Consider the following 57,671-nt stretch of genomic DNA (forward strand, 5'->3'; position numbering starts at 1 on the left):
TCCATTCTAACTTATTTCTGCTGTTTTGTCAGTCTTAATTTCTGGTATCATTATATTCTTTTCTACTGAACATAAGTTATCAATCATACACTATTGTAAAGTAATATAATACAAATAATATAAATACACTAGACAACTACTAAGCATCTTTTTCGTAATCATTAGAGCTAAACTTTCAATGGTAATCAAAAGTTGTTACAATTTCATACTCCATCTGCAAACAAACACATTATATCACAATATGTTTATTTCATCCAATATAGTTATGCTTAATAATAAATTGAACCAAAGAATACACAAATAGACAACAGAAAAATCAAAGCACAAATATAAATCCACCTGCAAAACACTTAAACAGGTGGATTTAGTCATTCATAATATTATACTACTGTTTCACTCCGCACTCACAATCTTATAATATGTTCGTGCAGTCAGCCAATACACAATACCGTATATCACAGCAAATCCCAATAAGGTTCCAAGCGTACAAAGCATCGTAAGTTTGTTGTTCGTAAGAGAAAACAGACTTAGAAGCTGTATCATCAGCCTAAAATCAAAGGCCACATGAATTGCTGCTACTATCAATGGTGCAAAGAAAACTATCAGAATCTGCATATTAATCGATCGCTTAATTTCCTTCTTGGGGAGTCCAACCTTTTGCATAATCTCAAAACGTTCCTTATCCTCATAGCCTTCAGAAATTTGCTTGTAGTAGATAATCAGAACCGTTGCCATGTTAAAAAGAAACCCTAAGAACAGTCCGAGGAACAGAAAGCCACCGCTTGCTGCATAAAAATCAGTCGAGTTTTCCACTCTTGTGTTTACCAAAAATTCTTTACAAACTCCCATACTGTCTGCTGAAAATAAATTACCAATCTCCCGGGCACATTTGAGTTGATTATCTTCGTTAAGATCGGTATCAATTATTGCTACCCATTTTATATCACTGGCCGCTTCACCATAGGCAGACTTCTGTCCCTTATACAAAGCTTGAAGCACCTCATCATCCTTCACTACTGCGTAGCCGGTATCGACTATTGCAGTTATATCTCCAAACGAAGGAAAGCTTTCGATACGTTTTACTATGGTAAATTCAAAAGAATAATCTCCGGCCTCTATGCGAAGGTTTTCTTTATCTTTCAATGTATCACTGAAAAATAGAATTTCATTCTCTTCCAAATCTACCTTTTTTCCGGTAAACTTGGCATAGTCCTCTCCGGTTATAAAGCATAGCTGTACAAAACCGGCATTAAAACCTTCTGTAATAGTAGTGTGGTAATAATTTTCGCCCCTGCCTGCCGCAAAAGCCAGATAGGTGTAATTCTCTAATTTGGTTATCTTCCCATTGTTTTTGCTTATGATATCCTTAATATTTTCTATTATAATATCTTTTTGAAATCGGTTTTCCGTTTCGTTATTTATAGCAATTTGCGGTACAATTTGGCCCGGGCAAAATCTATCAAGCATATTCTCCGTACCTAAATAAAGGGAAAGTGTACCCGATACCATAACCAATACCATCGTAGACAATATGCAAATATTTGCAAGACCTACAGCATTCTGCTTCATGCGATATAACATTCCGGAAATTCCAATGAAGTATTTGGTTTTATAATACAGCTTTTTATTTCTTCGAAGCTGTTTTAATACAACGATACTTACAGCCGTAAACAGGCAATAGGTACCTATTATCACAAGAAATACAGCTAAAAAATAGATCATAATGGCCTGAATTGCCGTTTTTGTAGTTAGGGCTATATAATATCCGGCACCAAGGGACAGGACACCAATCAGAGCCAAAAGCCATTTGGTTTTTGGTTCCTTTTCCCCGGCACTGGAGCTTTTAAGCAATTCAATGGGCTTTGCTTTGCGAATCCGCACCAGATTAAATAGCAGGGTAATAGCTATAATTATAGAAAATAATATTGCCGACGCTTTTATAGCCTCAATAGAAACTGTAAAACCGAAAGGTACATCGAATCGAAGCAGTTTAAACAACGCAAGGGTTACCAGCTTATGAAGCAGTATACCGCAAAGTAATCCTCCACCAATTCCAATGACGCCTACATACAGGGACTCGCAGCAAAGGAGCCATGCAATATGCCGTTTTTCCATTCCCAGCATATTATATAATGCCAGCTCCTTATGACGCCGCTTCATGAGAAAACTATTGGTATATAGCAGAAAAATCACAGCAAATATACAGATAATATTTATCCCCAAAGACATCATCAGTTTGACATACGCCGCACCCCTAAGCTTCGCTACCCCTTCATCTGAGGCAATGGCAGTTATGATATAAAAACCTGCCACTGTGCCGATAATAGTTAAAATATAGGGTAGATAAAACTTGGCATTTTTCCGGATGTTTTGCCACGCAAGAGAAGGAAACAAACTTCTACGCATTTCTGTCACCTCCGGTAGTGAGCAGAGTCAAAGTATCGGAAATTTTCTGATACATCTCATCATAGCTGCAATTGCCCCTATATATCTGATGGTATACCACTCCGTCTTTAATAAACAAAACACGTTTTGCATGACTGGCTGCTTTAACCGAATGGGTCACCATAAGAATGGTCTGTCCGTCCTCATTAATTTTGCCAAACAAATGAAGCAGCTGATCCGTCGATTTTGAATCCAATGCTCCGGTAGGCTCATCTGCCAGTATAATCTGGGGATTGGTAATAAGGGCACGGCAAACTGCTGCCCTCTGCTTTTGTCCTCCCGACACCTCGTAAGGGTATTTCTTTAGAATATCTGTAATACCAAGTTTCTCAGCCAAAGGCTTTATCCTTTGCTCCATTTCCTTATAATCCTTGCCCGCCAATACCAAAGGAAGAAAAATATTGTCTTTGAGCGAGAAAGTGTCCAAGAGGTTAAAGTCCTGGAAAACGAAGCCTATATTATCCCTACGAAAGGCTGAAATATCCTTATCCTTTATTTTTGTCATATCCTTGCCCGACAGCAGCACATCTCCGCTCGTTGGCTTGTCCAAAGCCGCAAGGATGTTTAAAAGAGTGGTTTTTCCCGAGCCGGATTCCCCCATGATGGAGACATATTCGCCGGCTTCTACCGAAAAGCTCACATCGGTCAAAGCCTGCACATGATTACCGCCAAACCGTGTGGTATATATCTTTTTGAGATTTCTTACTTCCAACAATGCCATTATAACAACCTCCTTAAAGCTTATACACTTATTTTAGCGGTAATACCCTCTTTCGTGACATCGATTCAGCTTACAATATCGGTTCTGTCACTTACATTTTTGTAAGCTTGAATAATAAAAATGACAGCATCAACTCTATATACCTATTCCTGAAAACTTGTGCTCATTTCAATACGCACTGTTGTGCCTTTTCCGATTTCGGATTCAAAGGAAATGCGATGCCCAAGCTTTGTCAATATCTGTTTTGTAAGATATAAACCGATACCCGATGCCCTTTTGTCAATTCTTCCGTTATAGCCGGTATAGCCCTTTTCACAAATACGGGGTAAATCCTCGGGAGCAATACCGATTCCCGTATCTTTTATGAGCAATATGGTCTCATTTTCCGAGTCGATTAAAATATATCCTTCATTCGTATACTTAATTGCATTGGATAATATCTGCTCTATCGCAAAGCAAAGCCATTTCTCGTCGGTCAACACCTTGTGTTTCAGGTTTCCCAACTTTACGCTGATTTTCTTGCGGATAAACATCGGTGCATATTTACGCACCGATTGTTTTACCATATCCTCCATATCATATTCTTTCAGTACAAAATCCGTACTGTTGCTTCCCACACGAAGATAAGCCATGACCATCTCTACATATTGCTCAATCTTAAACAACTGTTCGGTGAGCTCATAATGCTGCCGGCTCTCTTCACTTTGAAGGATTAACCGCATGGCAGCAATAGGTGTCTTGATTTGATGAACCCACAGTGTGTAGTAGTCCAACATTTCTGCTTTTTCCCTGTCGCTTTTGGCAATGTATTGCTGTTTATCATTAAATACGGCCTGAATTAAAGCCATATAGTCCTGTTCAATCCGGTTTACAGCCTTCGGAAGCTGCTCTATTGAAATGGCAATATCCGATTGAAGCTCAGATAGCCTATGATGTTTCTTTAAAAATATAATATAGTCGTAAATTCCAAATACCAACACTACGACAAAGCACAGCAAACTTGCATAACCTACTGCCTCCAAAGGCAAATCATACAGAGAAAATACCGCAGCAAAAATTAATATAAAAATAAAAAGCATTATTATGAGATTTCTTTTTGATTTCAAGTATGCGAATAGTATCTCCATATTATTCCACCATATAACCCAAACCCTTTTTTGTTATAATAAATTCCTCTATTCCAATGCCGGCAAGCTTTTTTCTAAGCCTTGCTATATTTACGGTTAATGTATTCTCATCTACAAAATCATCTGTCTCCCAGAGACGATACATCAAAGTATCCCTGCTTACCACCTTGCCCCGTTGCTCTAGCAATACTTGTAAAATTCGAAGTTCATTTTTCGTAAGGTCCAGTTTATCTCCTTGATACAGAAGTGAACAGTCCGATAAATTAAGAACTACCCCCTTGTGCTCCAATACATCCGTTCCATAAGTAAAATCATAAGTTCTTCGAAGAAGAGCCTGTACCTTTGCCACCAAAACCGTCAAATCAAAAGGCTTGGCAATGAAGTCATCCGCACCCATATTAATAGCCATGACAATATTCATATTGTCCGATGCTGAGGAGATAAAGATAATCGGTACCTGCGATATCTTTCTAATCTCACTGCACCAATGATACCCGTTATAAAACGGCAAGGATATATCTATAAGAACCAAATGGGGAGAAAACTCGGCGAAATCCGAAAGTACATTCTGAAAATCCGTTACACAGCGGGTTATCATTCCCCAAGAGGCCAGATGTTCTTTAATTATGTTGGCGATTGTCGTATCGTCCTCTACAATAAGTATTTTATGCATTCTTTTTCACCCATGGTACATACTATTTTGTTTAGTATTTAGTACTTTTATTTTTTCCTATTACTAATAGCAATATTTTATTTGTTATTATCAAAGGAGTCAATTTCCTCTTTATTTTTCGCATTTACTTGTCCAAAATTATATCAATTTGACTAAGAAGTTTAATTAGCAGATTTTAATTTTTTATTTTATCTCTAATACCGTTAATTTTTACTATGTTTTTGTAATTGCAACCGTCAATACCAACAAAGCCTGTATACCTGCCTAATTGTAAAATAACCGAAACTTTTTGACGATAAAACCTATGACAGCAAAATAGACTATATAGTTTGTGTATGAGGAAATGCTTAATGTCTTCAATCATAACCATCAAATATTTCAAGCTTTTTCTTGTTTCTATTGTTGCTATACTCATTGCAGCAATACTTGGCGAAAATATAGTTTTCGTAATTGATTTTCCCTCAGTGATTTTTCTCTTTGTGGGCACTGCGTTACTTACTCTTATTGGTTATAAAAAGGGAATATCTAGAGAAAAGTTATTTGATAACATCAAGCGCAATTGCATCATCACCGGCTTTGTAGGTTTTTTTCTCGGTTTTTTGATGGCATTGTGTACAACAGCCAATCTCGAAGATTTGTCGGTAAATATTGTTATAAGTATGTTAATTATTTCATATACCTTTTTTATATCTTGGGATTAATGCTCTTAAGTTAAAGGCCATAAAATCTATTCCAAATTCCCCCGAAAACTCAAAAAATTCAGATGTAAAACCTCCAATAAATTCGGATGATATTTACAATCAGTATTGTTTGTCGGAAAGAGAAAAGCTCATTGTAGAAAAACTCATTCAAGGTGCCAGCAATATAGAAAAAACATGACAAGAAACGATATATTTATCAGGATTAAAAGGTACAGTATATACAGTGGCTGGCTCACGGCTTTAACTGGTATTATATCATATTTAGGGGGGCTTTCCAGCACATTTGATGTCAGAATATTGGGTATATGTATTTTAGGGCTGTCTTATGGGTATGTTGCAAGCTTTATTATTGATTGCTTTATAGAATAGTACTATAAGAAAATGCTTAAAATTTGCGTATAGAAAATCAAAAATCTCCTTCTTGGCAAAAATTGTGGAAGCGATATCCAAGGAGGAGATTTTTAATCGACTTAAAATTACTTGTCAAGAAGGCTCGTTGTAAAATTAAATGCAACAGGTAAAATCCTTAAGAATGTTTTTTACTACACTCCTCCGCTTATTCTATTTCCTTCAAAATTCTACTGAAAAACTCCCGGGTTTCGTCTTTATCATTCATATTAAAAATAACAACACCCTTATTAGTTTCAAGATAGATGAAAGGCGGGTTTTCAGTATCAACAAACAATTTCCCCGACCCCAGTTCCTTTGTCCTAAAATATCCCTTTAATTTTGAACCTATAGCCGAACCGTTGGTACGCATCTCAATAGTTGGCAGCTCTTCCTCCAAGCTGACATTCTCAATGGATTCCCATGTATAAACATCCCCGTACATACCATGGATTTGAATACCTTCTTCAAGAAAACTTATTTTTGCCGGCTGAAATGCAAAGTACAGCGCAACAGTCACAAAGATTAATGTTACAGCACAAATAACGCCGGGAATCACAAGCTGCTTTTCCGCACCCTTTCGGAGCTTTCCATTTTCGTCATAAATATTTCCGTCATACTTTTGGGCCTTAATCAACATATAAAATGTTGACACCATAAAGAACCCAATGAACAAAATCAAGGTTTTTTCCGGCTCAAAAGCATAAAAAAGGCCGGATGCAATAGATACACCGCCGTTTACATAAAAGTATATACCTATCAGCCGTCCAAGGCCTTTTGTATCCACATTTGCTTTTTTCTCTTCAGGCATGGTGTTATATCCGGAGATTAAAAAATACCATTTGAATACATGAATTGTCATCCCCATCAAGATAAGGAATGCACCCATTATTATAAAAAACCACATAGCAAACCTTCTTACTAATAATTATCATAATTTCATTATATCACATTATACCATTACTATGCTACTTACTCGTAACAAATAGTATATGAATAGTGAACTATGTACTTTTATAAGAAAGTTTTGCAATAGATATAGCCCATATTGATTTTTTACGAATAGAATCTACTCAAAGACAAATAATTGGCCAATTGCACCAGGATATTCAGCAATATGCATATGAAAAAAGAGCCAAGAGGAATAATCCTCTTTGGCTCATCTTCCGTTTATGAGAGCCATAACCTCTGCCCTGGTCCGGGCATCGGTTTTAATGATACCTCGAAGTGCTGAAGTTACGGTTTTTGAACCTGCCTTTTTTATTCCTCTCATAGTCATACACAAGTGCTCAGCCTCTACCACTACTGCCACTCCCAAAGGATCTATGGTGTCCATTATAACATTGGCAACTTCACTTCCCAGTCTCTCCTGAAGCTGAGGCTTCCTTGCAATAAGGTCAACTATCCTGGCAAGTTTGCTAAGCCCCATAATCCTGCCCTTCCTAGGGATATAAACCACATGTGCCACCCCTATAAACGGGAGCAGATGATGCTCACAAATCGAGTAAATAGGGATATCTTTCACCATTACCATTTCTTCATGGCTTTCCTCCTGAAACACCTTCACAACCGACTTTGGATCCTGATGGAGTCCGGCAAATATCTCTTCACACATCCTTGCCACACGGTCGGGAGTCTCAAGCAATCCTTCACGGTCAGGGTCTTCTCCGATACCAATCAATATTTCCCTTACGGCAGCTTTTATACGTTCTTTGTCTATCATAGCAATACCTCTTTCTATTTATTGAATATCAGTAACTGTTTTCTATTTTGCGTTACTTTCCTTTATAACATTATACTTCATAAATAGAAAAAGGACAAAATCTTTTATCCGACACTCTGAATTACAGGCCCGGTTGCCATAGTATTCTCCGCAAGCTCTCTGCGAATCCGTTCCACAACTTCTACAGCCCTTTCAAAATCTTCATAAAACATAACTATAAAATCTCCGGACTGTGCATCAAGAAGTGCTTTCTCGAGGGCTCTATCCTCGGAATACACTATTTCTACATTTTCCTTTCCGGTTCCGCTGCTAATAACTGCATCGTAAAAAATCCCGGCAACCTCTCCCGGCTCCCTTCCTCGAAGGTCATCATCTTCTTTTATATAAATTTTGGAGAAATACTTACTGCATATTTCTCCAGCCTTGTATATGCTGGAATCGTCCCTGTCACCCGGCATGCCTATAATCCCCACAAGCCTTTTTGCTTCAATCCTGTCCAAAAACTTCATGACCTCGCTGTATCCCGCCGGGTTATGGCTGTAGTCAAGCATTACCTTGAAATCGCCCATATCCACAATATTAAACCTTCCCGGATTGGATTTAATATCGGGTCTGAAGGTTGCCAGCCCTTTCCGTATTGCTTCAACAGAAAGGTTTAAGCCATACAGCGCAGAAGCAGCCGCAAGGGAGTTTTCAATATTGCATTCGACTATTCCTCCGTAGGTTATGGGAATCTCACTGACATTCATAAGTGCTTCGGAACTTTTCCCGTTGTATATAATAATCGTATCTTCATCCACATACAAAGCCTTTTTGCCCTTTTTCATATGCTCCCCGACAATGGGATTGTCGCTTTTTTTGGAAAACAAGATAATTTCACCTTTTGCTCTCTCCATGAAATACCCGACAAATTTGTCATCGGCATTCAATACAGAATATCCATCGGGCTTTACCGCCTCGATTACCAAAGACTTGGCAAATGCCAAATCCTCAAGGGTATTCATTCCGTCCATCCCAAGATGATCCTCTGCAATATTGGTTATAACTCCCACATCTGCAAGGTCATACCCAAGGCCTTTTCTCACAATTCCGCCTCTTGCAGTCTCCAACACCGCGGCTTCCACTTCCTTTGATGCCAATACCATTGCCGCACTTGCCGGTCCCGCGTTGTCCCCTTTGAGCACACACTCATCACCAATATAGACACCGGCGGTGGATGTCATTCCCACCTTTTTCCCAAGACAAGCAAGAGTATGCCTGATCAATCGTGTAGTGGTCGTCTTTCCGTTGGTACCGGTAACCGATACAATGGGAATCGAATGGGGCGCAGCTTCCGGAAACATCATATCCAGTATGTCGCCCGCTACATTCTTAGCCTTTCCTTCTGACGGAAACAAATGCATCCTAAGTCCCGGAGCCGCATTTATTTCAATTACTGCACCATTATTGTGAGTTATCGGTACCGATATATCCTCAGCGGTAATATCCACACCTGCAATATCAAGCCCGATGATTTGGGCAGCTCTCACTGCCATATCTGCATTATACGGATGTATCTCATCAGTACATTCTCTGGCAGTTCCTCCAGTACTTAAGTTTCCATTGTATCTTAGATATATTCTTTTGCCCAAAGGAGGTATATGACCCTTGTCAACGCCTTGGTCCTTCAAAACCTTTAGCGCTGTAGCATCCAATTTGATTTTTGTAAGGGGCTTTTCATGGTCATCTCCCCTCAAATTATTGGAATTCTCAATTTCAATAAGCTCCTCCACCGTATGGATACCATCCCCCACTATAAAAGGAGGCCTTCTTTCGGAGACTGCCGCAACCCTGTTGCCAATTACCAAAACCCTGTAGTCTTTTCCTTTCACATATCTCTCCACCAGGATCACTCTTGAATACTTTTTTGCTTCATTATACGCAATCTCCATCTCCCGTTCGTTTTTAACATTCAAGGTAACCCCTTTTCCCTGATTGCTATCCAATGGCTTTATTACAACCGGGAAGCCTATTTCCTGTGCTATTTGCAAAGCACCTTCAAAACTGTAAGCCGTATCACCGTCAGGTACGGGAATTTTACTTTCCGTCAAAAGGCGTTTTGTAAGCTGCTTGTTTCCTGCCATATCAACGCTGACACAGCTCGGAAAGTCCGTCAAAGAAGCCTGAATAATTCGGGAATACTTGCCGTATCCCAGCCTTAGAATACTGCCGTCGCCTATTCTTGTGACAGGTATTCCCCTCTTTTTTGCCTCTTCATAAATCGCTTTTGTACTAGGTCCCATATCCGTCTCCACTGCAATGGCCCTTAAATTGTTTAAAATTGCTTCTATATCAACTTCTTCATTTTGTACAAGCTTTAAAATAATGTTTACCGCCGATCTTGCACATTCTACAGCACACTTTTCGTTCTTATATTCAAACACTATGTTATATAGTGAAGGTTCCTCAACAACCCGTGTCTTGCCATAATTGACCTCATATCCCAGTATATTTTGAATCTCTATAATCAAATGCTCGGTTACATGTCCTATATACGTGCCTTCATTTAAACGTTCTGCAAAACCACCCTCATATCCCAGAGAACAATAATGTTTTTTCAAACCGGGAAACATAGCAAGAAGTCTTTGGTTAAAATTTCCCAAGTCCTTTGTAGGTGATTTGTACAACTGCCCTACATCCAATGTTATCTTAACAACTGGCTTGTGACTGTAAATGTTTCTTCCTGCAAAGCATTGTATACTTTGTATTTGCACTTTCCTTCCTCCTAAATAAAAAAGCAATTAGAGTTTTTTATCAGTAAGACGTAATACTTCTCTTTTTTTCATGTCAAATCCATATCCGCAAGGCAAGACATGCAGCGTTACTCCGGAGATTGCCAGTATTTCATCGGGATTGAGCTCAGATACATTGGAACTCTTTATTGTGCTGCCGTCAATAACTGTGACGGCATTGCTTCCTAGCACCTCAAAATGGGCATCGGGGTACACCCTTATGGCCGTATCCTCGTCTATCCCTATTCCCAGCATAAAGGGGTTCTCCGCCACACCGCAAAGAAGCCTTCCGATTCTTCCCCTTTGGTCAAAATGCTGGTCAATTATAGCTTCTTCAAGAAGTCCCAATCCCGGAGCCATCTTCATGGTGCATTTCCTTGCCGGCTCATTGTCTTTTCCTTCAACTACCATTGTGTTGCTCATAACAGAAGCCCCCGCACTTGTCCCAACAATCAACACACCTCTTGAGTAAGCCTCATGCAGAGCTTTATATGCCTTTGTACCTCCGAGAATGCTTGTTATTCTGAGCTGGTCCCCTCCGGTAAAAAATATTCCTCCGGAATTTTTTATTCTTTCGGCATTCTCATCCAAGTTTGCCTCATTGCGCGAATTCATATTCAATACATCTATATCCTTTAATCCCAGTGTTTCGAATACCTGTCTGTAGTTGCTTCCGACCTCCTGAGGCTTTTCGGTGGCTGTTGTCAATATCACCAAGCTGCCTTTCCTTTCCCTGATGATGTCGGCAACATGCTTTAATATGGTTTTTTTTCCAGCTTTGTCCTCTGCACCGCCAATTATAATCAAATTTCCCCTTACTTTCTCACCCATTACTTCCTCCAACTTTTGTATATAAAATACTTGGTAGAAATTCCTTTACATATGTCATCAATAAAAAAGCAAGGCTTTTATTTCTCCCCTTGCTCTTTTATTACGGACTATATGCCAAAATAGCGTCTTGCATAGTTCATTATCACTCCGCTGAATATCAGGCCTATACCCATGAGGATAATACTTGACACTATTAGAGGCAGTCCGGCTTTGCTCCCGTTTTTGGTTGCCAGTATGCCCATTATTACTCCCACCACTCCAAAAATAAACGGATATATAACCAAGGACAGCAAAGCCGAAATCCATCCTATTGCCAGCAAGACTATATTGCTCCTGGCGCTTGTCTTTTGAATATTTATTCTTTCCATAACATCACCCAAGTTAGTATTTGCACGTTTTAATACGGCTATTCATTATCCCATGCTTTTTAACATTACTAAACCCATTTGCTTTCATAGCGTCCCTTCCTAAATACCTTTCCGTTGTCCACAAACTGCTCGCCGTTTACAAATACCTTGTCAAGTTTTAAGTCTTCTTTTTCAAAGACTAGTATGTCCGCATCGCTTACCGGCCTAATAACACCTTTTTTGGGGTACAGCTTAAGTATTCTCGCCACATTCACGGTGACGGTCTTTAAAACCTGCTCCATGCTCAATTTATTTGTCAGAATACTGTTCCTTATGTCATTAATAAGCTCATCTGTGCTGCCAATCCCTAGGCCGTTCCCGTTCTTTGCCGGAATGCTGCCATTGGCATCCGACGACACAGTAACCCTGTCCATATCCACTCCGGCGTCTTCTAGGAGTTTTAAAGCATCCGGCACCGCATATCCGGTCTCATTGGTCTCTCCGGCCGTCAAGTCTATGTTTCCGCCCTTTTTGGCATATTCTATTGCCTGGGAAAATAAAGTCTTGTTCCTGTTTAAATGGGTGGGCACAAACATCTCCATGGGAAAATCGGAATCCTCTACAAGCTCAATAACGGGCTCAAGCCCTTTTTTTCCGTCTCCCACATGTATATGGACAACTCCGGCCTTTTTCCCAATCAATCCTCCAATCCTGGCTTCACTGGCAACAGCTTTGAGCATGTCCGTCGAAGGATGGGAAGACCTGTGGTCCGAAACAGCTATCTCACCGACTCCAATAATCTTGTCAATCAGTGCTATGTCGGACATCACACTTTCTGTAAGGGTAGCTGTGGGAACCCTGTAGCTTCCGGTATATATATATGTATTCAGTCCTTCTTCCTCCAGCGCCCGTGCCTTTGCCAAAAGGTCCGATATGCTTCTGGTTATACTGTCAGCTCCCAATACTCCCACAACTGTTGTAATACCTGCCCTAAGGCATTCGGATAACATAATTTCGGGTATTCTGCTTCCGGGACCTTCCTCCCCTCCTCCGCCTATAATATGGATATGCTGGTCAATGAAGCCGGGACATACTATCCTTTCGCTGCAATCAATAATTTGAAGGTCGGGGATAATGGATTCATCTATTTGGTTTTCCAATTTATAAATTTTATTTTGGACTACTAAAATATCCTTTTTTCCGACAAATTTCGGCGTATAGCATACTCCATTTTTCAGAAGTTTGAATACTTTTTCTTCCATTTCCTAAAAGCCTTTTCTACACTTTTATTTTTCTGTATATCTTAAAAGGTATAATGTGCAATTTTATTGAGAAAATACTTAATTTTGATTTGAAATTTTTTCAAGCACGCAAATTTTTTTGTCGAAAAGTTAACATCCATTCGACGAAAATTCATATTATTTACTATAATTCTATTAATTAAAGTTGATATATTCATTTATATTTGCTAAACTAAATTTAATGTTTTATGTAAATCTAGATGCTTTCTTGTTTGCCTCTCTATTATAGAGGTATAACAAGAGAAGAGGGTACCACATGGTACAATCTACTCAAAAATACAAATATAAAAATAAGTGTAAAAGGATGGTCAATGTGTCTTCAGATTTTGATTTTTTAACCGCAAAACAAAAAAAGGTATACATGGTCATTGAATCTTTCATCAAGTCCAAAGGTATACCTCCTACCGTAAAAGAAATTGGTGAACTGGTAGGTGAAAAAACCCCCGGTGCAGTGCAGGGAATACTTAACCGTTTAGAGCAAAAAGGAGTCATCAAAAGAGAGGTTGGTATGGCAAGATCCATACAGCTTGTTAACAACAACTCCCAATATGCACCTCATGTATATTTACCAAAAATTAAGAAAGTAAGCCAACGCAATGTTAACGACCTGCTTAGCATCTACAACATCATCAATTACATTCCTGTTCCTTCCGAATTATTCCAAGAAAGCAGCGATTGCTTTGTAATTGATTGTCCGGACAACAGTCTTTTGGAAAGCGGAATCAAGTATGGCGACTTGCTTGTAATAAGCAGAAATTATGAACTAAAAGACGGAGATATCGTTCTGATATTGTATGAAAACCACGTTCTTTTAAGATACTACACTCATCACGAAAATCCCGATTTAATCACTTTAAAGGCTGATAGCGAATTGCTGGGTAAAGAAGTATTTAACAGAAATGAAGTTACAATAATCGGAAAACTTGTTGGTAAATATACAAAATATTAAGATTTTTCGCTTTGGCCTCTTTCATTTCATTCCAAGAGGCCAAATATAAAGGCTCCGGATAGCTATCCGGAACCTTTATATTATATGTGCTATGTAATTTTCAGCTACTCAAAATTCTTATTTTAATTTTGAAATTATCAATCTACCCATTTCCTTGGTGCCGACCACATTCTCACGAGGAGTATCCGGCGATGCGATGTCCGCTGTTCTGTATCCCATGTCAAGCACACTTACCACAGCATTTTCAATAGCATCGGAAACATCTCCAAGGCCGAAGGAGTACTTCATCATCATAGCTACGGACAATATCGTGGCAATAGGGTTTGCCTTGTCCTGCCCTGCTATATCCGGTGCGGAACCATGTATCGGTTCATACAAGCCCAATGAGCCTTCTCCAAGACTTGCCGAAGGAAGCATACCTATAGAGCCGGTAATCATGGATGCCTCGTCGGAGAGAATATCTCCAAACATATTTGATGTAACTATAACATCAAATTGTGCAGGATTTCTTACCAGCTGCATGGCAGCATTGTCCACATACATATGATTAAGCTCCACTTCAGGATAGTCCTTAGACACCCTTATAACTACTTCTCTCCAAAGTCTTGAGCTCTCCAGTACATTGGCCTTATCCACGGACATTAGCTTTTTATTTCTCTTCATGGCCGTCTCAAACGCCAGCCGTGCAATTCTCTCTATTTCAAACTCACTGTACTTTTCGGTGTCAAAAGCAGCCTGGCCCATATTTTCTGTCTGTACTCTTCCTCTTTCACCGAAGTACATACCGCCGGTAAGCTCCCTTACCACCATTATGTCAATACCGTCTTTTACAATATCGGAGCGCAAAGGCGACGCACCCTTGAGAGCCTGATAAATAACCGCGGGCCTTAAGTTTGCATATAATCCCAGTGCCCCGCGTATTCCGAGAAGACCTGCTTCCGGCCTTTTGTCTCCCGGAAGATTATCCCATTTAGGTCCTCCCACAGCCCCAAGCAGAACTGCATCAAAAGACTTGCAGAGCTCCAATGTCTCTTTGGGGAAAGGTTCGCCGGTGGCATCAATGGCACATCCGCCCAACAAACCCTCTTTTAATTCAAAACTGTGATTGTATTTCTCACCTACAGCTTCAATTACCTTAATCGCTTGTTCAATAACTTCCGGTCCTATACCGTCCCCCGGAAGAACTGCTATATTATACTTTCCCATATTATGCCTCCTTGCTTCCCAGCTGTTTTTTAATATACCCGATAAGGCCGTCGGCAGCTATTATTTCCTGCATAAATTCCGGAAAAGGTACTCCCATATATTCCTTGTTCTTTGACACATTCACAATCTTTCCGCTGTCAAAATCAATACTTACAGTATCGCCGTCGGATATATCCTTTGCAGCTTCAGGACACTCAATAATCGGAAGCCCTATATTTATCGCATTCCTGTAAAAAATTCTTGCGAAGGTCTCGGCAATAACGCAGGATATTCCCGATGCCTTTATGGCAATAGGCGCATGCTCCCTGGAGGAACCGCATCCGAAGTTTTTGCCTGCAACCATAATATCTCCCTTTTGGACCTTTGATACAAATTCTGTATCAATATCCTCCATACAATGCTTTGCAAGCTCGTTGGGATCTGAAGTATTTAAATACCTTGCAGGTATAATTACGTCCGTATCCACATTGTCACCGTATTTTATTGCTTTTCCCTGTGCTTTCATTTTACCACGCTCCTTTATCTCAACATATTCTACTCTATGGCATATTGCTTAGACTTAAATTTCATCCGGTGAACCGATCCTGCCCAAAACAGCCGATGCTGCCGCAATAGCCGGACCTGCGAGATAAATCTCGCTTTCAGGATGTCCCATTCTTCCAACAAAGTTTCTGTTGGTGGTTGCCACAGCCCTTTCTCCTTTTGCAAGAATTCCCATGTGTCCTCCAAGGCATGGTCCGCAGGTAGGAGTACTTACTGCAGCTCCCGCATCAATAAATATGTCAAACAGTCCTTCATTCATCGCCTGCTTCCATATCTTCTGTGTTGCAGGAATAATTATGCATCTAACATCCTCATGCACCTTTCTGCCCTTTAAGACTTCTGCAGCCACTCTCAAATCCTCAATTCTTCCGTTGGTACATGAACCGATTACCACCTGGTCAATTTTGATGTTGCCCACATTGTCAATGGTTCTTGTATTGGACGGCAGATGAGGGAACGCAACGGTAGGTTTTACCTGTGAAAGGTCAATCTCGTATGTAGCCACATATTCTGCGTCGTCATCAGCCTTGTATACCTTATACGTTTTTGTGGAATGTTCCTTTACATACTCAATCGTTTTTTCGTCAACTTCAAAAATTCCGTTCTTTCCTCCTGCCTCAATAGCCATATTTGCCATTGCAAACCTGTCATCCATTGAGAGGTGAGCCACACCGTCCCCTGTGAATTCCATGGAGCGGTACAGGGCACCGTCCACTCCTATCATACCGATTATGTGAAGAATTATGTCTTTTCCGCCCACCCATTTTCCGGGCTTGCCTTTCAATACAAATTTCATAGCCTCAGGCACCTTGAACCAAGCTTCTCCGGTTGCCATTCCGGCTGCCATGTCGGTACTTCCTATTCCTGTGGAGAAAGCTCCCAAAGCTCCATAAGTACATGTGTGGGAATCGGCACCTATTACAACATCTCCGGGCACCACAAGTCCCTTTTCCGGAAGCAGCGCATGCTCCACACCCATTTGTCCGATTTCGAAAAAGTTCACTATTCCCATTTCTTTTGCAAACTCTCTGATGAACTTGACCTGTTCTGCAGACTTAATGTCCTTGTTTGGCGTAAAGTGGTCTGGAACAATTGCTATTTTATTTACATCGAACACCTTGTCGACACCAATCTTTTTAAATTCCTTTACAGCCACAGGTGTTGTTATATCATTTCCCAAAACCATGTCAAGCTTTGCCTTTATAAGCTGACCCGCCGAAACCTTGTCAAGTCCGGCATGATCTGCAAGTATTTTCTGCGTCATAGTCATTCCCATAATCTACTACCTCCTTTAAAATATGATAAAGCTCTAACGCCTTTTTCCTTTCATATATTAATACTAATTATAAGTTATGCCACTTTCATTTTCTTCTCGATATTTATCCTAATTTATGAGCCTTTTTTAATGTTTTTTGACTTGCACATTCTTCCGGTACTGGAGCGGGGTAAGCTTTACATACTTTTTGAAAATATCGTTAAACCTTTGCTGGTTGGAAAATCCGACACTTAGAGCAATGTCGCTTATTCTGTTGTTCGTATCCCGAAGAAGCTCCTTCGCCCTTTCCACCCTTACTTTCAAAAGGTAATTTATCGGACTTATGCCCATTTCCTCCTTAAACGCCCGGGTAAAGTAGCTTGTGCTCAAAAAAACATACCGGGCTATATCTTTTAGGGAAATATCCCTTTCATAATTATTGTTTATATAGCTTACAGAGGCCTGTATAAGCTCCTTGAGCTTCGGACTTTTGTTCTTTATACTGTTCTCCCATTCCATCTTTAAAGCGCGGGAAATAAGCACAAAGAGCTCCATAACCAAAAGATAGTTTAAAAATTCACTTCCTATATCGGGATTCTCCTTTTCATTGAGTATCCTGTTTAGAAGAACTATAATATCGTTTTTTTGGCTCACTTTAAGCGTTATGAAAGCTCCAGTTTCCTTGCTGCTTACGAAATCCAGGAAGTTTTCCAAAGAGACATCGGAGTATTGACCGTCAAACCTGTTTATAAATCTAAAGCTCAGGACTATAAACTCGCATCCGGACTCGGACTTGACAATAAATTTGTGGGGCTGATTGGGCTTTATTATAATGATGTCATTAGGGCCAATCTCCGCAGGATAACCCGCTATTTCAAAAACCGCCTTACCCCTTTTTATATACACCATCTCAAAGCATTCATGCTTGTTTGGCTCCATATGCCAGCTGGTATCATGAAACCTCTCAATGGTCTTCACTATCACAGGAATAAAAGTTGATGAACTGAGAAGGCTCTCCCATGCCTTTGGAAGAATATTATTATTATCCAATTTCCCCACCCCCATTAACCTTTATAATCCAGGTATCAGCTGCGTTCTATTTCATCTTCCTGTTAAGCCCGGACATCCTGTGGGCCTTAAACAGGTTAAAAAACCTTGTTCCATCGCCGTCTGGCGTAGATATTCTAAAAATACCCTTGTTGACCTTTCTGGCATCTTCAATTGAATAAAAGGCATTCGAATTGCAACCTTCTATTATTTGAACAACTTCCTGCAATTCCTTGCGTTTAATAACTGTATAAATTATCTTTACATCACCATTTTTACCCTCTGCATCCACAGCCGTAACACCAAATCCTGATTTTGAAAGCTGTTCTTTGAGCTCGAATTCGTTTTTATCCACGATAATCCTTACCACAAGAGTCCCTATCGCAAGCTTTTCTTCGATAATTATTCCGACAAAAGTGCCTGTGGCAAAACCCAATGCATAAGCAAAGTAACATACAAAATTATTGAGATTCTGCATAACCTGGCTTATTGCCACAATCCACACCAGTACCTCAAAAAAACCCAGAATGGGAGCCAGATATTTTTTTCCTCTTGAGACAAATATAATCCTGATGGTTCCTATTGTTACATCGATAATCCTCGAGAAAAAAATAAGCAATGGAAGGATAAGCCAGTTGAACAGTCCGGAACTCATTATATCCTCCATATTAATCGAATCATCCTCTCCACTTTGTGTTACATATAATTCTATCTTATATGTTCTGTAGCGGTCAACCTCCTATTACTTCCAGACAAAACCCCCAAATTCAAGCTCTGATTTAAAAATTATAAAGTCTCATTTTCGGTTCTAAGTACCCGATTTATAAAGATACTTCAACACCTTTTCATACTTCAAAATCAAATTTGTTTTTTGTATAATTAATTTGTATCATCAGGTTTGTCTTTCTGCCCGAAATACTTCTTGGATACTTAAATAAAAAAACAAGGCAATTTTGGAGGAAATATCTATGAGGGTTACGGTTTTGACCTATTCGCGCCGGAAAAGTCATTTTATAAGAAAGATTATATTTTATATTATTCTGCTTGCTTTAATTTGTTCTATTGCGGTTTCGGCCGTATCGGTTTTCGCAGGTTGGAAATTAATCCATCCGAAGAGATTAAACATTTTGGACTTTTCAGCGAATATTGTTCCTTCCTATACCGATGTTTCTTTCAAGGACATAACCGGAGAGCTTACGTTAAAAGGGTGGTACTTTAGTGTAACCGGAAGCAACAAGACTGTAATCCTTGCCCACGGATACGGGAAAAACAGGCTTAATTTCGGTGAAAGCACCATACATCTTGTAAAAAGTCTTCTCGATAAAGGCTATAATGTGCTTGCCTTTGATTTTAGAAATTCGGGAGAATCCGACGGAAACACAACAACCTTCGGGGTTTATGAAAAGAATGATTTGCTTGGCGCGATTCAATATGCCAAAGGCAAAGGCTCCGAAACAATAGTTCTCATGGGATTTTCAACGGGTGCGTCAACATGTATTCTGGCAGCTGCCGAAAGCAGCGATGTTGATGCGGTAATAGCAGACAGCCCGTACTCTGACCTTGACGCTTACTTTGAGCAAAACATAAACAGCTTAACTAAACTTCCGGCAATTCCGTTTAACAAACCGACAACGCTTGCAACATTTTTTCTGGCAGGTATCGAGCCCGATGAAGCAAGCCCGGTAAAGGCCGTACAGGCTGTTTATCCCAGGCCGATGCTTCTGATCCACAGCAAGGACGATACCAAGGTGCCTGTTGAAAACAGCCGCTTGATATACAAAGCATACGCTTCCTACACAATTACATTTTGGGAAACCGGCGGCGCAGACCATGGAGAAATCTATCAGTCCGACCCCAAAGAATATATCAAAAAGGTGACGGACTTTCTTGAAAAACTGTGACAGCTTTAAAACATGTTTCTTTTGTAAAGAAATATTCCCACGGCAATAGAAATAACTGTTGAAATTCCAAGTATACCCCAAAATGCAAAGGGCGTATTGGCATCCAAACCAAAGGGCAGCTGTACGTTCATGCCAAAGAAACTGGCTATCATAGTGGGTATCGCCATTATTATTGTAATCGATGTCAAAACCTTCATCACGACATTCAGGTTGTTTGATATTATTGAAGCAAAGGTATCCATTGTGCCGCTTAGAATAGAGCTGTAAATGTTGGCCATTTCAATAGCCTGCTTGTTCTCTATGATTACATCTTCAAGAAGGTCCTGGTCCTCTTCATAGAGTTTTATATATTTGCCTTTTAAAAGTTTTTCCATAACTATCTCATTTGATTTTAATGACGTAGTGAAAAACACAAGGCTCTTTTCCAATTCAAGCAGCTTGAAAAGCTCTTTGTTTTGAAGAGACTTGTGCAATGAAGTCTCCGCCTCATAAGATTTTTTGTCAATATGCCTCAGGTATCTTAGGAAATCCTTTGCAATCAAATACAAAATCTGCAGCGTAAACCTTGTCTTTTTAAAAGTAAAATAGTCTTTTACTTTCTTCGCCTTGAAGTATTGAATCAAAAAAGTCTCCTTGCTGCATATGGTAATAAAGTAGTCTTCCGATATTATAATTCCTAAAGGTATGGTCTCATACTTTATATCTTTTTGATCTTTGTCCTCATACACATACGGAATGTCAACAATCACCAGTGTCTGGTTGTCTTCAACGTCTATTCTTGGTTTTTCCTCCTCGTCAAGAGGGTCCCTTAGAAAATTGGGATGTATATTAAGGCTGCTTTCAACAAAGTTCAACTCTTGCTCAGTAGGAGAAACAATATTTACCCAGCACCCTTTCTCAAACTTCTCTATTTTAACCGGAAATTGATCTGTATCGTAGGATTTGTAGATCTCAATCATTGCAAATCATCCCTCTCATCCCTCTAAAAAGGCATAAAATAAAACTTTTTATATTTTCTCCTATTTATTCAAATAAAAAACTTCCAGACGAGTGGAAGCTATAAACATATTAAAGTATTATTTTTAATATATCTTTCCCTCGTTGAGCTTTAGCACTATACAGCTTAGGCTAACAAGACCAGCTGCATTAAGCAAAACCTTAATCCGGTAGTGCTTGTTAACCCATTGGCGTCTTTCGACGTTTCCGGGCAGCAGCGTCTTTCTGTATAGGAGCCTCACCTAACAAAGATATTTAATTGCCACTATTATTATATTCAATAAAGTATACTAATGTCAACCGTCAACATAATTTTATGAAACAAATAATGAACCAAAATAAAAACCCCGGAAAAACCCGAGGTTTTAAACTATTTCTTTTTGTCAAAAAAGTATGAAGGCGGACTTACCGAAGCAGCCGAGCTATAGGCAGAGCTTATTCTTCTGCCTTCTCTTATTTCCCTTATTTTAGCTCCAAGATAATTTAAAAGGTTGTCTGCCTTTTCTTTATTTTTCTTTTCAGCTTCGCTTATTTCCCTCAAAAGCTCCACTATCTTTACGACTATATCCTGTAACTCTTTTGCACCCTTTACGCCTAATCTTCCGGCCTCATCCAAGCTGCTTATCCCAAGCTTTTGCTTGAATGCCGTAAAGCACGCGTTGAATTCGTCGTCCAAACGGTTGATTTCATCGATTTTAGCCTGCTTTTCATCAATAAGATTCTGAAGCCCGTCCATGCCTTCTTCGTTTATCGTTTCATTTTGAGTCATGGTAAGGGAAAGTATGTTCTTTAAACAATTAAGCTTTTTTTCAGATATTTGAACAAGCGTTTGAATATATCCTTCCGGAGTATTGATCATTAAAATCTCTCCTATTTAGCCACTTGAGCCGTTCTTGAATTCTGTTGCCTTGCAATTTTCATTGCCTGCTCCCATGTATCCCGAAGTTCCTTCGCAAATCCCAGAACTTCTTCAACAATCGCACTGTCCTTCTTTATATTTGCGTCAATAAGCCTTCTGTACATATAATCATACAAAAGCTCCAATTGATGCGCAATATCGTATTTCATGTCCAGCGTACAGCGAAATTCCGAAATAATGTCCTGGGCCTTTATAATGCTTTTGCTTGCCTTCTCAATATTTTTATCGTCCAAGGCCATTTGAGCTTGCATCAAAAACTTTACAAGGCCATTGTACAGCATTAATGTCAGTTCTTCAGGAGTGGCGGTATATACCGAATTCTCCTTGTACTGATCATATGCATTTTTTAATGCCATTAAAATCCCTCCAAAGGTTTATAAGTTGTAGTCCTTCGCTCTGCTTGTTTATTTCACAAATCAGCCTCGATAATTGCTAAATTGCTGGGTCAACCATGATGACTGGCTGTTCATTGCATCGAGCATTTTCTCCATAGCAGCAAACTTTTTGTAATAATATTCCTCTTTTTCATAAATCTTTGCCAATAAATTGTCAATCAGTTCGTCCTTTTCCTTCATTTCATTTACTAAAAGATTGTCATATTCCGTCATATCTCCTACCAAGCCTGCTTTTTCCAACAAAACACCTTTCTTTCCGCTGGCATTTCTTGTTGTCCTTATGTTGTCCTGAAGTATGTCATAAATTCTCTGGGCTATTCCGGATTCTTTATATCTTACTGACCTTTTATCGGAATCATTCAAAGCCTGGCTGTATGTGTATTGCGAACTCTGAGTAAAGAGTTGTACCACTCCATCATAATTATCGGTAAGAGCAGCTCTAAGCTTTTCCTCATCTATAACAAGCTTGCCCTTGTCCTGGTATAACCCTGTTGTAATTCCTATCTGGTAAAGGCTCAAGGAACTTCCTTCAACCTTGTCATATAATGCTCTTCTAAGACTTGTCACGATATTTTCCAATATGCTGTCGCTTCTTAGCAAACCTGATTTGGCCTTTTCCTCCCATCTCCTTATATCATCTTCAGTCATTGCTTTCTTTTGGTCATCTGTAAGAGGAGGATATTTCCTGTCTCTTTCTTCGGTAAGCACAGAGTTGATTTTAGATATCATATCATTATAGCTGTTTATAAAATTCTTTATATTCTCAACAACACCATCTATATCTGCCTTAACGTCAATCGTCACCGGTTCGGTAGTAACTTCCTTTAAAGTGTAGGTTACTCCGTCTATGGTAAATTCATTGGTGCCTCGCTTCATGTCAGTGACTCCATCCAAGGTAAACTCAGCATCCTTGCCGGCAGTATAGGTTCCGCCCACAAGGCCCATTGCTTTAAGCAATCCATTGGAAGGATCCGTATCGGTGATTTCTATCGTTGAAGTCGCCCCCAAAGTCTTCGATTCCATAATAAATCTATCATTGAGGGAATCATAGCTTACCTTGACCCCTGCCTTGCTGGAATTAATAGCATTCATGACGTCATTCATAGTTGCATTTGCATAAGATTTACCCACATCAATAACTTGGTCATTTATGGTAAAAACAATATTGGCATTTGGGTCCGTGATATTAAAATTATTTGTAAGCTTTGAATTTAAAGATTCAATACTTATATTAAAAGCTATCCTGTTGCTCTTGTTGTCGTTGGCAGCAAATCCCAGCTTCTCCAGTCCATCCTCAGGACCTTTTTTAAATATCAGCTTGTCCGTACCGTCGCTTGAAAAAATCAGCTTGTTGCTTGAAGCGTCTTTCGTTACCTTTACAGTGCCTCCCAACTGGCTCTGAATATACGATGCCAATTCGTCCAAATCACTGTAATTCTTGTCTATTTCAATAGTTTTGTCTACTCCATTTATATTTACAATAAAGGTTTTACCCTTTTCGTTTCCGCTTAAGTCTATAACACTTGAACTTATCCCGGTTGCAGTCGCTCCGTTGGAAAATCCCAGCTTGTCCAACACATTGTTGGAATCCCCGGAGGTTAACTTCACTGTCTCTCCCGAAAGAGTTGTAAAGCTTAGTTTGGTTCCGTCATTGCTCACATGTACTTTACCGCTGAGCTCGGAATTATTGTCAATGGCCTGCTGAATTTTAGCTGTAAGATCATCTATATCTGTTGCCTCCGAAATATTTATGGTCTGTGCCTCGCCGCTTCCAACGGTTATTTTAAAGCTTCCGTTGGTGTATAATGAATAATCGGAGTTTACATCCGAGCCTCCTGTAATAAAGTTCTTTTGTCCGTCTGAAAAACCTAAAGATGAAATATAATTATTTGCGGGTTCGCTTATAGTTAATGTACTGCCATTGACAAGACATTTAAACTCTATCTTGCCTCCTGTTGTCAAAACATCGATTTTTCCTGCGCCAAAGGCTTTTCCCAAAGCTGTCTCAAGTTTTTGCTCAAGATCATTGATGTCCGCATAATCTTCCAAGGATATTGTCTTTGTAACTCCGTCCAAAGTAAAATTTAATTCTCTTCCCTGAAGAGAAGTGCTGCTTACAGTATTGCTTCCTTTAATGCCTTGAACCAATCCAGATGTTCCGACAATATTTCCCGCAGATGCCAAGGATTTCACTGTTATGGAGTGGACTTTGGAAGCCGCCGCAGCGTTGGCTGTCGCCGTCACGGCAGATTCCTTGCTTGAAGTTATCTTAAAGGATGAAAACGCACTCGTAGACGTAAAATTTGTTTTAGGCTTCAATACATTGAAATACTCGTCTGTAATACTTCTTAATTTGCTTATTATGTCCCTGTATGTATCCCTCTTCCACTCCAATATCTGTCTTTCCTGCTTTATCTTGTCAACCTTAGCTTTTTCAACACTCATCAGCTGCTCTATAATAGCATCAGTATCAAGCCCGGAAGACATACCTGTCAATCTTATTTTTCTATTAAGCATATTCGAAATACTACTGACCGCCACCAGATTCAACCCCTCTCATCAACTATGATTCCCACCATTTCCAGCATTGCCGCCACCATATCCAATATTTTCTCCGGCGGTATCTCCCTTATAACTTCCTTAGTCTCGGAATCAATAACTTTTACCATGATCTCTTTGCTTTTCTCGTGTACAGAAAACTCCAATTGCGTATGAATGCCGTTTATCGCCTTGTTTGCCTTCTCAATTGCATTTATAATTGCCTTTTGGGATAATGTCTCGCCCTTCTCATTTTCCGACAAATATGCATCTGCAAAAACTTTTTTTGCGTCCGCTGACTCTTTACCGGGACTATTGCCGGAATTTATGGTATTAGGTTGATAATCTTTACTCTGGATTTTTAAAACCTGTAAATTTGCAGCATCCATGCTATCGATTTTCATAAATAATCCCTCCGTGAATCTTTCTCACTAAGAATATCGGAGGATAATCAGAATTAATTTAGCATTAAGTTGCAAGTGTACTTCTTATCCATTCTTCAGTCCTTTTTATACCTTCCTCTAAAGATACTTTAGGAGCCCATCCCAAAAGCTCTCTAGCCTTTTGGTAGTTGCACAGAAGCTTTGATATCTCGCTTTGGGGATGAATATGGGGAACATGTACTATTTTTTCCTTGTCTTTAGCGATCAAAAGTGCAAGGTCATTAATGCTTATATCCTTGCCCAGCCCGGCATTTACTATTTCCCCATTTACTTTGTCGGAATAGCCGGCCTGCACCACAAATTCCGCACAGTCTTCAACGTAGAGCAGATCCCTGGTCTGAAAACCGTCCCCATATATATTGAGAGGAAGTCCTTCCAGATTTCTCTTTATGAAAATAGCTACAACGCCGCCCTCGCCGCTGGATTTCTGCATGGGACCGTAAGTATTGAAAGGACGAATAACCACTGCCGGAAGCTTATAGGCATACCAGTAGGATAAAACCATATTTTCTCCGGCAATCTTGCTGCCAGCGTAAGGTGAAGCCGGTTTTGTGGGATGCGCTTCGGTTATACCCTTTTCATCGTTTGCCCTGTCATATACCATGCAAGTACTCATGAAAACAATTTTGGTGTTGTATTTTCTGCATTGCTCCAATACATTAAAAGTTCCCACCACATCATTTTGAAATGTTGTGCCCGGGTCGTCAATGCTGTCCTGTACGTTAATGCTTGCCGCTAAGTGATAGCATATGTCAAACTTGTTTTCAAAAAGATTATCCAAGATAGAAACGTTCTTGATGTCTCCTTCAACGAATCCTGCAAAATTGGGGTTTTGCATAAATTCTTCGATATTCTTGCGTTGGCCGTTTGAAAGGTCGTCCAATACCCACACCTTGTGTCCGTCATCTAAAAGCTTTTTAACCACCCAACGTCCTATAAATCCGGCTCCTCCCGTTACCAATATATTCAAATCAAATCACCCTTTCTATATAATATGTTTTTGAAGTACATCCTTAACATTTGAAATTACATACAAAACATCTTCCTTTTCCATTTTGGGAAACAGAGGAAGGGTTATTATTCTCTCATATAAATCTTCAGCATGAGGACACAAACCTTTTTTATATCCCAGTTGTCTGTAAAACGGATGATAGTATACAGGAATATAATGAACATTTACTCCTATCCCTCTGGCTTGAAGCTCTTCAAATATCTTTTTTCTGTCGCAGTTAAGTCTCTCTAACTTAAATTTTAAAATGTACAAATGCCATGAGGAATTTGTGCCGTCAAGCTGGTATGGAACAACCACCTCATTAATTGACTCAAAAGCTTCTGTATAGAGCTTTGCATAATCTCTTCTTAACTTAAGAAATCTATCGGATTTCTTAAGCTGGCTTACACCCAATGCAGCCTGGATATCTGTTATTCTGTAATTATAACCGAGATACTGTTGTTCATAATACCACGGGCCGTGATTTTCGGTTAAATCTTCCTTTTCCCTTGTTATTCCGTGTGTTCTGAAAAGAGTGAGTTTTTTGTACAGCTCCTCACTGTTTGTAGTAATTGCACCGCCTTCACCGGTGGTGATATGCTTTACAGGGTGGAAGCTAAAGGTGGTCATATCAGACAGACCTCCAATTTTCTTACCTTTATACTCTGCTCCAAGGGCATGGGCTCCGTCCTCTATTACAACAAGATTGTATTCCTCGGCAATTCTCAATATTTCGTCCATGTCACAGGGTTGTCCGGTAAAATGCACCGGTATGATTGCTTTGGTTTTTTCGGTAATCTTCTTCCTTATTTCTTTAGGATTTATATTGTAGGTATCGGGATCAATATCAGCAAATACGGGCTTTGCCCCCATGTACAGCAAACAGTTGGCAGAAGCGGCAAAAGTAATGGGAGTCGTAATTACTTCGTCTCCCTCTTTTATCCCGGCGGCAAAGCATGCCGCATGAAGTGCCGCCGTTCCGTTGGATATGGCAACAGCATACTTTGCGCCGGTATACTGCGCTAAATTTTCTTCAAATTCCTTTATTTTGGGGCCTGTTGTTAAATAATCCCCCTTCAATACTTGAACTACAGCATTAATATCATCTTCATCAATCCACTGACGTCCATAGGGTATGAATTTCTTCTCCGCCTTCTTGTCCATATGTATTTCTCCCTGTAAAATGTAATTTATATTATATTTTTTCAATAGGCTCTCTTATTTGTTATTTCTTTGCCACCACATGATAATACGAATTTAGTATAGTACGATTGTTTTCTGTATATTCATAGTCATCCAGCATCTCTATACTAAGTTCGGACATTTCATACATTTCTATAATATCTTTTTCGTCTGCAAAGAAATAACAGCATCCTTCCCGGCCAGTACCGGTTTCCAACTTGTATAGCCCTTCTCCCATATCTATCCCTCGTACAAAGAGGTGATCCCTTTTGGTCCTCCAGTTGGCCCATATTTTCCCGCCGGGTTTGAGTACCTTTGCCAAATTTGCAAGTATCTTGACATTGTCTGATTTTCTATTATAAAACAGGCTGCCCACTGCTATAATACCGTCCACACTATTTTCCTCAAGCGGCACTTCAAACCCCGTATTTTTTACAATCCTAATACTAAGATTTTCTTCCATTGATTTATGCCTAACCAAATCAAGAGCCTCTTTTGTATAATCCATTGCAATACAACTATAGCCCTCTTTGCTCAAGGCAATCGCATTCCTTCCCGCACCACATCCGTAATCTAAAATTATGCTTCCCGGCTTATAATTTCTCTTTACAAATCGTAATACATTCTCGTCCGGCCATATCAGATTGGCACGTGCGATCTCGGCACCCCAAAATTTTTTAGTATTCTCAAATTCCAAATTCATATCATCAGCCTACTTTTAACCCATAAATTTTTGATGCAATTCTGCTGCATCCTTTTCCGTCTACTAGTGTTCTCATTTTGCTTGACATTTCATCTAAAGCTCCGTCTAAAGAGGCCAACGTTAAAATACTATCCAATAATTTTTCAAAAAAATTGTCTGTCCGAACATCTCCGGCATATACCAAATAGCCGTTTTCTCCTAAGTATTTTGCTTCCGAAATTTGATTGTCCACCATTGAATATATTACAGAAGGTATGCCTAAAGCACACAACTCATACATGGTTGTGCCTCCTGCCGATACAACCAGGTCATGTGCTTTCATTACATCCGCTATTTTATCGGTGGATGCCATATATGTAATATGGTCATCTTCATTCTTACAAGCTTGATGCCCCGCAATCTCGCTATATGTGCCAATTACAAATGTAAATTTAAACTTTTTTAAGTCATCTCTGGATTTAATCTCCTTGACTACTGATTCGACAACATTAAGGGGATCCCCTCCACCCGTAAGGAATAATATTTTCTCTATAGTATTATTCCTCTCTAATTTAGGTTTACCAAACTCTTTTCGCAAAGGAACATACTCTGTTCCCAACAGCAGTTCTACATTTTTTGAATCATAATTCCGTTCATAAAAACTTTTATCATAATCCACATTGTAGTTTATCAGCAAGTCTACAGGCATAACGCGATTTTCACAGTAAAAGCAGCCTATTTTTGCAAACTGTCTTAGAAAAGACAGATATTCGTACGTTACATAATAGCTGTCGGCTATCACTATAGAAGCTTGCTCCGTTTCTATAATTTTCGCCATGGATTTGGCAGCATATAAAGAGTAATCTTTATATGCCAAACCCAAATTTATCACTTCTTTTTTGCGCATGGCAAAAAAACGTTCGCTGTCTTCATCGGAAACTGCAAATAAACATTGTGCATCATAATTGGAGCTTAATTCGTTTGCAACAGCCAAACATCTTGCTGCATGCCCTTGTCCTATATTTTGATTTGCATCTACTCTAAAACATATCTTTTTCATTTTTCAACATAGCATCTGTATATTTTAATAAAACCGTATTTCCCTCATATTCTCCAATAACAGGTTTATTCTGCCGTCCCTTGGCATTTTCTGCAATAAACTTAATAAAATTCACGCCACATTCATATGCGTGAGGATATCCTCCTCCAAACCTGGGATTTATCTCCAAAACATTATATACCCCGTTATATTTAAACACATCAATATCTATCGGACCTCTAAAGTCAAATTCCTTTATAACGTCTTCTACCAGTTTAAATAATTCTTGGTCTTTTATAGATTTTGACTTTTCCGTTTCACCGGCTCTCATTCTAATCTTTTCTTTGACAAAAATAGCGATAATCTCTCCGCTAATGAAGTCAACATATGCATCAACTCCATACTCTTTTACCTCCAGATAAGGCTGGACAACAAGCTCTTTCTGTGAGCATTTTGCAAACTCTGCAAGCAGCGGCCACGAATCAATTTTAAGCATTCCTACACTTCCTGCCCCAAACCTGTCTTTTGCTATTATCGGCAAAGTCATATCTTTTATTATATCCGTCTCTGAATTATAATCATATGTTTCCACGCAAGAAATGCCCTTTGATAGAAGGGTTTTATACAACAGATATTTATCCCTGCATATTTTTAGGGTCTCGATATCGGATATCGCAACCAGAATGTTCAGATTTTCAAATATAGCTTTGTTTTGAGATATAAGCTCTATTTCATCTTCTTGTAGAGGAAGTATGACATTGATTTCTTCCTTTTTGCAAATATTAATTAACATAGGCAAATAATTAGTGTCATGCATTCTCGGAACTATATAGTGATTGTCTGCCATATAGACAGCAGGTGCATATATACTGCTGTCCGTAGCCACTACCTTGTCAAATCCGTTATTTCTGTCTTTAAAATAGTTTATCAACTGGCACCTTGTACCGGCGCTTAAAATAAGTATATTCATCAGCAAAACGACCCCCTTTATGTTCAATCAATAAACTTCCACTGCAAAGCAGTACCTTTTTTCAAATCACGATTTACCCTTTTGCCTAAAATTTCTTCATAATACCTGGTATGTAACCCATAACCCGGACGTATGGATTTTACATTCTCCGGCGTAAGAGTCTCTCCGGCTGCCACGTCTTTTACTATATACAGTGAACGCGACCTCTTCTTGCTCATCTTTTGTCTGTCCGTAAGCTCATATGTCACGGTGCCGAGGGATTTCTCCACATTCCTTATGTCTTGAACCATTTTTCCAAATTCATCCGGTTCCATGGAAAAGTTTGAATCCGCTCCTCCATCTTTCCGTGACAATGTAAGATGCTTTTCTATTACTTTAGCTCCCAATGCTACAGCAGCAACCGACACACAGCTTCCCAAAGAATGATCGGACAATCCCACAACACAACCAAAAGTCTCTTTCATATTCACCATGGTCTTAAGATTAATATCTTCATATGGAGTGGGATACTCGGAAACACACTTGAGTAAAATAATTTGGTCATTTCCTGCCGCTTTGCATGTTTCAATTGCCATCTCAATGTCGCCGAGGTTTGCCAAGCCGGTAGAAATAATAATGGGCTTTCCTTCAGAAGCTACTTTCTTAATCAACGGAATGTCATTTATCTCATAAGAAGCGATCTTGTACGCCGGCATATTAAATTGTCTGAGGAAATCTACAGAAGATAAATCAAAGGGTGAAGAAAACATTGAAATTCCTATTTCTTTCGCATAATCAAACAGCTCCTGATGCCACTCCCATGGAGTATATGCTGTCTTGTACAATTCAAATAGATTCATCCCTTCCCACGGGCTGCCCGGTGTACATAAAAACTCCTCCCCGTAGCAATCTATAGTGATTGTGTCGGGGCGGTATGTTTGTATTTTTATTGCATCGGCCCCGGCCTCTTTTGCAGCTGAAATAATTCGTTTTGCCCTGTCCATATCCTGCAAGTGATTTGCTGACATCTCTGCAACAATATAGACTTTACCGGACTTTAGCAAATCATTACCGTCAAGAATCACGCTGCCCATCTTTTTTCCCTTCTTTCTCAACCCACAATTTGTATTTGGCTTCGGCAATCAGCCAATCTTCCTCTGTATCAATATCTTGAACTGACATGGGTGACAAAATTATCGGCATTATTCCGTCTTCGATTCTTCCGTTTCGCATATAGAAAGGCTTTACGTTATATATGTAAAACTGACCTGCATCATGATATAATTTTTCCAAGTCCTGAGATCTGGTATCGATATACTCTTTGTACTTATAGCTTATAAAACCGTTTTCATCCATACTATAGCATCTCTGCGGAGGATAAGAAAATTCAACAACAGCAATAACTTCATCGGGCTTATACGTATCCATAATTTTTACTGCGTCTCTTATAAGCTCCGGTGTCGTAAAGGGTGCCGTCGGATATAAGCAAAAAACATAATCAAACTCCCTTCCAAGCTTTTTATATTCTTCCAAGACCTCCATAACCACTTGGGCTGTTGTGGCGTAATCATCCGCCATTTGACTGCTTCTGAAAAACGGAACCCTGGCACCATATTTCTTTGCAATTTCGGCAATTTCTTCACTGTCTGTGGAGACCATTACCTCCTCAAAAACACCGCTTTCCAAAGCTGCCCCAATAGAATATGCTATAATTGGTTTTCCGCAAAAATCTTTTATATTTTTCTTCGGTATTCTTTTGCTACCACCTCGTGCAGGTATGATAGCGATGCTTTTTTCCATGGAGAACCTCCTTACGAACAGAGTCTTTTTTCGTAGTTTCACTCCGTCGGCAAATCCATGTTAGTGTGAAGATATAATTTAAGCTATTTCTTTTTTCTCAATAGAAACATTGTATCCACATTATCGTTGTCAAGGTATTTGAACTTTTCTTCCTTTACCAATTCAAGAGACGGAAATCTATCAAGATACAGCTTTGAAAAGTTGGTTTTCCAAAGGAGGCTGTCGTTGCCCCTATAATTTACTTCCACATATTCATCGGCATAATACTCAAATCCCCAAATATATTCCTCCGTACAGCGGTATATCTCATCTAAAACTCGATTTATATTATCGGGAGAAATATGAATTAATACTCCATTGGTAAACACCATGTTAAAATATCCGTCTTTAAAAGGTATGTCATCCGCCATACCTTGAATTATATTTATCCCTTTAGTAAGGCTCTTGCTCTTTTCAACAGCATATTCCTGAAGCTCAATTCCATATAGCTTTGTAAAACCCATTTTTTGAAGCACCCTCAGCTGGTTGCCCACATTGCAGCCAACCTCCAGCACTCTTTTATTCTCCAACCCCAATCCGGCCAAAAACCTATTGTTAAGTTCCATGCAGCTTATACCAAACCTATTTGTATAAAGTTCGTCAAGCTCTTCCGGTCCAAAAGTACATCTATCCGTATAATCCCTTCCAAACTGGCCGCACCATGTACTTTCCTGTAAGTTATTTCCCATATCTGTTTCCTCCAAATTATTTTTAAGAATTTTACATTTTTAATTTTTCCCCGAAAAACATTATTTTTATTTGCGATTTAGTGACTTGCTATATTTTCCCGTTTCACTCTCTTGATTCTAAAAACCCTGAAGTATTTGCTTAAAGGCTAATATATTGTGAATACTTGCGATTATTCACTGTTTATTTAATATATCGAAAACTAAATCCACTCCCTTTACGACCTTTTGATTCATACTCTTCCAACTTTTAAAACCGCAATTGTATCAAACCTTTTGAAATAAGTTCCCCCTGCCGTCCAACCTCTTTTTTCGGTTTCAGGTTCATATATAAAAAACCGGCAAGAATTCCTCGCCGTCCTTTTTCAGTTAAACTTCATCACAAAGACACTTTCATTATTTCTTCGACTACACGCCTAACTCCTTCTCCATCCACCAACCTTTGCATTTTCCTGCTAATTGATACTCTTTTTTCATAATCTTTGCACAAAAGCTTAATCTTTTGCAAAATCTCCATGTTAGAGAGCTCTCCATGCCATCCCAGGTTGATTATGTAGCCTTGGGAAGACAGCATATCTACCATTTCCCTCTGGTTGTCGGCAATAACAATTGCCAAAGCCGGTGTCCCGCAAGCGCACAACTCGTACAATGTGCTTCCGCCTGCCGATATTGCCACGTCGGACTTTAGCATTATTTCCGACATTCTCAAAACATTTTCATGCAATATAACATTGGAGCTTTTTCGGGCCAGTTCCTTGAGGCTTTCCACATTAGTAAAGCCGCTGCCTACAACGATATTTATCCCTATATCTTTGAACTCTTCATCCGAAAGAATAATACTGGCAAGTCTCAGGCTCAGGTTAAAAGGATCCGCCCCCCCCGTCGTTATCATCATTTCCCGTACATTCCTGTTTATTATTCTTTCAGGTAAATCTTTAAACTCGTCCCTTATGAGATTATACTTCAAGCCCAAAAGCATAAGCTCGTCATTGCTGTATTTGGTGTAGTTGAAGGCTGTGGCTGTAACATTTCCGTTTATCAGCACATCCACAGGATATACAAACTTATTCACATCATCAATATAACAAAGCTTTTTTACATGCGGCTTCAGCTTCAAAAAAAACTCCCGGTTGACGTTATAGGAGTCAATAATCAGTACATCGAGATTAAATGCCTTAATCTTTCGGATTATTTCTTCTGAATCCTCTTCAAGCTCTGAAGCATCTCCATAGAAAAAGCCTTCTAAATGCCTGCTGTTTTCATGCGGCATTTCCACAACTTCAAACTCATCCTGTCGAATCTTTGAAATTCCCTGCTCAAACCGGCTTAGGAAAAAAACATTGGCGCCGGCATTTCTAAATCCTTTGGCCAGCGACAAACAACGCATTATATGCCCCATACCGATATTGCTGCTTCCATCTACTCTAATTCCAATATCCAGCATATCAACCTCTCAACAAACTTTCTCCATTCAACCTAAGAATTTTCCCATATCTTACCTGTGATTTTACAGTTACAATAATTCCATTGCCAATACCCGTCTTTTACTTACTGTTCGGGTTTTCTTCCACCAGTTCAATTATCCCCATATTCCTATTGTATAAGAATGCTACTTTAGAGGAATTAATAGCGACCGCACAGGAGGGGCTTTCCATTAAAACATAGCCTTCATTTTTCAGTCTCACAACCGCATCATCTATATTGCCGACGCTATAACATATATGATACGGAGTATTTCCCGATTTGGTAATAATGCCGTTTATTGAAGAGGCTGCATCCATTGGTGACACCAGTTCGATGCAGTAATCTCCAAGCTTCATAAATTGAATTAAAACCTTCCTCGTCTTGTCGGCAACAGTTTCCCCAAGCTTCTCGTACCCAATTTTCAAAAACTCCTCAACAGAAGCTTCCATGTTTTTAACAGCATAGCCCAGATGGTGTATTCTCACAATACCTCAGCTCCCCGAATTTTTTTCTGAAACATGTGTTTGATTCTTCCAAATCCAAAACATATTTTTTGTTGCCTGCTTTATCTACGTCTAAAAGCGTATAGCCCAGTCTTTCAAACAAATCCTTTACCGGAGCATTTTTTTCCGTTGGCCTATAATATGTAATCAATCTTTTATAACCGGACTTTTTATGTAAATCTTCAATAAACCCTATTATCTGGTCTTCAATAAACCTGCCCATAACCCTGCAGCTTAGCAAAAAAGTGTCCAGCTCAACTTCACCGTCGGTCTTATGCTTTGTTATTACAACACTGACCATGCCGTTATCCCCGAATCTGTCACTGACATAAGCCGCAAAGCCTTCAAAGCCCTCCTCATCTATCAGAGCCAAGAGTTCCTGTTCACTATACCTTTTGGTAGTCAAATTGAATTGATTGGTTTTTTGAGTAAGCTGCGCAGCTCTTTGAACATTTTCCGGACTTATTCTGCAAATCTCAATCTTGGTCTCTAAGGATTTTAAAAAAGCTTCATAAGAAGTACAGGATTTTTGTGCATCCCTTCGCTTTATATTCTGACGATATATCTCGGTTTTCACAGTATCTTCATCGGTTGTATCCAATGTATAAAAATAATTGTTATAAAGCTCCGTTGCAAAATCCACAAGCTCAGAAGTATCTTGGGGAAAATCCGGAACAGTTACCTCTGAAAGCTCCCTTTTTACGCTTTCCCTTTCTATCGGGTTATCGTCAATAAATACCATGGAGTCAAGCCCGATATTGAGTTCTTCGGACAAATCCCTTATATTTTGGGATTTCAGGTCCCAGTTTATTTTCAGTGCAACAAAGTCTTCCTCTCTTAGTACCATGTGTTTATGCTCTCTTATAACCTTTATCGCATCATCAAAATTGTTTTTGGATACCACAGCAAGTATTATCCCCAAGTCCTTTATTTCCTTCAGTTTTCTTTGAAAGTCCTTATATCTGGCACCTTCCTTGTAATCCGAAAGCTCTATTCCTTCAAGGCCGGCTTCCCCCACAACACCACCCCACAAGGTGTTGTCGAGGTCCAAAACCAGACACTTTTTTCTTGTGCCCTTAACTGAGGCAACACATCTATTAATATGCTGCTCCAGTAGTTTCTCCGCCTTCATTGAATATTTTATTCCGCCTAAATACCATAGCTTTTTGGAATAGAACTGTTCCCTTCCTTTATCTTCTATGATGCTTTTCAAGTCAAGAATATAGAAATTTCTATATTTGCCGCTCATCAAAAAAAGGCTGTCTTCCCACAAGAATTCAAGCCTTCTTTCTTCTGACCCGGACTTAGCGCATTCAATCTTTCTGGTCCATAAATCAATATTACTTACAAAAAATGTTATATCAGGATTGTTTTTTACGGCCTCTTCAATATAACTTATGTTCATATCAATAGTGTTGCTATCTTTACTTTGACCCTTGAACATTTCTTCCCCGTCAATAACAATAAAAACTATCTCCGGTCCAAAAGAATACAAGCCCGAATCTGGGTTTATTATCTCCTGTATCCATGTTCCGTATCCTTCGGTTTTGTATACATCATATAGCTTTGAGAGCCTTCCGATAAGAGAATCTAAGTTTATGTTGGAAAGCAGTGACAGTTTCAAATCACTCACTCCTTAACATAATCTAAAAAGTCACCTACTTTTTTTATATCCGGTACTTTTTCGAAAGGAATTTTTATGTTTAGCTGCTCTTCAACCTCAGCCACCAGCCTTATGTGATTTAATGAGTCCCATGCCGAAGTTTTATCCCTTGAAGTTTCAAGATTTATACTTTCTTTATCTACGTTTAATATTTCCGACACCAGTTCAATCAGTTTTTCCATATAAATCAGCACCTCCCGGTTATTGTACCTATTTTGTCGATGTCCGCTATTACTCTCAAATACTTCTCTATCTTTGGCCTCGTTTGAGCCCAAATGCTCTCTGTTATAGCCTGAAATGTTATATCCTCATAACTGTCGTTTATTTTGACATGCTGCTTTAATATACCTTCGGTCTCAAAACCAAAGCTTGTATGCAAACTCACAACCTTTTCATTACTCGACATCGTCCTGCAAAACACTTTATTCACCTTTAAATCATAAAACGCGTGGTTTAACAACGAATATTCCATAACTATTCCAAGTCCGCTGTTTATAAACTCCTGCTCCACCAGGTAATAACCGAATTCAAGATTGTTATTTTTCCTGTCGAAGTCATAGCTCAATACCCCAAAGGGTTTACTGCCCAAAAAGCATATATAAAAGTTTTTTTCTCTGTTATTTTTCAAATGCTCAATAAATTTGGCATGATCTTCTTCCGTAATAATGTCCTGATTAAACATCCTTTGCCTTACAAAATCCTGATTGCGCCAGTCCCTCAACTTTTTTACGTAAATATCGTCAAGCTCAAGAATATTTATGAAATTAACATAACCTTCTTCTAGCTTATCATTGTCCACTTTAACGGTGTCCCCCTTTCAATGTCTTCCGATGCTTTCCGGTTCAAAACCTGCTCAAAATATTTTGGCTCCAAACCGTCTGCAGGTCTTATTACCTTTATGTTTTCCTCTGTAAAGGCCTCTCCTTTTTTTATATCCTTCACAGCAAAAATCGATCTTCTGTGGCTGCGGCTTACAGCTTCATTTTCCGAAATACTGTAGCTTACCTTTCCAATTGATTTTTCTGCAGCCCTCACATCTTCAACCATCCTTTTGAACTCGTCCGGCTCCATGGAAAAGGACGAATCGGGATTTTTGATTTTTCTGCTCAAACAAAAATGTTTTTCAATAACGCTAGCTCCCATGGCAACCGCCACAACCGCAGAAACTGAACCTAACGAATGGTCTGACAAGCCCACAGGAACATTAAATGTATCTTTTAAATGGGTTATCGTCTTTAAATTCATTTGCTCCGGTACTGCAGGGTAGGCACTGGAGCATTTTAAAAGACAGAAATTATCATTTCCTTGTGCCCTAATAGTTTCCACTGCTTCTTCAATTTCTCCTAAAGTTGCCATACCTGTTGACATAATAATAGGCTTTTTCTTTGATGCGATATATTTTATTAAGGGAATATCTACAATCTCAAAAGAAGCTATTTTATAAAACTCAACCCCCAATTCCTCCAAAAAATCCACCGCCGATTTGTCAAACGGAGTTGAAAAGAAATCAATTCCTGCTTTTTCAGCTTCTTCTTTAAGCCGTCCATGCCATTCCCAAGGTGTATTTGCCTTTTGGTAGAGGCTGTATAAATTTTCTCCTTTCCAGGTACCGTTATCTATATGAAAGTATTTTTTATCAGAGTTTATGGTCATAGTGTCCGGTGTATAAGTTTGTATTTTTATGCAATCCGCACCGGCTTCTTTTGCTGCGTATATTATTTCGATTGCTCTGTTTAAATCTCCTGCATGGTTCGCAGACATTTCCGCAATAATATAACAGGGACATCCCTCACCAATTTCCCTGTCCCTGATTTTAATTCTTCTGTTTTGCATATATACCACCCCCACAACTAAATAATTTCTATATATGACTGTAAAGGACTTATCGGCAATCTCTGAATTCTGTAAGAGCTTAATTCCAAAACTTCTTTCAGAGCTATGGTTTCCCCGGGAAAATCACTGACATTTAGTTCGTCAAACCCTATTATCGTTCCTTTTGTAATGTGATTTTTTATTAATTTCAAACATTCCTTTGTAGGTTCGTAAATATCAAAATCAAAATATGCCAGTGCAATTATAGTATGGGGATTATTCTCCAAATAGTCCTTTAAGGTTACAGTCGCATCTCCTTTAACCAGCTCGTACTTTCTTATATGTGAAACCGGACTTTCCGACTCATGATAGTCCAACACCTTTTCCAAATATAGCTCATAGTTTTCAGTTACACTATAGTCGCCTTTTTTTAGTCCTTTGTCCAGACTTGTAACTGACGGAAATCCGCCAAAAGTGTCAAAACCTATAATCTTTCTGTTGTAATTGAAAGGCTCGTATATACCTCTAAAATTCTCAAACAACGCAAGGTTTTGTCCCCACCTTACGCCAAATTCCATAATTACTCCATGAACATTAATTATTTTCTTATATAATTCATGCATAAAAAGTTGTCTCGACAAGGTTTGCCTGTTGATGTAAAGTCCCAAGTTTGAAAGCAATTCGTTTTCCGGTATGGGACTATTCTTAAACAGGTCGTAGAAGTACTTTCGCATATCACGCTCTTTATTGCTGCTGTGTTCCTTTGTGCTGAAATTAGTTGCCATAGCCTATATCTCCCCTATGCATCAGATAAGAATATATTTTGACCCTCTATGCGCTAATTCTTCACTCTTTTGGCAATAACCTGTATCTCTCTTCCAACATTTATTTCAGACAACTTCTGATATATCATAAAAATGTCTTCTGTCTTCCCTATTTGCTTAAACTTCAACTCAAATTGCACTCTTTTCGAATGCACAATTTTTCCAAGCTCCTTTTTCTTAATATAATCTTCATCCATCAATAAAAACATTTCCAGCGGGAAAGAAGATGTCTGATAAACAACTTCAAATCCTGCCCTTTCAAGGAAGTTTTTAAAGGTGTCAAAGTTCCAGTAATTCAAATGGTCCGGAAAATGTATCCAATATGGTTCCGTTTTATGGTAAGCTGTATAAACCCTCTGCAAAAGATTAAAGTCGTTTGGAACCTCGATAGATAAATATCCTTCCTCAGACATAAATTCCGACTTTATTTTTTCCATAAAATCATAAGGATTCGGTATATGCTCCAATACAAAGCTGAGATTTATCAGCTCAAATTTCTTGCCAAACCTGTTTTTATCTGCAAATTCATTCTTAACACGAATCCCTTTGTCATTGCATTCCTCTGCCCCTCTTTCGGAAGGCTCTATGCCGTATGGTTTAAATCCTTCATTTTCAAATTCTTTAAGAAGCTCGCAGCTACCGCACCCAATGTCCAATATTTCTCTGGATTTTATCAGTCTTTTTATCCTTGCCACTTTTTCTTTGAGATTTATTTTGCTTAATTCATCTTTATATTCTTTTGAGTAAAATGTGTTTAGAAAATCATTGTCCGGGTAAGGATAAACATGATAAAAGCCGCAGTCTTTACATTCAATCACCTTGTATTCACTATTAATGCTGTAATAATTGTCAAACTCGTGCTTTCCGTCCGTCATGAATGAATTCCTTTCTTATGTGCTGTTATGCAAGCTTTTCTGTTCAACATTTGCATTAATCCGAGATAGCTCAGGATTCGTTTTCATAAGCTCTAAAACTTCATCAAAACCAAATTTTCCGTTATACCTGTCATACAATCTGTCATAAATTGCTGTAATCAATTCAAAGTCTTCATTCGTATCCAGAGTCCATCTTAGATTGGAGTAGTCGGTATCATTTTTATAGTAGTATATACTCTTCTCATAAGTTTCATACACATAGGGAGTAACATGTTCCCTTTGGTAATTTTTATCAGCATGAATAAAGGCATCCTCCAACACTTTGTAGGAAAACACCTCAACATCAAGCCCTCTGGGAAATGTCCTCTGCGTCAAATCATTTCCTGCATTGGTTACCAATGTGTAATTGTTAGAGATATAAAATTCCACTACCTTGTCCAACAGCACAGGATCAATCAACGGACAGTCCGAAGTAATACGAACCACCGTATCAAGGTTGTTTTCTTTAGCTGCGTAATAATACCTCGACAATACGTCATTCTCGCTTCCGCAAAACCATTTTACTCCGTTTTTCTTTGCCTGCTCCACTATTACTTTGTCCATCTCCAATGTAGTAGTGGCAATAATTATTTCATTCAAAAGCTTTGATCGCTTCAGCCTCTCTATTACATGGTCTATAACCGGCTTTCCGCACAAGTCCAGCATAACCTTGCCGGGCAGTCTGCTTGAGCCCATCCTCGTCTGTACGATAGCCCCTATTCTCATATACTCCTCCCATTCTTGCAAAACAAAAACTATTTCTTTTGCAGTAAAAACATTACATCAATATTATCATTATTCAGGTACTTGAACTTCTCTTCCTTTACCAATTCCAATCCCGGAAATCTGTCAAGATATAGCTTTGAAAAATTCGTTTTCCACAGAAGGTCACTATTTCCTCTATAGTTTACCTCCGTATACTCATCGGCATAATATTCAAAACCCCAGATATATTTACCGGTACAGCGGTATATCTCATCAAGCACCCGGTTTATATTGTCGGGAGCAATATGAATTAGTACCCCGCTGGTAAAAACCATGTCAAAATATCCGTCCTTAAAAGGTATGTCATCTCCGACTCCCTGGATGATATTTATACCCTTGGTAAGACTCTTTGCCTTTTCCACGGCATATTGCTGAAGCTCTATCCCATATAAATTGTCAAATCCCATGCTTTGAAGCATTCTAAGCTGATTGCCCACATTGCATCCTACTTCCAAAATCCTCTTGTTCTTAAGCCCCAGCCCTGATAAAAACCTCTCATTCATCTCCTGCCTGCTTATGCCATATTCTCTTTTATACAGGTCATCAAGCTCTTCAGGAGTAAATGTGCACCTGTCGGTGTAATCCTTGCCAAATTGTCCTGACCATGTGGATTCCTGCAGATTTGTAATCATACTTTCTTCCTCCCTGTTATTTTGCTGCCGCTTTCAAAGCATTATGCTTATAATGTCCTGTTTTTATAAGCTTGTCTTCCTCAAGTCCAAGCTTCAATTTGTTGGATATTCTCTTTAGATTTATTTTTACTATATCTTCTATAGCTTTACGGTCCATACCAGTAAGATTAATCCTGAAATCCTGCCTGTCGCCCGAATTTAAAAGGTATTCCTCCACATCGCAGATGGCATTGGTTTCCATTGCATATTCAAATACAGGAGTACCGGGTAGCGGTATCAGATATCCTACACTTGGGTAGATATCTGCCTCATAGCAGCAATCAAAAGTTTCTTGCAAAGTCTCCTCCGTCTCCTGCGGATACCCTACCACAAGGCTTGTCCAAACAGCAAGTCCGGCTTCTCTCAGCACTCTCGTCTGCTCAACAAATTCATCCTTCTTAAGCTTCTTATTCATAGCCCTTAAAATTTCCTGATTTGCAGATTCAAGGGAATAACCGAGTCCGACACAGCCGGCTTCTTTTAACTTCCTGGCAACGCCAATATCTTTTTCCTTGAACAAGTTTCCTCTGCAGCATGCCTTCCAAAATATTCCAAGGTCATACTCCATAAGAGTATCCACAAATTCTTCACACTGCTTTATTGAGTAAAATGTGAGTTCGTCAAATAGATTTACATAATTTATATTATACTTTTCTTTAAGAAGTTTCATTTCGTCACATACGGATTTGGGTGAACGCACTCTGTACTTATCCTGCTTAAAAACATGATAGCAAAATGTACAGCTAAACGCACAGCCTCTGGCGGTATTTACGGGCAGTGACCGAAGCTCTTCATACGGAACCGGATAAGGCTCGTTCATATATATCCTGCTTTTTTCAATATATAAATCTACATCAAACAAATCCCAGTTTATAAACGGAATACTGTCGATGTCCTTTATGGCCTCTCTTTTAGGGGTGCTAATAATTTTACCGTCTTTTTTATAATATATTCCTTTTACTTTTGAAAGATCCTCTTTATTTTCCAAAGCTTTCAAAACTTCGATATCCGTTATGTCTCCCTCGCCTATAACTGCAATATCTGCTTCAGTCTTTTCAAGCAGGAGCTCAGGTACGGATGATGCCACAGAATTTCCTACAATTATGGGCACATTTTTGTACTTTTTAATCAAACTGCACAGTTTCTTTACTTGTTTATATCCCGTTACGATACAGCCCATTGCTGCCACATCATAATCTTTTTCCCTTATCATGCTTTCAACTTCATCGTCGCTGTAGCGATAAGCATCAATATCAAGTATCTCCAGTTCATATCCGGCATTTTGGATTGCCGTTGCTATATAAGCCAGTCCTAAAGGCGGCAAAAGTGTTGGGGATTCCGGTCTTAACGAAATATTTATCAGTAGTATCTTCAATTTTATCATCCTTTGTAATTGTTTATTATAAAGCAGCTAAATCAATTTTTCCCTCACAAGCAGCTCTTTTACTTGCGATTTAGTCAGAGCCTTTTCGTTTTGAGAGCTATAATTGCTTATAACCGCCTTTCTGGCATCATTACTGTAATTCTCATCAAAAGGAGGCTTTATCACATACATATCATCCAGTTCAATAGCTTTTGTCGATTCATCCTCCGACATAAGTTCCTCATACATCTTTTCGCCGGGTCTTAACCCAATTTTCTTAATCTCTATCTTTTTAGGGTCAATATTATTCTTTTTACATACATCCTCAATAATCACTTCTGCCAAATCTTTCAAGCGAATTACAGGCATTTTCAGTACGAAAACCTCTCCCCCTTTTGCAATGCTGCATGCCTTTATGGTAAGCTCCACTGCCTGCGAAAGGGACATCATGAATCTTGTCATCTCCGGCTCGGTTACCGTAATGTATCTCTTTTCTAAAACCTGCTGCTTAAAAAGAGGAATTACAGAGCCTCTCGAGCCCATTACATTTCCGAATCTGACAGAAGCAAACACAGTATCTGTGTTTCCCCTTGCATAGTTGAAGGAGGACATAAGCCTTTCTGCCAAAAGCTTTGTCGCACCCATGGTATTGGTGGGGGAAACAGCCTTGTCGCTGCTGGTATAAATTACTCTTTTTACTTTGTTTGCCAAAGCACAGGTTATTACATTCTGACTTCCGATAACATTTGTCTTAACAGCCTCAAAGGGATTATACTCGCATACGGGTACATGCTTTAGAGCAGCAAGATTAAACACAATGTCAATGCCGTTCATTGCCCTGTCCAATCTATCCTCTTCTCTTACATCACCGATAAGATACCTGATATTGGTGTTTTCCCTGAACTTTTCTCCAAGCAAAAACTGCTTGTACTCATCTCTACTGTAAACTCTGATTACAGCCGGCTTTTCAGTTAAAATACGTTCAATCAGAGCTTGTCCAATAGATCCCGTTCCTCCAATAACCAATATCTTTTTGTCCTTAAACATGCTGAACCCCGCTCTCTTTTAGTATAGATTCAATTTTATCTTTAAAATCGAAACGTTCTTTAAGATAATCGGAAATTACATCTCTTAACTTGATATGTTTCATTCCTTCGATATAAGCTCCACCCTCGGTAGCATTTAGAAATACTCTTTGCTCATTTTCTATCCTGTTTTCAATCCAGTATTTATAACTCAAATATCCAAGGGATGTATATAGAATTTCCCCATTTTGCCCTTTTACTCTTCTCATGTTTTTTAATTTTGGGGAGTAAATACTGTTATGGCTGCCATATTCGGCGTGATTTTTTCCATCCACATATGCCAAATCCTGCCCCACTAATATAATGGGATTTCCCCCCATTTTAATGGCTACATCCAGTATGGTGGTCGCAACCGATCCTCCCGAATCCACCACATATTCCGAACCGTTATTAAACTTTCCGTAATAGGCGATAAATTTCGGACCTAAGTAGCGTGAAATGGTATATGAGGCAGCCGTTGCCAGGTAAATAAGGGGAATGCCAATATTTTCATACCCATTTATCTGGTTGTAAGTTTCCTTCTGCGGGTCAATAATGGCAAAAAAATCCGGCTCTATGTTTCTTATAAGCAGGGGTCTTAGGGCGGAGCCCGCTGCAATAATCAGCGCTCTTCCCTTTGCTTCTTTCAGCAAATCTATATTCTTATCAAGGGAAGGTCCGGTGGATACAACGATTATCGGTACATTCTTAAACTTGTCAAAAAATATCCCAACATTGGGACTGTTTAGCTTTAAGTTTTCGCTTGCATTATTACGCAGGCTATTATCGTAATCATCGGTAATACTCTTCTTAAGATTCCAGTTTTCCATTACAAATTTAAAATATTCATTTTCTGCAGGAATTGCTTTTAATGAGGCGGGATGCGTAATAAAATTAACTTTGTCAAAGTTATCGTCAATTAACTTCTTAACCGTTCTTGATATATAAGCAACATCCCTTGAGATAATCAGAAAAATGCGCGGATCTTCTAAAATAGAAGCAAGATCCACATTCTCCAATGCCAGCCTAAAGACCGTCAAATTATTTTCTATTACATACAGACTGCTGCCCGGCTCCAAAAAACCGGCAATTTTCCCGACATGATAACCAAATCCAAACCCGTACAGGATATGGATGGGAAACTCCGGTTTGTATTGTTCCCGGGCAAACCTTTCTGCTTCAACATCCGGATGGTATTTGCTGTGTAAAAAGTGGCTTTTATTCTCGCCATACAGGCTTTGAGTCATCTTCAGAGTCTTTTGGCCTTCGTTGTTTTCTATAATTTGGTACATATTTGAATCAACATGAATGTCCTTTATTTCATCATATATATCCGGATATCTTTTTTTCAGCAATTCCAGATTATTCTGCAGCATTGTCATTATCCAATACTCCCTTTATGTTCGCAAGTTGTTCCTGCCACAAGTTCACTATGGGTAACAGCTCATATTCCAATAAATCGCTAAGTAAAACATAATCCATATTTTCGTAGGCCTCTGTTATTTCCGTCAACACGGAATTTGCCTGAGAGATATCCGGTGAATACTTTCCGTGTATATCCCTTGTGCCCTCTATAGCTTGTACAAGCCATTCAATCCCTTCTATCAAATCGACCATCATTCTTGTTGCTATGTCTTCCCCACCGCTTTGGAAAAAATCTATTATCTGCTCTATTCCTTCGGAAGCTTTTACGATATATTCAGCTGCCGTACCTATAATTTCCTTTTTTAAAGCATACTGAGACATTCTGACTCCTCCTTTTTATCAATGTCTTTTATTATTTTGTTTGACAAATTATCTATCAAGGAAATTTTGTCTTTCACTTCAGCATACTGCATAAGCAATCCCTCATACAGATATTTCAACTTCTCTTGCATGTCGGACATGCTTTCAATTTTTCTTTCTCTTTCGTTCTTGATAGCCCGAATAAAGTATTTGCTTAAAGGTTCAATAAAATATTTATACAAGTCACTGCCCTCTATTTCATCTGTTAATTTGTCAATTTCTTTCCACTTGTCATCGTGGACACCTCTGATATTACTTAATATATCGAGAATTAAATCTAATCTCTTTATAGCTTTTTCTTTCATTTCACTACTTTCATTGCGAATATCTTCCAAAATTGTTCTGATTTTAGCCTTCTTGTCTTCTATATTTTCTGCCTCAAATTCCTCTTTAAATTTACTGTCCAAGGTTCCCTTAATGTCATATTCCTCTATGCAGTATGTGTCTATAATTTCTTTAAGAGGCATATTCTTCATTCCCTTTATGGGCAATCCGTCCTCAGAACCGTTCAAATATAACCTGTCGGAGTAAATTCTGACATATTCCTCAAAATAATACCTGATGGAAAGCATGCTTTGAGTTGTATACACATCATTACCGTGAATATCTTTCTCTTGGATATAGTATCTCGTCTTTTTCTCTATTTGATCACGGATAATATCGTCCTGTTCCTGCTTTAATACTGCACCCTCGGCATAACACTCCATATTTGGAAAGGACAAATTCTGACCTATAAGAATTATCGGATTGCATCCCATATATCTTGCAATATCCAAGGATATATTTGACACAGAAGAGCCGGAACACATGCATTCTGCTCCCTCTACGCCCATCTTATTGTCAACCCAGTTTTCATATCCCAATGCATTGGTCTTAAAATATATTTTCGGACCTTTATAATTCTTTAATCCGTCATAATGAACCGAAAGAGTATAAGCAAAATATATCTCATCGGATTTTACGTTATTAAATATACGGCTTTCAGGCTCACCGCCATCCACCCCAACCATAATATGGGGTGTAATCCCCCGGCTTTCCAAAATGTTAATCGAAGAACCGGCAGAAATGATAACTGCTTTGTTGTACAGCTCTTTTAAAAGATGTATATTTTTATTCAATGCCGGACCTGCAGAAACAACAATTGCGGGAACATTGGTAAAAGCAGATTTGTATCCCTTGATATGTGTGCTTTTTGTCAGCTGCCACATTCCCTCAAACAAATTGGTTAACCATGTTTCCGCAAAAAATACACTTGTATTGCCATTTATTTGATATAATCTGGAGAATTTTATATAGTCTTTTTTTAAATTCAACCACCACTCCTCATAAACTTTCCTATAACTTAATAATTCGTTAAACTCTACATTGTCTATCTGTCCCTCTTCCCTTAAGGATAAAAATACCCTTCCAATCTCTTCGGTGTTGTCGCTTATTATAAACAGTATGTTTTCATTCAATATCAAAGATGTGATATCCCTTGTATTAAGAAGCTTCAGGAACACATTTTTGTCCGGTTCAATCACAATTTTGTTTTTGTCGGGATATTTTTTTTCAAGTTCCTCCAGATGATACCCGCATCCGACACCTAAAATTGCAATTGTATCAAAACCCTTTAGATTAATTCTTTCTGCCCATCTAACCGCTTCTGTTTGGGGATCATATGCACTGTGAATGAAAAATGTGTGTTCCCCTTTTTTTACTTTAAAATTTGGCATTCCGTTTTTTGAATTTTCAAGAATAACACTGCTTTCAGACTCTTCAGTATTCAAATATTCAAAAACTTCTGCCAGACGCGGATATTTTTCTCTTAAAGCATCAATATTAAGCTTGAATATGTCGCCCATAAAGCTCCTCCTGCCTGTTAAATATTCTAAATTCTAAAAAAGACCGGCAAGAATCCCTGCCGGCCTTTTTGTTCAGCTATATCATGCCAGATTATAATTTGGCATTATAATTTAGCCCAATAACTGAAGAACTCCCTGCGGAACCTGGTTGGCTTGAGCCAACATTGCCGTAGCAGCCTGATTGAGGATATTATTCTTTGTAAAGTTCATCATTTCCTGAGCCATGTCTACGTCTCTGATTCTTGATTCAGATGCCTGCAGGTTCTCTGCTGCTGTATCGAGGTTCTTTATTGTATGCTCCAGCCTGTTCTGCTTAGCTCCGAGTTTTGCTCTTTCTTCGGATACTTTGTTAATTGCTGAATTGATTATATCAATAGTATTTTGAGCGTTACTGGATGAATCTACAGTTAAAGAAGATGCTTTTACTCCTAAGGCAGTAGCTCTCATATCTCCTATTGTGATTGAGAGAGTCTCTTCTTTGTTGGCACCAATCTGCAGTAACTTTCCGCTAAAGCTTCCAGTCAACAGATTTTGAGTGTTGAACTGCGTCTTATCACCTATTCTTGTGATTTCAGCAGCCAATTCATCAAGCTCAAGTTTGATAGCACTTCTATCCTTTGATACGTTTGTATCGTTTGCAGCCTGTACTGCAAGCTCTCTCATTCTTTGAAGTATTGCATGAGTTTCAGTCAATGCTCCTTCAGCAGTCTGTATCAACGAAATACCGTCCTGGGCATTTTTCGATGCCATCTGCAGACCTCTGATCTGCGCTCTCATCTTTTCGGAGATGGACAGACCTGCTGCATCGTCTCCGGCTCTGTTGATTCTGTATCCTGATGACAATTTCTCCAATGATTTTTCCTGGGCTGACGCATTAACTTTCAACTGTCTGTGAGCGTTATACGCCATAATGTTGTTATTGATTCTCATAATTCATTCCTCCTTGATTTTCACGGCATCCTTGCATAACCACTTTTTAATTTAACGGTAAACTGCACTAGTCGAAATGCTAAATATCGGATTAGCCCAATAACTGAAGAACTCCCTGAGGAACCTGGTTGGCTTGAGCCAACATTGCCGTAGCAGCCTGATTGAGAATATTGTTCTTTGTAAAGTTCATCATTTCTTGAGCCATGTCTACGTCTCTGATTCTTGATTCAGATGCCTGCAGGTTCTCTGCTGCTGTATCGAGGTTCTTTATTGTATGCTCAAGCCTGTTCTGCTTAGCTCCAAGTTTTGCTCTTTCTGTTGATACTGTGTTAATTGCGTCATTAATCTTCGTAATGGCCGATTGAGCATTTTTAGAATCGGTAACCTTCAAGCTTGCTATATCCAATTTTTTAGCTGTCATTGTTCCTATTGATATGGACAAGGTTTCTCCGCTATTAGCACCAATTTGAATTGTAATTGCATTACTGCTTGCCATTCCGCCGGCCAACAGTGTTCTGGTGTTGAACTGGGTTTTTTCAGCTATTCTGGTTACTTCTTCTGCCAACTGTTCTATTTCGAGAGCTATGGCACTTCTGTCTTTTGACACGTTTGTATCGTTTGCAGCCTGTACTGCAAGCTCTCTCATTCTTTGGAGTATAGCGTGAGTTTCCTGCAATGCTCCTTCAGCAGTCTGTATCAACGAAATACCGTCCTGGGCATTTTTCGATGCCATCTGCAGACCTCTGATCTGCGCTCTCATCTTTTCGGAGATGGACAGACCTGCTGCATCGTCTCCGGCTCTGTTGATTCTGTATCCTGACGACAATTTCTCCAGTGATTTTTCCTGAGCTGATGCGTTCACCTTTAACTGCCTGTGAGCGTTGTACGCCATAATGTTGTTATTGATTCTCATAATTCATTCCTCCTTGACTTTTATAGCATCCATGCAATGAGCATCTTTTTATTATAATAAACTAAACTAATTAAAATGCTAAATATCGGATTAGCCCAATAACTGAAGAACTCCCTGAGGAACCTGGTTGGCTTGAGCTAACATTGCTGTAGCAGCCTGATTGAGAATATTGTTCTTTGTAAAGTTCATCATTTCTTAAGCCATGTCTACGTCTCTAATTCTTGATTCAGATGCCTGCAGGTTCTCTGCTGCTGTATCAAGGTTCTTTATTGTATGCTCCAGCCTGTTCTGCTTAGCTCCAAGTTTTGCCCTTTCTGTTGATACTGTGTTGATTGCGTTATTAATTTTCGTAATGGCCGATTGAGCATTTTTAGAATCGGTAACACTCAAAGCAGATATTGAAAGCTTTTCAGCTGTCATTGTTCCTATTGTTATAGACAAGGTCTCTCCACTATTAGCACCTATTTGGATTGTAACTGCTTTTGAGCCTGTCAATCCACCGGCCAAAAGTGTTCTGGTGTTGAACTGGGTTTTCTGAGCTATTCTTGTTACTTCATTCGATAATTCCTTTATTTCAAGGGCTATAGCACTTCTGTCTTTTGATACGTTTGTATCGTTTGCAGCCTGTACTGCAAGCTCTCTCATTCTTTGGAGTATAGCGTGAGTTTCCTGCAATGCTCCTTCAGCAGTCTGTATCAACGAAATACCGTCCTGGGCATTTTTCGATGCCATCTGCAGACCTCTGATCTGCGCTCTCATCTTTTCGGAGATGGACAGACCTGCTGCATCGTCTCCGGCTCTGTTGATTCTGTATCCTGATGACAATTTTTCCAATGATTTTTCCTGTGCCGATGCATTAACCTTTAACTGCCTGTGAGCGTTGTACGCCATAATGTTATTATTGATTCTCATAAATCATTCCTCCTTGATTTGCGCTTTGGAATCCTTTCCTTTAAGCGTATTTGTTTTAAAAATATATGTACAGATATGGCATTTTATCTATTTGGCGCCAACATAGATAAATTGCCATTATCTCTGTACATGATATTTATCGGGTAAAATCAAACGATACTTTAATAAATTTAGCTTTTTTTTTATGGGAAATTTATGATTTATAATTAAGAAGACTTTGATTTTTTAGTAAACCATTAAATTTTCTCTTAGTTCTCTCATTGTTACTTTTAAATTTGCCCCTGTTTTTATGTTTTGAAGATTGGTCTTAGGATCAAGATATTCTTTTCTCAAATCGGCTGCTTTATTAAACTTTCCAAGTGCTTCCTCAGTCCTTGACAAATAATGTAATACTACACCTAAACTATTGTACCCTTCTGCTCTGCAAGGGTCTATTTGAAGTGCTTCTTCATAATAGAATTTTGCCTTCAAATATTCATCTGTAAGACAATTCACATTTCCCAAATAAAAGTATTTTAAAAATTGAATTTTTCTATATTCAGCGGGGTCTAAAACCTGAATATTCTCCAAGGTGTTGCTCGCTTTATCGTACTCCTCGATTTTGATAAGAATTTTAGCCAAAAGTAAAAGCTTTTCAGGCTCCGGATAAGAAGATTTTTCTACTATGTCTTTTATTTTATCCGCTCCTAGATTTTTAAGCACTTTAATTTCCATTTCTTTATGTTTTTCTTCATTTTTGCTTAAGTTTGAATCGTGTCTTCTGTATTTATAGAGCACTTTGCGCAAGTATCCGAACCTAAATCTTTGTGCCAACTGAATGCTCATCCAATAATCTTCTGCATATCTCATATCGGGAAGAAACCTGAAACTTTCAAAACATTTTCTCCTATATATGACACTTGGCATACAAGGAATAACTTGCCTGAAGAGAAGCTGTGCCAAAAAATCGTTCGGTGAAAGGTCCCCGTAGTCGCTTTTAAGTTCTTTAACCTTCTTGACGTAAGCATCGATTAGAAGAACATCATTATAAACGCAATCTATATCTTTATGCTGCTGTAAAAAGTCAACTTGCTCCTTTACTTTATCGGGTAAATACAAGTCATCGGCATCCAGCCATGCAATATACTCTCCTTTAGAGTACTCCAATCCTGTATTTCTGGCCTCTGAAACGCCTTTATTTTCTTGGTAAATATATTTAAGTTCCGGATATCTTTTTACAATCTTGCCCGTCATGTCGGTCGAGCCGTCATCAACTACAATTATTTCTATGTTCGGGTAGGTTTGAATGAGAGCACTTTTTATACTAGACTCTATATACTTTTCACCGTTGTAGACACATATGATTATAGAAACTAACCCTTTACTCACTCTCCAACCTCCATGATTTTTTATGATATTTCATTTGTCGGCTTTGGAATACAATTTTTTAATATTTTTGAGATGTTTTTTAGAGTAATTTTTCCGGAATTTCAATTATATAAAAACGTTCTGTGTTTCATTTAAATTGACAAATAAAAGCTCGGGACATCGAGTCCCTTCGCTTTTGCCCCTTTCATTTCATTCCAAGAGGCCAAATAAAAAAAGTGGTTCCGTCACCACTTCGTCAAGGCTGCATTCAATTGTAATTACTATTTTAGCAAATCCTTTAAGTCCACATTCTTAACTTCTGCCGCCTTTTTGTTTTCAGCTTGTATTTCCAGGAATATCTCCTTCCTGTAAATAGATACACTCTTAGGTGCGTTAATGCCGATACGCACCTGCTCCCCTTGAACATCAACAATAGTAATTTCAATGTTGTCATTAATAATTATGGATTCATTTTTCTTTCTTGTCAGAACAAGCACCTGCATTTACCTCCTGTCTCCGGAGCTCTTCTACTATATAGTGTCTCACACTATATCTATCTGTGTCAAGGACAACTTGCATTCCTTTGTTATTTTTTGTGTTTATAATGACAGGAGCCTTCAAATTCATAGTCATTTTTGAAATATCCTCCGGAACAACAACTATCGAAAGTACCATCACATCTTCAATTTTCTCAATATCGAGACCTTCAACAGCCTCCCCGGGTATTTCAATATCATAATCCTTTAAAATAAGGAAAGGATTTACCACTGCAAAAGCAAGCTGTCCGTCGTCAACATTCTGAAGCCACCTAAAAGGTGAAGTTTCATCTCCGTCATACAACACCACATACCGTTTCAAGTTTTCAAATCCCGGTATCCCATCCTTAAAATCGATAATTTTAGTCTCATCAATGTTTATTTCCCCAAAGTGTTTGGTTTTAAGAAGCATTTTATCTCCTCCACATTTAATTTACAGTTTACACATATGCGTCAATTTTATTCTCAACATAATCGATTTTAATTGAAGCATATTGTTCCAAGTATATTTTTACTTTTTCAGGAATATAATTCAAATTAAAACTTGCGGGAATAAAGGTTCCTTCAACACCATTATGAATAACTTTCCAGTAATCTTGCGGAAAATTAATCTCCTGCCCTCCGGTCACACTGACTTTAGGACTCGCTTTTGGAATGGCCTCAATGTTGAACTCCCGCATATTGTAAGAATCCCTCTTTGCAAGCTGGGGAATTAAGTTTCCTCCGTTTTCAATAGCAGCCAGGGCATCACCGTCGTCAGCTAATTTCCCGATGTATTTCAATGCATTCCCTTTTCCTTTTTGAGCTAATTCTCTGGCCAAATCAAGATGGTTTTTAAGCCCTGCACTTGCAAAAGCCTCATACTGGTCAATCTCCACTTTGGGAAGCTCTGTTTCTATTTGAACTTTCGCATGATTCTGGTGAAGCTTGAGCCGCGCGTCCCGCGCTTCAATATCAAGTTTTGAATAAGTTCTGTCAATACCGATTCTGGCATGGGTTTGAGTTATAATGATACCCATATTACCACCTACTTTAAATCAATATTAATCAAGTATTACACAGACTTATTTCAAAAAGTCAACAAGGGATGTTTGTATTATTCTGGCTCCGCCGGACAATGATGCCCTGTAAACATTTTCCTCTGTCTTTAGAAGCAAAATGTTTTCAGCCTGGTCCACATCCTCATTTTCACTCATAAGTTTTGTAAAATTGAGGCAATCTATATCAAGTCTGTCGGCAGTCAACTCAAGTCGATTGTACCTGGCACCGATATCTGCCCTTATCCGAAGTACGTGATTTAGATTTTCATCAATTTTTGCTATTGCATCGCTTATCTGAGAATGGTCTCCTAAATCCAATGCATTTATATAATCATCAAAGTCCGAAATAAGCTTGCCCTTTGTACCTGCACCGGCAGCAGCTCCGCCATTAAACAGGTCTCCGCCCGTTACATTTACATTTATGCTGTCACTGATACCTATCTGAAAAATTATTGCTTCGCTGTTGTTTACATTAATATTGAAAAACCCGTTATCATCCATAAGCTTGGTATCTGTTTTAAAACCGGAAAATACGTACCTTCCGGCATATGTGGAATTTGACAGTTTGATCAACTGGTTTTTCAGCTGCTCCACTTCCTGGCGTATTTTTTTCGTATCTTCCTCAGTGGCAGTACCGCTGCTTGCCTGCACAGCAAGCTCCCTTGCTCTTTGCAATATGTCCCCCACATTGGTTATTGCCGACTCGGTAATTTCCAGCCAGGACAATGCATCCTCCACATTTGTTTTATATTGTTCTATCTGGGCCACATCGGTACGAAGCTTTAATGCTCTGGCTGCAACAACAGGGTCGTCCGAGGGCACAGTAATTTTCTTTCCGGTAGCCAGCATCTGTTGATACTTGTCCATTCTGGCCAGGTTTTTACCGATATTGTTAATCATATTGTTTACAATCATATTATTGGTTATTCTCATATTACCCCTCCATCACTGCATGGATTAAATAACGTTAATTCTATAGTCCTACCCTGTTTATCAGTATGTCGTAAACTTCCGACATTGTATTAATCATTTGTGCAGCTGCCGAATAAGCCTGATAATGCTTTACCAGACTTGCCACTTCCTCATCCAAAGATACTCCGGAGTCGGACATTCTCTGATTTTCAACCTGCTCAATCATATTTCTGTGAATTGACGAGAGCCTTATACTCTGTTGGGAGTCTATCGCAAGGGTAGTAATTATAGACTTCATAAAGTCCTCCGGCGCACCCTCTTTAAACATATGGACATTATTTCTCATAATCAAAATACTATTTATATTCCCTATATTTCCGACTTCGTTCAAAGTATCGGAAGTTGCAATATTTCTGGGATTATCCAGAATGTCACTGCTTACGGCAAAGTTTTTGGCAGTTAGCATTTCGTAAGCGGCATCAATGTCGCCGGAAGCCATGAAATCTGCACTGGATATGGATTTGTTTTCCGTTCCCAGCATGGTGAAAAACCTTATTCCGGTATTTCCGTTGGTACCGTATCCATCCACATGGCCTGCCACCTTGTCGCTTCCCACTATTCCTTCATTAAATGCCTTTGCAAAAGTCCTGACAAACTCATTGAGCTTCCTTATGTAATAAGGTATGCCTTTATACTGAGGACTTCCGTTTTCTCCATCGTTTCCATCCCTTACATCAATTAGTCCCTTCAGCTCTCCGCCTCTTATACTAAGGCTGTTGCCGTCTTCCCACACAACTTCGTAAAGATTGGGAATGTCCTCATCTTTATTCAGTTTGTTTGCCCTTTGTTTTATGTCAAGCTTATTTACATCAAAATTGTCGACAAAAGCCTTTCCGCTTATTGTAATCACCATACGCTTGTCATCTTTGCCATTGGGGAGCTTACCCACCACTACTTCGTTGACATCTATGTTTACAAGCTTTGAAAGCTCATCAATCAAAAGCGTCCTTTTGTCCCTTAAGTCATTTGCCGTATTTCCGTCCAGCTCGGCAGTGTATATCTGCTTGTTTAGCTGAGCTATCTGGGCCCCCAGGGAGTTTATATCCGTAACAACAGTCTTTATCTGGTTGTTTATGTCAAACTGAAGTTCTTCAAAGTGAGATGCAATGTTGTTGAAGTAGCGGGCAAAGGTTACTCCCTGTTCTTTTACCAAAGCCCTTATCGCATCGTTGCTGGGATCCTTTGCAAGCTCCTGAAGGGAATTGTAAAAGTCGTTGATCACAGCATTAAAGCCACTGTCGGACGGTTCATTAAATGTAACCTCCATATCGGCAAGAAGGGCCTTTTTGGCACTCCATTCACCGTAAGAAACGTTTTCGCTCCAATACTTGTAATCCAAGTATTCATCCCTGATTCTTTCGATGGCAAGTACTTCCGAACCCGTACCCAACATTCCTGTTCCGTTAAAGAGCGACATGGGATTTGAGGCCGACTGAATCGCCACCTGCCGGGAGTATCCTGGCGTGTTTACGTTATTAATATTGTGATTTATTACATCCATATTCCTTTGAGCTGTGAATAATCCTTTTACTGCTACATTAAATCCGAAGAAACTACTCATCTCTTATCACCTGCCTACTAATCCCATTCTTAAAATAATTGTCTCCAACATATCATCTATAACGTTTATCGTCCTCGATGAAGCACTGTAAGCAAATTTGTATTTCATCATATTGGACATTTCCTCATCCATGGAAACTCCCATAATTGACTGCCTTTGCGACTCGGCCGAATTCACCAGAATCCTCTGGTTTTCAGCTGTTTTTTTCGCCTCGGAACCTCCGGTACCCACAATAAGTATTATGGTCTGATAATAGTCATCCATGCTCACAACACCGCTTGTATCGGTAATTACCCGGGCATCCCTCAAATTTGCAATGGCTAAGGCAATAGTATTGTCGCCGCTGTCACCGCTTTTGGATGCAACAATATTGTCAAGGTCCGCAAGGTTGTCATTCAGCTTGATATTTCCCATTTCCAACGGATATGCAGGATTTATCGCTACAAAGAAATCCTCTCCGTCGGAAGGCGGATTCCCCAGAGTCTTACCGCTTTTATGGAGATTGTTCACCTGGGTCACCAATGAATTAACAAGCACGTTAAGCCGCATTTTCAAGTCAGATACTATATTTACCGAACTTGCAACGGGATTTGCAGAAGGATCCGCAATACCTTCAATTGAACCCGAAACATCTCCTCTTGACTCTAAAAGTCCTTTAAGAACGCCGCTTTTTACAGGAACCTCTATATCCTCTCCCTCAATTTTGGGGACATAGAACATCTTGTTGGTATCGCTCTTTCCGGCAACGAGATTTATTTGCTCTCCCTTTGTTACCAGAATAAATCCTCCAAGGGTTACCTGTACATCACCATTCTGCATTTCGGTAAATTCAAAATTTGCAAGCTTCGACAGCTCATCTAAAAGCAAATTCCTCTGGTCGCGGTAGTCATTTGCGTTATCCCCGCAAATTTCTTCCTTCATTATTTTAACGTTCAAATCCGCTATTTGCTCCGTTATGCCGTTTATCTGCTTTATGGTAAGCATAATCTGTTTGTTAAGGTCCTCTTGCAACTTGTCCAGTTGTTCACCCAAATGATTTATTTGATGCACTAAAGCTTCCGCCCTCTGTCTTACCAAAGCCCTTATGGTAAGACTGTCCGGTTCCTTTGAAAGCTCCTGCCATGAGTTCCAAAACTGGTTTAAAACGTTTTGCAGTCCGTCTCCCATCGGATCGCCAAGAATGGTCTGGACCTCCTGAAAGGTTTTGCTTCTTGTCTCCCAGTACCCAAAGCTTGTATTTTCATTTCTATAAATGTTGTCCAAAAAGATGTGCCTTATCTGTCTCGTTTCTTCAATGCTTGCACCAAGCCCAATCTGATAGTTTATATAGTTTTGATACGGACCTGTGGTAATCATAGCCTGCTGGCGCGCATAGCCTTTTGTATTTACATTGGAAATATTGTGCCCGGTTACAGACAAAGCGCGCTCATTAACATACATTCCGGATCTTGCAATCTCCAAACCTGAGAAACCCAAATATACCGCCTCCAGACGCTTACAGTTTTATATCAAAATAGTTTTTTTTCTTGCCGTCGTTTATTTGACCCTCTTTGCTGTAATTGTTTCCTTGTGCATTAATACTGGTCAAAATATTTATCGAAAAATCTATGAAATCAATTGAGTTTTTTATTAATTTGGAATTAATTTCATTGATATCCCTAATTTCCTCAATGATTGAAGACATATGTTTTTTATAGTCCCTGAGCCTTTCTGCCTGATTTTCGTCCACATGTTTCTCCAATTCCGACATTGTTATCTCCGAAGGATTGATTCCAATAGCGTCCGATATTTCTGAAACAATGTTTTCCCTCGACTCTTCCAGCTTTCCAATTTTAAATATCAGGGATTGCTCTAGATTTGTGATACTCTCAAGTTCGCTTACTTTCCCTTTTACAATAACATCGGTTTTATTCTTTGAAATTTCAAGAATATCTTCATAAATTTTTGATTCCTGAGAAAGTACATCCATTAAATCATTTATCAACCGGTTGTTCATATTCCAAACACCCCTCTGTATCTCATTGAATTCATCCTTTCTAAAAATACCCTGAATAAAATTTATTGCGGGACAACTCGGAACTCCTTTCCTATATCACCCCGCAAACACAAATCATCCTAAGCCTACTTATCCGTTATTGACTTTAAAATCTTGTCTGCAATATCCTCTTCGCTGACTTTGTAAGTACCGGCTTCAATTTTTC

57 protein-coding genes, 1 pseudogene and 1 riboswitch (1 of these 59 running past the window's edge) are annotated in these 57,671 nt (G+C 39.0%); of the genes and pseudogenes, 3 read left to right on the forward strand and 55 right to left on the reverse strand.

Features of this window, described 5'->3' with window-relative positions; translation table 11 throughout:
• Positions 1–393 precede the first annotated feature (393 nt).
• From PLH43_RS00395 to PLH43_RS00410, 4 genes are all read right to left on the reverse strand, one after another.
• Complete coding sequence (locus PLH43_RS00395) at positions 394–2,406, reverse strand: FtsX-like permease family protein (RefSeq protein WP_324358917.1); 2,013 nt, start codon at positions 2,404–2,406, stop codon at positions 394–396.
• On the reverse strand, positions 2,399–3,166 hold the full coding sequence (locus tag PLH43_RS00400; protein WP_324358919.1) for an ABC transporter ATP-binding protein: 768 nt from the start codon (positions 3,164–3,166) through the stop codon (positions 2,399–2,401). Before PLH43_RS00400 ends, PLH43_RS00395 begins: the two co-directional genes overlap by 8 nt.
• Positions 3,167–3,309: 143 nt before the next feature.
• Complete coding sequence (locus PLH43_RS00405; RefSeq protein WP_324358921.1) at positions 3,310–4,293, reverse strand: sensor histidine kinase; 984 nt, start codon at positions 4,291–4,293, stop codon at positions 3,310–3,312.
• A gap of 1 nt (position 4,294) precedes the next feature.
• The gene (locus tag PLH43_RS00410) at positions 4,295–4,966 is read right to left on the reverse strand and encodes a response regulator transcription factor (RefSeq protein ID WP_324358923.1); all 672 of its coding nucleotides are present in this window, start codon (positions 4,964–4,966) and stop codon (positions 4,295–4,297) included.
• A 350-nt stretch (positions 4,967–5,316) separates the two neighbouring features.
• Between PLH43_RS00410 and PLH43_RS00415 the strand changes: the two genes are divergently transcribed.
• A complete protein-coding gene (locus PLH43_RS00415) occupies positions 5,317–5,667 on the forward strand; it encodes a hypothetical protein (protein WP_324358925.1) in 351 nt (116 codons plus the stop codon).
• 556 nt (positions 5,668–6,223) lie between these two features.
• Here the strand turns inward: PLH43_RS00415 and PLH43_RS00420 are convergent.
• The 6 genes from PLH43_RS00420 to iadA form a co-directional block, all read right to left on the reverse strand.
• Positions 6,224–6,961 carry a DUF3784 domain-containing protein gene (locus PLH43_RS00420; RefSeq protein WP_324358927.1) on the reverse strand — a complete coding sequence of 246 codons (738 nt, stop codon included), beginning with the start codon at positions 6,959–6,961 and terminating at the stop codon, positions 6,224–6,226.
• 252 nt (positions 6,962–7,213) lie between these two features.
• Positions 7,214–7,777 (reverse strand): GTP cyclohydrolase I FolE, encoded by a 564-nt coding sequence (gene folE / locus PLH43_RS00425; RefSeq protein WP_324358929.1) that lies wholly within the window; start codon positions 7,775–7,777, stop codon positions 7,214–7,216.
• Between the two features lie 104 nt (positions 7,778–7,881).
• A complete protein-coding gene (cphA, locus tag PLH43_RS00430; protein ID WP_324358931.1) occupies positions 7,882–10,530 on the reverse strand; it encodes a cyanophycin synthetase in 2,649 nt (882 codons plus the stop codon).
• Positions 10,531–10,557: 27 nt separating this feature from the next.
• On the reverse strand, positions 10,558–11,379 hold the full coding sequence (locus PLH43_RS00435; protein ID WP_324358933.1) for a cyanophycinase: 822 nt from the start codon (positions 11,377–11,379) through the stop codon (positions 10,558–10,560).
• 107 nt (positions 11,380–11,486) lie between these two features.
• On the reverse strand, positions 11,487–11,747 hold the full coding sequence (locus tag PLH43_RS00440) for a hypothetical protein (RefSeq protein ID WP_324358935.1): 261 nt from the start codon (positions 11,745–11,747) through the stop codon (positions 11,487–11,489).
• Positions 11,748–11,815: 68 nt separating this feature from the next.
• On the reverse strand, positions 11,816–12,988 hold the full coding sequence (gene iadA / locus PLH43_RS00445; RefSeq protein WP_324358937.1) for a beta-aspartyl-peptidase: 1,173 nt from the start codon (positions 12,986–12,988) through the stop codon (positions 11,816–11,818).
• A gap of 352 nt (positions 12,989–13,340) precedes the next feature.
• Between iadA and lexA the strand changes: the two genes are divergently transcribed.
• Entirely contained in the window at positions 13,341–13,976 is a 636-nt protein-coding gene (gene lexA / locus PLH43_RS00450; RefSeq protein WP_324358939.1) for a transcriptional repressor LexA, read from the forward strand.
• 117 nt (positions 13,977–14,093) lie between these two features.
• On the opposite strand, the gene leuB is transcribed toward lexA, so the two are convergent.
• The 5 genes from leuB to PLH43_RS00475 form a co-directional block, all read right to left on the reverse strand.
• Positions 14,094–15,182 carry a 3-isopropylmalate dehydrogenase gene (leuB, locus tag PLH43_RS00455; RefSeq protein WP_324358941.1) on the reverse strand — a complete coding sequence of 363 codons (1,089 nt, stop codon included), beginning with the start codon at positions 15,180–15,182 and terminating at the stop codon, positions 14,094–14,096.
• 1 nt (position 15,183) lies between these two features.
• Complete coding sequence (leuD, locus tag PLH43_RS00460; RefSeq protein ID WP_324358943.1) at positions 15,184–15,687, reverse strand: 3-isopropylmalate dehydratase small subunit; 504 nt, start codon at positions 15,685–15,687, stop codon at positions 15,184–15,186.
• Positions 15,688–15,741: 54 nt separating this feature from the next.
• Entirely contained in the window at positions 15,742–17,001 is a 1,260-nt protein-coding gene (leuC, locus tag PLH43_RS00465; RefSeq protein WP_324358945.1) for a 3-isopropylmalate dehydratase large subunit, read from the reverse strand.
• A 126-nt stretch (positions 17,002–17,127) separates the two neighbouring features.
• Positions 17,128–18,030 carry an AraC family transcriptional regulator gene (locus PLH43_RS00470; RefSeq protein WP_324358947.1) on the reverse strand — a complete coding sequence of 301 codons (903 nt, stop codon included), beginning with the start codon at positions 18,028–18,030 and terminating at the stop codon, positions 17,128–17,130.
• A gap of 46 nt (positions 18,031–18,076) precedes the next feature.
• Positions 18,077–18,694 carry a DUF2179 domain-containing protein gene (locus tag PLH43_RS00475; protein WP_324358949.1) on the reverse strand — a complete coding sequence of 206 codons (618 nt, stop codon included), beginning with the start codon at positions 18,692–18,694 and terminating at the stop codon, positions 18,077–18,079.
• 301 nt (positions 18,695–18,995) lie between these two features.
• On the opposite strand from PLH43_RS00475, the gene PLH43_RS00480 reads away from it, so the two are divergent.
• Positions 18,996–19,928: an alpha/beta hydrolase gene (locus PLH43_RS00480; RefSeq protein WP_324358951.1), complete on the forward strand. Its 933-nt coding sequence runs from the start codon at positions 18,996–18,998 to the stop codon at positions 19,926–19,928.
• A 5-nt stretch (positions 19,929–19,933) separates the two neighbouring features.
• Here PLH43_RS00480 and PLH43_RS00485 read toward each other — a convergent pair whose 3' ends face one another.
• The 40 genes and pseudogenes from PLH43_RS00485 to flgM all read right to left on the reverse strand — a co-directional run.
• Positions 19,934–20,887 (reverse strand): magnesium transporter CorA family protein, encoded by a 954-nt coding sequence (locus PLH43_RS00485; RefSeq protein WP_324358953.1) that lies wholly within the window; start codon positions 20,885–20,887, stop codon positions 19,934–19,936.
• 126 nt (positions 20,888–21,013) lie between these two features.
• Positions 21,014–21,181, reverse strand: a riboswitch (M-box (ykoK) riboswitch).
• Positions 21,182–21,294: 113 nt separating this feature from the next.
• Complete coding sequence (flgN, locus tag PLH43_RS00490; protein WP_324358955.1) at positions 21,295–21,783, reverse strand: flagellar export chaperone FlgN; 489 nt, start codon at positions 21,781–21,783, stop codon at positions 21,295–21,297.
• Between the two features lie 11 nt (positions 21,784–21,794).
• Positions 21,795–22,199: a flagellar export chaperone FliS gene (gene fliS, locus PLH43_RS00495; protein ID WP_324358957.1), complete on the reverse strand. Its 405-nt coding sequence runs from the start codon at positions 22,197–22,199 to the stop codon at positions 21,795–21,797.
• A gap of 60 nt (positions 22,200–22,259) precedes the next feature.
• Positions 22,260–24,779, reverse strand: coding sequence for a flagellar filament capping protein FliD (fliD, locus tag PLH43_RS00500; RefSeq protein ID WP_324358959.1), 2,520 nt, complete (start codon positions 24,777–24,779; stop codon positions 22,260–22,262).
• Positions 24,780–24,784: 5 nt separating this feature from the next.
• Positions 24,785–25,180, reverse strand: coding sequence for a flagellar protein FlaG (locus PLH43_RS00505; protein WP_324358961.1), 396 nt, complete (start codon positions 25,178–25,180; stop codon positions 24,785–24,787).
• 64 nt (positions 25,181–25,244) lie between these two features.
• Positions 25,245–26,189 carry a GDP-mannose 4,6-dehydratase gene (locus tag PLH43_RS00510; RefSeq protein ID WP_324358963.1) on the reverse strand — a complete coding sequence of 315 codons (945 nt, stop codon included), beginning with the start codon at positions 26,187–26,189 and terminating at the stop codon, positions 25,245–25,247.
• Between the two features lie 15 nt (positions 26,190–26,204).
• Positions 26,205–27,374: a UDP-4-amino-4,6-dideoxy-N-acetyl-beta-L-altrosamine transaminase gene (gene pseC, locus PLH43_RS00515; protein WP_324358965.1), complete on the reverse strand. Its 1,170-nt coding sequence runs from the start codon at positions 27,372–27,374 to the stop codon at positions 26,205–26,207.
• A 61-nt stretch (positions 27,375–27,435) separates the two neighbouring features.
• A complete protein-coding gene (locus PLH43_RS00520; protein ID WP_324358967.1) occupies positions 27,436–28,095 on the reverse strand; it encodes a class I SAM-dependent methyltransferase in 660 nt (219 codons plus the stop codon).
• A gap of 4 nt (positions 28,096–28,099) precedes the next feature.
• The gene (gene pseG / locus PLH43_RS00525; protein WP_324358969.1) at positions 28,100–29,134 is read right to left on the reverse strand and encodes a UDP-2,4-diacetamido-2,4,6-trideoxy-beta-L-altropyranose hydrolase; all 1,035 of its coding nucleotides are present in this window, start codon (positions 29,132–29,134) and stop codon (positions 28,100–28,102) included.
• A complete protein-coding gene (locus PLH43_RS00530; RefSeq protein ID WP_324358971.1) occupies positions 29,115–30,083 on the reverse strand; it encodes an ATP-grasp domain-containing protein in 969 nt (322 codons plus the stop codon). The genes pseG (PLH43_RS00525) and PLH43_RS00530 overlap by 20 nt, the downstream gene beginning before the upstream one ends.
• A 23-nt stretch (positions 30,084–30,106) precedes the next feature.
• A complete protein-coding gene (gene pseI / locus PLH43_RS00535; protein ID WP_324358973.1) occupies positions 30,107–31,156 on the reverse strand; it encodes a pseudaminic acid synthase in 1,050 nt (349 codons plus the stop codon).
• Positions 31,137–31,862 carry a pseudaminic acid cytidylyltransferase gene (pseF, locus tag PLH43_RS00540; RefSeq protein ID WP_324358975.1) on the reverse strand — a complete coding sequence of 242 codons (726 nt, stop codon included), beginning with the start codon at positions 31,860–31,862 and terminating at the stop codon, positions 31,137–31,139. The genes pseI (PLH43_RS00535) and pseF overlap by 20 nt, the downstream gene beginning before the upstream one ends.
• Before the next feature lie 83 nt (positions 31,863–31,945).
• Positions 31,946–32,590 (reverse strand): pseudaminic acid biosynthesis-associated methylase, encoded by a 645-nt coding sequence (locus tag PLH43_RS00545; RefSeq protein ID WP_324358977.1) that lies wholly within the window; start codon positions 32,588–32,590, stop codon positions 31,946–31,948.
• Positions 32,591–32,966: 376 nt separating this feature from the next.
• Positions 32,967–34,031: a UDP-2,4-diacetamido-2,4,6-trideoxy-beta-L-altropyranose hydrolase gene (gene pseG / locus PLH43_RS00550; RefSeq protein WP_324358979.1), complete on the reverse strand. Its 1,065-nt coding sequence runs from the start codon at positions 34,029–34,031 to the stop codon at positions 32,967–32,969.
• Between the two features lie 100 nt (positions 34,032–34,131).
• Positions 34,132–34,536: a VOC family protein gene (locus tag PLH43_RS00555; RefSeq protein ID WP_324358981.1), complete on the reverse strand. Its 405-nt coding sequence runs from the start codon at positions 34,534–34,536 to the stop codon at positions 34,132–34,134.
• A complete protein-coding gene (locus PLH43_RS00560; RefSeq protein ID WP_324358983.1) occupies positions 34,505–36,178 on the reverse strand; it encodes an HAD-IIIC family phosphatase in 1,674 nt (557 codons plus the stop codon). Before PLH43_RS00560 ends, PLH43_RS00555 begins: the two co-directional genes overlap by 32 nt.
• 5 nt (positions 36,179–36,183) lie before the next feature.
• Positions 36,184–36,399, reverse strand: a complete 216-nt coding sequence (locus tag PLH43_RS00565) for an acyl carrier protein (RefSeq protein WP_324358985.1) — start codon at positions 36,397–36,399, stop codon at positions 36,184–36,186.
• 5 nt (positions 36,400–36,404) lie between these two features.
• Complete coding sequence (gene pseH, locus PLH43_RS00570) at positions 36,405–37,016, reverse strand: UDP-4-amino-4,6-dideoxy-N-acetyl-beta-L-altrosamine N-acetyltransferase (protein ID WP_324358987.1); 612 nt, start codon at positions 37,014–37,016, stop codon at positions 36,405–36,407.
• Complete coding sequence (pseI, locus tag PLH43_RS00575) at positions 36,998–38,050, reverse strand: pseudaminic acid synthase (protein ID WP_324358989.1); 1,053 nt, start codon at positions 38,048–38,050, stop codon at positions 36,998–37,000. Before pseI (PLH43_RS00575) ends, pseH begins: the two co-directional genes overlap by 19 nt.
• A 17-nt stretch (positions 38,051–38,067) precedes the next feature.
• Positions 38,068–38,814: a TylF/MycF/NovP-related O-methyltransferase gene (locus PLH43_RS00580; RefSeq protein WP_324358991.1), complete on the reverse strand. Its 747-nt coding sequence runs from the start codon at positions 38,812–38,814 to the stop codon at positions 38,068–38,070.
• Between the two features lie 53 nt (positions 38,815–38,867).
• Positions 38,868–39,728, reverse strand: coding sequence for a class I SAM-dependent methyltransferase (locus PLH43_RS00585; protein WP_324358993.1), 861 nt, complete (start codon positions 39,726–39,728; stop codon positions 38,868–38,870).
• A gap of 15 nt (positions 39,729–39,743) precedes the next feature.
• Positions 39,744–40,493, reverse strand: coding sequence for a glycosyltransferase family protein (locus tag PLH43_RS00590; protein ID WP_324358995.1), 750 nt, complete (start codon positions 40,491–40,493; stop codon positions 39,744–39,746).
• A 29-nt stretch (positions 40,494–40,522) separates the two neighbouring features.
• Positions 40,523–41,164 (reverse strand): pseudaminic acid biosynthesis-associated methylase, encoded by a 642-nt coding sequence (locus PLH43_RS00595; protein ID WP_324358997.1) that lies wholly within the window; start codon positions 41,162–41,164, stop codon positions 40,523–40,525.
• Between the two features lie 16 nt (positions 41,165–41,180).
• Positions 41,181–42,578 carry a radical SAM protein gene (locus tag PLH43_RS00600; RefSeq protein ID WP_324358999.1) on the reverse strand — a complete coding sequence of 466 codons (1,398 nt, stop codon included), beginning with the start codon at positions 42,576–42,578 and terminating at the stop codon, positions 41,181–41,183.
• A 36-nt stretch (positions 42,579–42,614) separates the two neighbouring features.
• Positions 42,615–43,613, reverse strand: a complete 999-nt coding sequence (locus PLH43_RS00605; protein WP_324359001.1) for a UDP-N-acetylglucosamine 4,6-dehydratase family protein — start codon at positions 43,611–43,613, stop codon at positions 42,615–42,617.
• Positions 43,606–45,012 carry a 6-hydroxymethylpterin diphosphokinase MptE-like protein gene (locus PLH43_RS00610; RefSeq protein WP_324359003.1) on the reverse strand — a complete coding sequence of 469 codons (1,407 nt, stop codon included), beginning with the start codon at positions 45,010–45,012 and terminating at the stop codon, positions 43,606–43,608. The genes PLH43_RS00605 and PLH43_RS00610 overlap by 8 nt, the downstream gene beginning before the upstream one ends.
• On the reverse strand, positions 44,993–45,376 hold the full coding sequence (locus tag PLH43_RS00615) for a hypothetical protein (RefSeq protein WP_324359005.1): 384 nt from the start codon (positions 45,374–45,376) through the stop codon (positions 44,993–44,995). The genes PLH43_RS00610 and PLH43_RS00615 overlap by 20 nt, the downstream gene beginning before the upstream one ends.
• On the reverse strand, positions 45,358–47,259 hold the full coding sequence (locus tag PLH43_RS00620; RefSeq protein WP_324359007.1) for a 6-hydroxymethylpterin diphosphokinase MptE-like protein: 1,902 nt from the start codon (positions 47,257–47,259) through the stop codon (positions 45,358–45,360). The genes PLH43_RS00615 and PLH43_RS00620 overlap by 19 nt, the downstream gene beginning before the upstream one ends.
• Positions 47,260–47,370: 111 nt before the next feature.
• A complete protein-coding gene (locus tag PLH43_RS00625) occupies positions 47,371–48,189 on the reverse strand; it encodes a flagellin (protein ID WP_324359009.1) in 819 nt (272 codons plus the stop codon).
• Positions 48,190–48,280: 91 nt separating this feature from the next.
• Positions 48,281–49,102, reverse strand: a complete 822-nt coding sequence (locus tag PLH43_RS00630; RefSeq protein ID WP_324359011.1) for a flagellin — start codon at positions 49,100–49,102, stop codon at positions 48,281–48,283.
• A gap of 90 nt (positions 49,103–49,192) precedes the next feature.
• Positions 49,193–50,014, reverse strand: a pseudogene (locus PLH43_RS00635) (flagellin).
• A 225-nt stretch (positions 50,015–50,239) separates the two neighbouring features.
• Complete coding sequence (locus tag PLH43_RS00640) at positions 50,240–51,382, reverse strand: glycosyltransferase (RefSeq protein ID WP_324359013.1); 1,143 nt, start codon at positions 51,380–51,382, stop codon at positions 50,240–50,242.
• A 260-nt stretch (positions 51,383–51,642) separates the two neighbouring features.
• Positions 51,643–51,858, reverse strand: coding sequence for a carbon storage regulator CsrA (gene csrA / locus PLH43_RS00645; RefSeq protein WP_324359015.1), 216 nt, complete (start codon positions 51,856–51,858; stop codon positions 51,643–51,645).
• Complete coding sequence (fliW, locus tag PLH43_RS00650; RefSeq protein WP_324359018.1) at positions 51,830–52,309, reverse strand: flagellar assembly protein FliW; 480 nt, start codon at positions 52,307–52,309, stop codon at positions 51,830–51,832. Before fliW ends, csrA begins: the two co-directional genes overlap by 29 nt.
• Before the next feature lie 28 nt (positions 52,310–52,337).
• On the reverse strand, positions 52,338–52,916 hold the full coding sequence (locus PLH43_RS00655) for a DUF6470 family protein (RefSeq protein WP_324359020.1): 579 nt from the start codon (positions 52,914–52,916) through the stop codon (positions 52,338–52,340).
• 45 nt (positions 52,917–52,961) lie between these two features.
• Positions 52,962–53,870 (reverse strand): flagellar hook-associated protein FlgL, encoded by a 909-nt coding sequence (flgL, locus tag PLH43_RS00660; RefSeq protein WP_324359022.1) that lies wholly within the window; start codon positions 53,868–53,870, stop codon positions 52,962–52,964.
• Positions 53,871–53,910: 40 nt separating this feature from the next.
• Positions 53,911–55,470: a flagellar hook-associated protein FlgK gene (flgK, locus tag PLH43_RS00665; RefSeq protein ID WP_324359024.1), complete on the reverse strand. Its 1,560-nt coding sequence runs from the start codon at positions 55,468–55,470 to the stop codon at positions 53,911–53,913.
• A gap of 6 nt (positions 55,471–55,476) precedes the next feature.
• A complete protein-coding gene (gene flgK / locus PLH43_RS00670; protein ID WP_324359026.1) occupies positions 55,477–56,946 on the reverse strand; it encodes a flagellar hook-associated protein FlgK in 1,470 nt (489 codons plus the stop codon).
• Positions 56,947–56,965: 19 nt separating this feature from the next.
• Positions 56,966–57,466 carry a flagellar protein FlgN gene (locus PLH43_RS00675; protein WP_324359028.1) on the reverse strand — a complete coding sequence of 167 codons (501 nt, stop codon included), beginning with the start codon at positions 57,464–57,466 and terminating at the stop codon, positions 56,966–56,968.
• A 125-nt stretch (positions 57,467–57,591) separates the two neighbouring features.
• On the reverse strand, positions 57,592–57,671 hold the 3' portion of the coding sequence (flgM, locus tag PLH43_RS00680) for a flagellar biosynthesis anti-sigma factor FlgM (protein ID WP_324359029.1). Its footprint extends 202 nt past the window's final position; 80 of the gene's 282 nt are visible here — the last part of the coding sequence; the start codon falls outside the window, past its right edge — the gene reads right to left on this strand; the stop codon is at positions 57,592–57,594.

The sequence above is a fragment of the Acetivibrio sp. genome, assembly GCF_035371925.1.
In the GTDB taxonomy this organism is placed as follows: Bacteria; Bacillota; Clostridia; order Acetivibrionales; family Acetivibrionaceae; genus Hungateiclostridium.

Coding starts and splice junctions, on each gene's coding strand:
- flgK (WP_324359024.1), bottom strand. CDS start 55,470: ATGAGTAGTTTCTTCGGATTTAATGTAGCAGTAAAAGGATTATTCACA.
- PLH43_RS00620 (WP_324359007.1), bottom strand. CDS start 47,259: ATGGGCGACATATTCAAGCTTAATATTGATGCTTTAAGAGAAAAATAT.
- PLH43_RS00505 (WP_324358961.1), bottom strand. CDS start 25,180: ATGAAAATCGATAGCATGGATGCTGCAAATTTACAGGTTTTAAAAATC.
- PLH43_RS00545 (WP_324358977.1), bottom strand. CDS start 32,590: ATGGGAAATAACTTACAGGAAAGTACATGGTGCGGCCAGTTTGGAAGG.
- PLH43_RS00625 (WP_324359009.1), bottom strand. CDS start 48,189: ATGAGAATCAATAACAACATTATGGCGTATAACGCTCACAGACAGTTG.
- leuC (WP_324358945.1), bottom strand. CDS start 17,001: ATGGGAATGACTATGACGCAGAAAATACTTGCAGATCATGCCGGACTT.
- PLH43_RS00480 (WP_324358951.1), top strand. CDS start 18,996: ATGAGGGTTACGGTTTTGACCTATTCGCGCCGGAAAAGTCATTTTATA.
- pseI (WP_324358973.1), bottom strand. CDS start 31,156: ATGGGCAGCGTGATTCTTGACGGTAATGATTTGCTAAAGTCCGGTAAA.
- PLH43_RS00655 (WP_324359020.1), bottom strand. CDS start 52,916: ATGGGTATCATTATAACTCAAACCCATGCCAGAATCGGTATTGACAGA.
- fliS (WP_324358957.1), bottom strand. CDS start 22,199: ATGGCATTAAAAAATGCATATGATCAGTACAAGGAGAATTCGGTATAT.
- PLH43_RS00580 (WP_324358991.1), bottom strand. CDS start 38,814: ATGGCAACTAATTTCAGCACAAAGGAACACAGCAGCAATAAAGAGCGT.
- pseF (WP_324358975.1), bottom strand. CDS start 31,862: ATGGAAAAAAGCATCGCTATCATACCTGCACGAGGTGGTAGCAAAAGA.
- PLH43_RS00585 (WP_324358993.1), bottom strand. CDS start 39,728: ATGACGGACGGAAAGCACGAGTTTGACAATTATTACAGCATTAATAGT.
- flgN (WP_324358955.1), bottom strand. CDS start 21,783: ATGATCAATACTCCGGAAGGATATATTCAAACGCTTGTTCAAATATCT.
- PLH43_RS00415 (WP_324358925.1), top strand. CDS start 5,317: ATGTCTTCAATCATAACCATCAAATATTTCAAGCTTTTTCTTGTTTCT.
- leuD (WP_324358943.1), bottom strand. CDS start 15,687: ATGAAAGCACAGGGAAAAGCAATAAAATACGGTGACAATGTGGATACG.
- flgL (WP_324359022.1), bottom strand. CDS start 53,870: ATGAGAATAACCAATAATATGATTGTAAACAATATGATTAACAATATC.
- PLH43_RS00435 (WP_324358933.1), bottom strand. CDS start 11,379: ATGGGTGAGAAAGTAAGGGGAAATTTGATTATAATTGGCGGTGCAGAG.
- PLH43_RS00440 (WP_324358935.1), bottom strand. CDS start 11,747: ATGGAAAGAATAAATATTCAAAAGACAAGCGCCAGGAGCAATATAGTC.
- pseG (WP_324358979.1), bottom strand. CDS start 34,031: ATGCTGGATATTGGAATTAGAGTAGATGGAAGCAGCAATATCGGTATG.
- PLH43_RS00530 (WP_324358971.1), bottom strand. CDS start 30,083: ATGAATATACTTATTTTAAGCGCCGGTACAAGGTGCCAGTTGATAAAC.
- leuB (WP_324358941.1), bottom strand. CDS start 15,182: ATGGGAAAGTATAATATAGCAGTTCTTCCGGGGGACGGTATAGGACCG.
- PLH43_RS00485 (WP_324358953.1), bottom strand. CDS start 20,887: ATGATTGAGATCTACAAATCCTACGATACAGATCAATTTCCGGTTAAA.
- pseC (WP_324358965.1), bottom strand. CDS start 27,374: ATGGACAAGAAGGCGGAGAAGAAATTCATACCCTATGGACGTCAGTGG.
- PLH43_RS00395 (WP_324358917.1), bottom strand. CDS start 2,406: ATGCGTAGAAGTTTGTTTCCTTCTCTTGCGTGGCAAAACATCCGGAAA.
- PLH43_RS00675 (WP_324359028.1), bottom strand. CDS start 57,466: ATGAACAACCGGTTGATAAATGATTTAATGGATGTACTTTCTCAGGAA.
- PLH43_RS00630 (WP_324359011.1), bottom strand. CDS start 49,102: ATGAGAATCAATAACAACATTATGGCGTACAACGCTCACAGGCAGTTA.
- iadA (WP_324358937.1), bottom strand. CDS start 12,988: ATGGAAGAAAAAGTATTCAAACTTCTGAAAAATGGAGTATGCTATACG.
- pseI (WP_324358989.1), bottom strand. CDS start 38,050: ATGCAAAACAGAAGAATTAAAATCAGGGACAGGGAAATTGGTGAGGGA.
- PLH43_RS00520 (WP_324358967.1), bottom strand. CDS start 28,095: ATGAATTTGGAATTTGAGAATACTAAAAAATTTTGGGGTGCCGAGATC.
- PLH43_RS00615 (WP_324359005.1), bottom strand. CDS start 45,376: ATGTCTCAGTATGCTTTAAAAAAGGAAATTATAGGTACGGCAGCTGAA.
- fliW (WP_324359018.1), bottom strand. CDS start 52,309: ATGCTTCTTAAAACCAAACACTTTGGGGAAATAAACATTGATGAGACT.
- PLH43_RS00610 (WP_324359003.1), bottom strand. CDS start 45,012: ATGACAATGCTGCAGAATAATCTGGAATTGCTGAAAAAAAGATATCCG.
- folE (WP_324358929.1), bottom strand. CDS start 7,777: ATGATAGACAAAGAACGTATAAAAGCTGCCGTAAGGGAAATATTGATT.
- PLH43_RS00420 (WP_324358927.1), bottom strand. CDS start 6,961: ATGTGGTTTTTTATAATAATGGGTGCATTCCTTATCTTGATGGGGATG.
- PLH43_RS00400 (WP_324358919.1), bottom strand. CDS start 3,166: ATGGCATTGTTGGAAGTAAGAAATCTCAAAAAGATATATACCACACGG.
- PLH43_RS00590 (WP_324358995.1), bottom strand. CDS start 40,493: ATGAGAATAGGGGCTATCGTACAGACGAGGATGGGCTCAAGCAGACTG.
- pseG (WP_324358969.1), bottom strand. CDS start 29,134: ATGAAAAAGATATGTTTTAGAGTAGATGCAAATCAAAATATAGGACAA.
- PLH43_RS00595 (WP_324358997.1), bottom strand. CDS start 41,164: ATGATTACAAATCTGCAGGAATCCACATGGTCAGGACAATTTGGCAAG.
- PLH43_RS00605 (WP_324359001.1), bottom strand. CDS start 43,613: ATGTTTAAGGACAAAAAGATATTGGTTATTGGAGGAACGGGATCTATT.
- PLH43_RS00475 (WP_324358949.1), bottom strand. CDS start 18,694: ATGGAGGATATAATGAGTTCCGGACTGTTCAACTGGCTTATCCTTCCA.
- PLH43_RS00565 (WP_324358985.1), bottom strand. CDS start 36,399: ATGGAAAAACTGATTGAACTGGTGTCGGAAATATTAAACGTAGATAAA.
- PLH43_RS00405 (WP_324358921.1), bottom strand. CDS start 4,293: ATGGAGATACTATTCGCATACTTGAAATCAAAAAGAAATCTCATAATA.
- PLH43_RS00410 (WP_324358923.1), bottom strand. CDS start 4,966: ATGCATAAAATACTTATTGTAGAGGACGATACGACAATCGCCAACATA.